The following is a 57,671-nucleotide window of genomic DNA, read 5'->3' as shown; positions in this document are numbered from 1 at the left end:
AGCAGCAGCGCCACACTGCGCCCACGGCAGAGCGTATCCCAAAGGGACAAATCTGCCAGTGCGCAGAGCAGTATCGGGTACAGCCCCATGCCCAGAAGGCCGGTCAGGGCATATTTGGGGAATGAAAGTGTAAAAATAAGATAGACCAGTACACTTACCAGCTTAGCCAGCGGCGGCAGACGGTTCAGCGGCGTATCGCGGGCAGCCAGATCGTCCAGCCGGTGTACATCCTTAATGGCGTGGTGCAGTCGATCCATTCCGGTGCGCCGCCTTCTTGATGATTTTGCCCAGCAGCACAACCGCTGCCAGCACAACGGCGGCGCCGATAAGCCCTGCCGCACTGCCGCCCGCGGCGCTTTCCGACCCGGCAAGGTTATAGTCCGGCAGCAGCGCCGTCAGGGACTGGATGCGGGCAAAGAACGCCTGCACAGAGCCGGTGGCTTCCAACTCTGTGCTGCCGGTCAGGCGCTGCAGCGACCATTCCAGACCATCCGGAAAGGCCGATGCAAACAGCGAGAGCAACCCCGCCGTGACAGCCGCCAGCACCGCCATAACGCCCAGCACGCCGCGCAGTGTCATGGGCTGCTTCTGGCTGTCGGCGGATTCCGCCTGCCACAACAGGGAAGGGCGAGCCTCCTGCAGAAAGACGAGCACCGCCGCGGTGACAGCGCCCTCCACAAGGCCGATGGCCAGATGGATGGGCTGCATCACCGCCAGAAATGCCGTGAAAGGCAGCTCGGTAATGCCGGAGGCCAGTGTCTCCAGCGTGACCGAGAATGCGCCCAGCTGGAGTGTCAGAACGCAGCCCAGCAGGGAGGCGGCAATGATTTTTTTGCGCGTGATACCCTTGCGCATAAAGGCACGCCAAATCAGTGCGCCGACAAAACAACCGTAGAACGCCATATTCCAGACGTTTGCGCCCAGCGCCATCAGACCGCCGTCCGCAAAGAGCAGGCATTGGATAAGCAGCACACCAATCATCGTCAGGAAGGCCGCGTAAGGGCCGACCACCGCCGTGAGCAGCATACCGCCGCACAGATGGCCGGAAGAGCCAGTGCCGGGGATGGTAAAGTTAATCATCTGCGCAGCAAAGACAAAGGCACCCATCACGCCCATAACCGGAACGAGCTGGTCCTCCTTGTCCTTGTCGAGCTTATGAATCGAGTGCCCGGCCGCCGCCGTGGAGCAGGCGTACATAATACCGGCCACGCCGGGGGCAAGCAGAGCATCTGCCATATGCATAGTATTTTTCTCCTTGTATCCTCTTTTATTTTTCCAGTTCTTTCAATACGGTGCGCAGTGCGTCCTGATAGCTGCAGCCGTTGGCGCGGCAGAGCTCCCGCAGGCTCTCATACTCGGGGTAGCAGCGCGTTTCGGGTGTCCCGCTATCCTCACAGGGCAACGCGCACTCCTTGACCTGTGCGCAGCCCAGCGGAGTCTGCACGGTGCGCAGGCGGCGGGTCAGGATGCTGCGCGCCATCTCTGTGCGGCGGATGCCGATGGTGGTGGTCTCCGCAAAGATAATCTGCTCCATCGCGGGAATGTCCTCCTGCAGGCAGAGCACCGACAAAAGGAACGCAGGACGGTTCTTTTTCATCTGGATAGGTGTGTAGTAGACGTCCCGCGCACCGGCGGCCAGCAGGCGCTCCATCACGTAGCCCAAAGCCTCGCCGGTGCAGTCATCAAGGTTTGTTTCCAGCTTGCAGATGGTATCCTGTGCAGTATGGAAGCCACTGGTCGGGCAGATAAGCATGGCACGCACGAAGCCGGGCAGCTCCTGCTCACGCTTGCCCGCGCCCAGACCGATTTTTTCCACGGTGAAGGCAGAGGGCAGGGCCTCGCTGGTGCGCACCGCCGCCGCAATGGCCGCGCCGGTGGGGGTCACGTACTCGCCGTGGGCGTGGGTGATGTGCAGGGTCAGGTGCTCCGCCGCCGCAATGTTGGCCACGGCGGGCACCGGGATGGGCAGTACGCCGTGGGCACAGCGGACGGTGCCAGTGCCCTCATACAGGGCGGGGATGATGACCTCGTCGATGCCCAGATTGTCCAGACAGACGGCGGCGGCGGTGATGTCCACGATGGAATCCACCGCGCCGACCTCGTGGAAATGCACGGTTTCCAGCGTGGCACCGTGGGCCTTCGCCTCGGCCTCGCCCAGAATCGTGAAGATGCGCACGGCGGTGGCGCGGGCACGGTCGGTCAGCTCGGTTCGGTTCAGAATGTCGAGAATTTCGTGCAGGCCGCGATGCTCATGGTGGTGCGCATTATGGTCATGCCCATGCGGGGCATCGGCGTGGTGTTCCTCGTGGTCGTGGTGATGTTCATGCGTGTGCTCGTGATAGTCCCCATAGAGATAGGTCATATCATGGTCATGGTTTTCGTGGGCGGCATCCAGCACCACATCAAAATCGCAGGCGTCCAGACCGGACTTCTTGACGTGGGAAATTTTAATGGAAAAGCCATCCAAAGGCAGGCTGGCCAGCGCCTTGCGCAGCACAGCCTCATCCGCGCCCAAATCCAGCAGAGCGGCCGTGACCATATCGCCGCTGATGCCGGAATAGCACTCTAAATATAACGTTTTCTTGCTCATTTTTTCTCCTCTGTGGGCGGCTGGCAGGCAAGGCGGTTTATCTGCGTTGCCAGATAGCCGGCCCCATAGCCGTTGTCTATGTTGACGGTGGCAATGCCGTTGGCGCAGGAGTTGATCATCGTCAGCAGCGCCGAGACACCACCGAACGAAGCGCCGTACCCTACGGAGGTCGGCACGGCAATGACCGGGTTCTGTACCAGCCCGCCAATCACACTGGCCAGCGCGCCCTCCATGCCCGCCACGGCTACCACGCAGTTGGCGGCCTGAATAGGCTCGAGATTGGCCAGCAAACGGTGCAGGCCGCTTACGCCGACATCATAGATGCGGGTGACCCTGCTGCCGAAAAACTCCGCCGTCTGGGCGGCTTCCTCGGCCACGGCGATGTCCGCTGTGCCCGCGGTACATATCGCAATGCTGCCAATTCGCGGTTTATCGTGCTTTTCCAGCTTCAGCAGGCGGGAAACCGGGTCATAGACAACGCCGGGGCAGGCGGCGCGCACAAGCTCATATTGCTGCGGCGTGGCACGGGTGCCCAGTACCTCGCCCTCCTCGGCGGCCAGCCGCGTAAAGATGGAGACAAGGTACTCGTCCGCCTTACCGCTGCAGAAAACCACCTCGGCAAAGCCGGTGCGCTGCCGCCGCTGGGTGTCCAGCTTGGCGTAGCCCAGCTCCTCAAACGGTGCGCGGCGGAAAAACTGCTCGGCCTCGTCCACGCTCATGGCGCCGTCCCGGACCTTTTCCAGCACTTCTTTTGCGTCCATTGTACTGTCCTTTCGGCGGGCTTACTTTTTCAGGCCCAGCGTCTCATTCATGCTGCCCATGCGGTAGCCCTGCAAATCCATTGTGACATAGCTGAAGCCGTAGCTTTTGAACGCGGTAACGATGGCCTCACGGTTTGCCAGCAGCTTTTCAAACTCGTCGGGCAGCACCTCGATGCGGGCAATCGTGCCGTGAATCCGCACACGCAACTGGTGAAAGCCCATATCCAGCAGAAGCTGCTCGGCCTTGTCCACCATGCCCAGCTTTTCCTCGGTGATTTCCTCGCCGTAGACAAAGCGGGAGGACAGGCAGGCAAAGGACTGCTTATCCCACGTGGGCAGGCCCAGCTGGCGGGAATAGTCGCGGATTTCCTGCTTGGTCAGCCCCACATGGCGCAGGGGGCTGGTGACGTGCAGCTCGGCCACAGCCTGCAGGCCGGGGCGGTAGTCGCCGTTATCGTCCATATTGGAGCCCTCGGCCACATACTGTACGCCGCTTTCCTTCGCCAATGCGATGATTTTCTCAAACAGCTCATGCTTGCACAGGTAGCAGCGGTTCTTCGGATTGTGGGAGAAGCCCTCAATCTGCAGCTCCTCGGACTCGACGATAAAATGGCGGATGCCCTCTTTTTTGCAGAAGGCCTCGGCCTCGTTCAGCTCCCGCTTCGGGAAGGAGCAGCTGCGCGCCGTGACGGCAATGGAGTTATCGCCCAAGGTGTCATGGGCAACCTTTAATAAAAAGGTAGAATCCACACCGCTGGAAAATGCAACCGCTACGCTGCCCAGCTCCCGCAGATACTGCCGTAATGCTTCTAGCTTATCCATTCGTGGTAAACCTCGCTTTTATTGGTTAAATCTCTATAGTTAGATTATCATTGAACGTGGGTTTAAGGTCAAGGGGTTTGCAAAAATTTTCTGCACAAAAATAACCGCTGCGCCAAGTCTGCGCGGTGGCTTGCAATCTCACAGCAAAAATGATACATTTATAGTTATGAGGAAATAGGAAAATAAAATCTTAGCCGAAAAGGGGAATGCCACTATGATTCATTTGGCGCTGGTGGAGGATGATTCTGTCTACCGCAGTCGGCTGCGGGAATATATTGAGAAATACAGCGCTGCATCGGGAGAAAAATTCACCGTGACGGAATTCTCCGATGGGGACGAGATTGCCCTTGGCTATAAGGCCGTGTATGACATCATCCTGATGGACATTGAAATGAAGTTTATGGATGGGATGATGGCAGCCGAAGAAATCCGCAAGGTGGACACCGAGGTTATCATCATCTTCATCACAAACTCGCCGCAGTATGCCATCAAGGGCTATGCCGTGGACGCACTGGACTACGTGCTGAAGCCGGTGTCCTACTATGCGTTTTCCCAGCGGCTGAGCCGTGCCATTGAGCGCGTGGCCCGCCGTGCGCGGCACTATCTGCAGATAAACGCCCACGGAACTGCGCACAAGCTCGATACATCGTCTATTTACTGGGTGGAAAGCAACGCGCATGACCTTGTGTACCACACCGCGGAGGGGGAGCTGACCGCCCCGGGCTCGATGACCGAGCTGGAGCAGAAGCTGGCGCAGGACAGCTATTTCCGCGTCAACAAGGGCTGCCTTGTCAATCTGGAGCACGTTGACCAGATGGACGGCGAGGATGCCGTGGTGCACGGTGACCGTGTGCCGCTGGCGCGTGCGCGGCGCAAGGCGTTTCTGGACGCGCTGAATGATTACATCAATGGGGTGGGGTGACGCTATGCCGTACTATGAACTGGACATTCCGCGGCAGGTCACCGCGGCGGCGGACTGGCTGGCCTGCCTGTTATATCTGCAATTTCTGCCGCCGCGCTTTGGCGGCGGCAAGCGGGCGGCGCTCTACGCCGGGGCTCTTGCTGTGCTGGAAATCTATCTGGTGGCTACAGACGGCTACAACGGCTGGCAGTTCAATGTGCTGTACGCCGTTTCGGTCGCGCTGATGCTGCTGTTTATGCTGGCGGCGTCCAAGGGCGATTACTGGCAGATGGGGTACTTCTGCACCCGGGCTTTTATTCTGGCGGGCTTTGCAGCCTCGCTGACATGGCAGATGTACGTCTATTTTGCACGCAGCAATGTATATTTGCAGAGCTTTCCCGCAGTATGCTGCTTTATTGCGGTGGGGTTTGGCATCATCTTTGGACTTATGTGGCTGCTGGAGGATGGCGGTAGCACCGGCAGCATCCAGTTTGACATCCGGCCGCGCACTACCTGCATTGCGGCGGGGCTTGCTGCGGCTATCTACATTCTTTCCAGCATCAGCTACACCACGCTGGAAACGCCGTTCTCGGCCCGCGGCACGATGGAAATTTACACCATGCGCACGGTGGTTTACTTTGGCGGCGTGGCGCTGCTGTTTGCCTATCAATCGCAGCTGCGCGATTTGTTGACCCAGCGCGAGGCGGACGCTTTGCGCAATATGCTGCACATCCAGTATGAGAATTACAAAATCCGGCAGGAAAGCGTTGATCTGATAAACCAGAAATATCACGATTTGAAGCATCAGATTGCCGTTCTGCGCGCCGAAAGCGGCGAGGAGCGCAACGCCGTGCTGGACAGGATGGAGCAGGAAATCAAGGCCTATGAGGCGCAGAACGATACCGGAAACAAGGTGCTGGACACCGTGCTGACCGGCAAAAGCCTGACCTGCAGCACCAAAAACATTCAGCTTACCTGCGTGGCGGACGGCGCGGCGCTGGACTTTATGGACGTGATGGACGTCAGCAACCTGTTCGGCAACGCGCTGGATAACGCCATTGAGAGTGTGGACAAAATTGCCGACCCGGAACGGCGGCTCATCCATCTGAGCGTAGCGCGTCAGAAGGGCTTTGCCGCTATCCGCATTGAGAACTGCTATGACGGCGAGCTACACTTTGCCAACGGCCTGCCCATCACAACCAAGAAGGACGTGGGCTACCACGGCTTCGGCGTCAAGAGTATCCAGAACACCGCCGCCAAGTATGGCGGCACCGCGACCATCACCACCCATGACGGTTGGTTTGAACTGCGCGTCCTTATCCCACGCGGCCAGAAGCCCACAGCCTGATATAACAGCAGCCCGCAGCATTTTGCTGCAGGCTGTATTTTATACCGTGGTTACCAGCGTCTGTACATGGCCGGTTACTGTGTAGCCGCCGCTGCCAGCGGGTTCAGCTCGCTTTCAATACCGAAATCACTGCGCAGGCGGCTGCCGCCCCACAGGGAGGGCCAATGCTTCTATTATGGTATAGAATCCGCTTTTTTGCAAGTACAAAAATGTTGCAGAATGTGCCCGCGGGCTTATTGGATGCCCGCGGCGCGGAGTTTGGCGCGGTACTCGGTGGGGGTGATGCCGTACAGGGCGCGGAAACTCTTCAAAAAACTGCTGTAATTCGTGAATCCGCTCGACGAGCAGGCGTCCAGCACACTGACGCCGGAGGCAATCGCATTGCGGCAGTGCTGCATACGCAGATTGGTCAGGTAGCCGTGGACGCTCTCCAGCGTGTACTCTTTAAATACGCGAGAAAGGTGCTCCCGGCTCGTGTAGGTGTATTTGGCCAGCTGGGCCACCGTCAGCTGCGGGTCGGTATAGTTGGCCTGTAGGTATTCAACGGCGCGGGCGACCAGTAGGCTGGTGGCCGAGGGCGGCGGGGCGCTCTGGCGTTTGTGAACCAGGTGGCTGAACAGCAGGAGCAGCTCGGTAAGCTCGCAGCACTGCACGGTTTCCCGGATGGTGGCTTCCAGATAGACGGTCTGCGCCATCCGCTCCAGCAGGCCACGGAAATCCCACCGCGCCACCGAGTCCGCGTCCAGAATCAGCGGCTCCGGCTGCAGGGCTATGGGTAGGTCGGCCTGTGCCCATGCACGCTCCCAGATGCCGGGGGCAATCTGCACCACAAGACGTTCTGAGGTGTCTGCGGTCACATTGAACTTGCCAGAGTGGTAGACGCCACCGGGAAAGAGAATGAGCTCCCCGATATGCAAATCGTACACGCTGCCGCCGACCGAATAGCGCACGCTGGAACCCGATACCGGCAGAATCAGCTCATAGTAGGGGTGCGAGTGTACCACAGACTGTTTGTTGGTCTGGTTGGTGTACCATGCCACCACCACATCGCCGCCCTGCAAGGCGGAACTGGCCACCTCCTGCGTCAGGATAGAATCGACATAGTGCGGTACTTTTTGAATAAGCATGAACAGCACCTCCGGCAGAAAAAGCTCCTTGCCACGATTATATCACATTTTGCAACATTCTTGCTACAAAAGTGAGAGAAATTTGTGAACAAATTTGATATTATAATGGCGAAATAAGGCAATAAATGCAGAATGAACAAAAATAGGCACTTATTTTTGTGCAATCTGTACAGGAGTTGCCGTAAGAACGGTTTTTACCAGCCACGCACAACCACAAACTGAAAGGGGAAAAACTATGAAAGTGTGCTACACCGGCGGTGCAGTCAAGGACTGCGGCAGCTATTACTCGGTTGCCACCAACGCTGTCGAGCTGCGCATCTGGTTCCTGACGGATGACATCCTGCGCATCCGCGCCGGTTTTGATGGCGATTGGGACGAGGCCAGCTACAGCCTGACGATGACCGCATGGGAATCCCGCACCGATAACCTGATGAAGGACTGCCGCAAGCGCGTCCAGTGCGCTGCCGCCACCCTGACCGATGGCGAGAAGGAAGCCGTCATTCAGGGCAGCCGCCTGAAGGTGGTCGTTGAGAAGGTACCCTTCCGCATCATGGTCTATGACAAGGACGGCAGCCTGCTGCACGCGGACATTCCCGACCTGGCCTACCGTGAGGACAGCAATCACCGTCGCATCCACGCCAGCCAGATTGAGGCGGACGACTGCTTCTACGGCTTCGGCGAGAAGTCCGGCGAAATCAACAAGGCCGAAAAGTACATGAATATGGCGCCCGGCGATGCCATGGGCTACAACCCCAAGGAGACCGACTCGCTGTACAAGCACATTCCTTTTTATATCCGCCTGAACCGCGGCACCAAGCAGGCTGTGGGCTACTTCTACCACAACACGGCCGAGTGCGACTTCAACATGGGCCGCGAGAAGCGCAACTACTGGCACCGCTACTCCAGCTACCGCACCGATGCAGGCGACATTGACCTGTTCCTGATTGCGGGCCCGTCCATCCGCAGCATTATCGAGCGCTACACCGACCTGACCGGCAAGAGCGTCATGCTGCCCAAGGCCGCGCTGGGCTACCTGGGCAGCTCGATGTACTATCCCGAGCTGCCGCAGGACTGCGACGATGCGATTCTCGACTTCATCGACACCACCCGCGAGGAGGGCATCCCTGCGGACGGCTTCCAGCTTTCCAGCGGCTACTGCGCCGTTGAAACGCCCGAGGGCATCAAGCGCTGCACCTTCACCTGGAACACTAAGCGCTTCAAGGACCCGGCTGACTGGTTCGCCAAGATGCATGACCGCGGCATCGTGGTCTCGCCCAACATCAAGCCCGGCATGCTGCTGGTGCATCCGCTGCTCAACGAGATGAAGGAGAAGGGGATGTTCCTGCCCGCCTCCGACGACAACGCCGGTGTGGACGGCCTGGCCGTCGGTACCTGGTGGGGCGGCCCCGGCCTCTTTGTGGACTACACGAAGGAGTCCACCCGCCTGCACTGGAAGCAGTACATCAAGGACAATCTGCTCAAGTACGGCTGCCGCTCCATCTGGAACGACAACTGCGAGTACGACAGCATGGTCGACAAGGACGCCAAGGTCTACTTTGAGGGCAAGGGCAGCACCATCGGCACGATGAAGCCGATCATGAGCAACCTGATGTGCCAGCTGTCCAACGAGGCCATCGAGGAGTACGACCCCGAAAGCCGCCCCTTCACGGTCTGCCGCAGCGGCCACGCCGGCATCCAGCGCTATGCGCAGGTCTGGGCCGGTGACAACCTGACCCACTGGGACACCCTGAAATACAACATTGCCACGATTCTGGGCATGGCCCTCTGCGGCGTGTCCAACCACGGCTGCGACATCGGCGGCTTCTACGGCGTCTCGCCGGAGGCCGAGCTCTTTGTGCGCTGGGTGCAGAACGGCATCTTCCAGCCGCGCTTCTCAATTCACTCCACCAACACCGACAACACCGTGACCGAGCCCTGGATGTACAGCGACAAGAAGCAGTACATCAAGGCGGCCATCGACTTCCGCTACAAGCTCAGCCCGACGCTCTACTCCCTGATGGAGCGCGCGCATGAGAACGGCCTGCCCATCTGGCAGCCGATGTTCAGCGTGTTCCAGAACGACCCCGCCACCTACGATGAGGGCGTCAACTTCATGTTCGGCGACTCTCTGCTGGTCGCCAACGTGGTCGAGAAGGGCCAGACCGTCCGCCCGGTCTACCTGCCCAAGACCGAGAACGAAAATGAGCGCTTCTACGACTTCTACACCCGCGAAGAGTACGCCCCCGGCCAGACGATTGAGGTTCCCGTAGACATTGCCAGCATCCCGCTGTTTGTCCGCAGCGGCGCGATCATCCCGATGAGCGGCAACCCGCTGCACAACCTGATGACCGAAAAGACCACCGCGCTGGAAATCCTGATGGCGCCGGATGTCGATTCCGAGTTCACCCTGTACGAGGACGACGGCTGCACCAACGACTACCGCAAGGGTGACTATCTCAAGACCAAGATTGCGGTCGAGGCCGGTGTCAGGACGGTGGTTCGCTTCACGAACGAGGGCAGCTACGATACAGCAGTCGAGAGTATGTATCTCGACATGATTCACCGCGAGAAAGCGCCGTTCTACGTCCAGCTGGACGGCAAGGAACTGCCGCACTTCCTGCATCGCCGCAAGTTTGAGGAAGCCGAAAGCGGCTGGTACTACAGCCAGCGCCTCAAGAGCGTGCAGATCAAGTACCCCAACCCCAAGCGCGACCACGAAGTGCTTGTGTCCTTTGAGCAGTTCGATATGATTGGGATGTAATAAAGGCCCCCTACAAACAATAAACAACCCGGGTGCACCCACACTATAAAACCGAAGGAGAAAAAGCTATGTTCAAAAAAATCGCAGCTCTGGGTGCTGCGGCTGCGCTCAGCGTTGGTCTGATGACCGGCTGCGGCGCGTCCAGCACCACGGCCGATACCAGCAGCTACAGCGCCGAAAACCCGCTGGTGCTCACGCTGGCCCACGGCCTGTCCGAAACCCACACCGTCCATATCGCCATGACCCAGTTCGCTGAGGAGGTCAACGAAAAGACCGACGGCCGCATCCAGGTCAAAATCTTCCCCAACGGCCAGCTCGGCAGCGAGAACGAGAACCTCGAGCAGCTGCAGGCCGGCGTTATCGCCATGACCAAGGTCTCTGCCCCCGGTCTTGCCACCTACAACGAGGCCTACAACGCCTTCGGTCTGCCCTACATTTTCAATGATACCGAGGACTTCTACCACGTCATGGACTCCGAGGAGATGCAGGACTTCTTCCTCTCCACCGGCGATGACGGCTTCGTCACGCTGACCTACTACACCTCCGGCGCACGTTCCTTCTACACCAAGGACAAGGCCATCCGCACCCCGGCTGACCTCAAGGGCTTGAAAATTCGCGTCCAAGATATGAAGAGCCAGACCGATATGATGACCTATCTGGGCGGCATCCCCGTGGCCATGTCCTACGGTGACGTTTACACCTCGCTGCAGACCGGCATCATCGACGGCACCGAGAACAACGAGACTGCCCTGACCACCGGCAAGCACGGCGAGGTCTGCAAGGTCTATTCCGTTGACCAGCACGCCATGATTCCCGACGTCCTGATTATGAGTGAGAAGGTCTGGTCGCAGATTTCTCCTGAGGACCAGCAGAGTATCCTCGAGGCCGCGCACGACTCCACCGAGGCCCATAAGGTCATGTGGGACACCGCCGTGGAGGAGGCCGTCAAGGAAGCTCAGGAGACGATGGGCGTTGAGTTCGTCTACGATGTCGACAAGGAGGCCTTCCGTGAGGCCACCCAGCCGATGATTGATGCCTACGAGGAGCAGTACCCCGGCGTCAAGACACTGCTGGACACCATCGACAAGGCAAGAGGGGAGGAGTAAGCCATGAAAAAGACCTTTGCAAGCATCAAATTCTGGATGGACAAAGTCCTGAGCATCGCCTGCGCCATCCTGCTGTCCTTTATGACGATTCTGGTTCTGATTCAGGTTTTCTCCCGCTATGTCCTGAACAGCCCGGTCGCTTTCACCGAGGAACTCGTCCGCTACAGCCTGATCTGGACCGGCTTCATCGGCGCGGCCTACGCCTTCTCCACCCGCGAGCATATGTCGCTGACGATTGTCCGCGACAAGTTCACCGGCAAGGCCCACACCGCCCTGCTGGTCGCCATCGACGCCCTGATTCTGCTGATGGCCATCTTCGTGTTCACGATCGGCGGCTTCAAGCTGGCCGTTTCCGCCGCCCGCGAGTTCTCCGCCCTGCTGGGCATCCCCAGAAGCCTGGTCTACTCCATCGCCCCGATTTCCGGTGTTTTCATCATCTTAGCGCAGATTATCAACATCTATGAGGACATCACCGGCGAAAAAGTCGATTCCAAGGAGGGTGCAGACAAATGAGTATCACCATGACGACCGTTATCCTGTTCGCCGTGTTCGGCATCCTGCTGTTCCTCGGCGTGCCCATCTCCATCAGCATTGTGGCGTCCAGCATTGTGACCGCCATGTCCACCCTTTCGTGGGATCAGATTACCTTCATCACGATGCAGAAGATGAACTCCGGCGTGGAGAGCTTCTCTCTGCTGGCCGTGCCCCTCTTCATCCTGGCCGGCAACATCATGAACAACGGCGGTATTGCCAAGCGCCTGGTCAACTTCGCGCAGCTGTTTGTCGGCAAGATTCCCGGCTCGATGGCACAGGCCAACATCCTGGGCAATATGCTGTTCGGCGCGCTGTCCGGCTCCTCTGTTGCGGCAGCCTCCGCTATGGGCGGCTGCATCAGCCCCATCGAGGAGGAGAACGGCTATGACCCGGCTTACTCCGCCGCCGCCAACATCGCCTCCGCTCCCACCGGTCTGCTGATTCCCCCGACATCCGCCTTCATCGTCTACTCCACCGTCGCGGGCGGTGTCTCCATTTCCACCCTGTTCATGGCCGGTTATGTGCCCGGCATCCTGATGGGCCTGTGCTGCATGGTGGTCGCTTTCATCGGCGCCAAGAAGGCAGGCATGAAGGCCACCGGCTTTGACCACAGCCAGAGCGTGCTGAAAACCGTCTGGGACGCCGTGCCCAGCCTGCTGCTGATTATCATCGTCATCGGCGGCATCGTCTCCGGCATCTTCACCGCCACCGAGGGCGCAGGCATCGCCGTTCTGTACTGCCTGATTCTCTCCATCATCTACAAGAGCATTGATTTCAAGGGCTTCCTGAGCATCCTGCTGAACTCTGCCAAGACCAGCGGCATCATCCTGTTCCTGATTTCTGCTTCCTCCGCAATGTCCTTTGTCATGGCGTACTCTGGCATCCCGGCTGCCATCTCCAACGGCCTGATGAGCCTGACCGACAACAAGTACATCATCTTCCTGCTGATGAACATCATCCTGCTGGTCATCGGTATGTTCATGGACATCACCCCGGCTATCCTGATTTTCACCCCGATTTTCCTGCCCATCGCCATGAGCTTTGGCATGACCGAGATTCAGTTCGGCGTCATGCTGATCTTCAATATGTGCCTGGGCAACATCACCCCGCCGGTCGGTTCTGTTCTGTTTGTCGGCTGCGGTATCGGCCATGTCACGATTGAGCAGGTCACCTCCAAGCTGATTCCCTACTTTGTCGTGCTGATTGCCGCCCTGCTGGCCGTCACCTACATCCCGGCCCTGTCCCTGGGCCTGCCCAGCCTGATGGGCCTGATCTAAGCCATAGTTTTTTCTGTCATAAAAGCAAAAGCAGCGCCCTGCGCGGAATTACCCGCAGGGCGCTGCGCTGTTTCTATATGTGTTTACTCAAAGGTAATTTTCAGGATTGCGTCAGCTCGTTCACGGCGGTCTCCAGCTGAATCAGCGCCTGAGTCAGGGTGGCGCGGGGGCAGGCAATGTTGAACCGCTGGAAGCCCTGCCCGACGGTGCCAAAAATCGCACCGCTGTCAAGCCAGAGCTTAGCTTTATGCAGAATGAAATCCTCCAGCGCATCGGGGCTCAGCCCCAGCCTGCGGAAATCCACCCAGACAAGATAGGTTCCCTCAGGCGCGTGCATGGTCAGCTGCGGCAGGCGGGTGCGGAGAAACTCCGCCATATACGCAATATTGCCGCACAGATAATCATTGACGGCATTGTACCAGACCTCGCCGTGGGTGTAGGCGGCCTCGGCGGCAACAATTCCGGCGGCGTTCAGCTGACTGTAGCCGCTGGCGTTGTAGATACGGCGGAACTGCTTGCGCAGCGCCTTCTCCGGAATGAACAGATTTGACATCTGCAGCCCGGCAATGTTGAAGGTCTTGCTGGGGGAGGTCGCAATCATACTGAACTGTGCAAAGGCCGGGTAAACCGCGGCAAAGACATGATGCTCACCCTGCCAGACAAAGTCGGCGTGAATCTCGTCACTGAAAACCGTGACATGGTGCTTCTGGCAGATGCGGCCGAGCGTCAGCAGCTCTTCGCGGCTCCAGACACGGCCAACCGGGTTGTGGGGGCTGCACAGCAGGAACAGCTTGACCTGATTATCGACAATTTTAGCCTCAAAATCAGCATAATCAATCTGATAGCGGCCGTCAGCGTCCTGCTGCAAATCACTGGAAACCAGCCTGCGGCCATTGTCCAGCACCACCTCGCTGAATGGGTAGTAGACCGGCTGCTGAGCCATCTGCATTTTCAGTACGCCAGCGGTGTGGAGCATCTGCTGGACCACGCCACCAACACCCTGCGCACCCCCATGTGGTACGCCACGATGTGCGATGCGGACGGCACCCTGCTGGAGCAGTGCAACATTGTCCGCGCCTTCCACCGCCTGCCGCTGTGGAAGGCGCTGCCGTAAAAGTACATACCGCGAACAGAAAACCGGCGCCCGCCACAATGGCAGACGCCGGTCTTTTGAATCATGCAGCCCTGTTTACACAGCTTTGGCGCGGGTGGGCTTGAGCTTCTCGGCTGCAAGGCAGAGCAGCACGGTCAGCACCATATCGGGCAGGGTGTACCCGACCGGCGTATCCACGCCCATCAACAGGCGGTAGGCCGCAAAGCCGATTGCCCAGATAACAAGGTTGCGGGCATCGGCAGCTACCGCAAAGCGGTCACGCTTCAAAAGGAAGTGATCCGCAATCTGCACGGCAATCATCGGCGCAAAAACCGAACCGATGAGGTACAGAAAGCCGGTAATGTCATCCATCGGGAAGAGGATGGCGGCAACCGTGCCGATGACCGCCACCACGATGGCGGTCTTTTTGCCGTTCAGCTTTGCAGAAAGGCTCTCCGCCGAGATACCGGCGCTCCATGCGTCCAAAAAGGTCGTTGTAACGGTGGAAAGCACCAAAATTACCAGTGCGGCGATACCCAGCCCCGCCTTTACCATAATGACGGCAATGTCATACTCGCCGGTAAAAATGGCTGCGCCCATGCCAATGACGTACATCCAGCAGGACACCGCACCGTAAACCAGCACGCTGACCCACGTTGCCTGCGTGGGCTTCTCGGCGTCGCGGGTGTAATCGCTGATCAGCGGCAGCCAGGACAGCGGCATGGCCACAGCCAGCTCGACCGCTGCGCCAAAGGTCAGGCCATCGTCCGCCACACCGGCCATTGTATTGCCGGAGAAGAAGATAACCTTGCACAGGACAAGCGTCAAAATAAACAAGGCGGCCATGGTAATTTTGTTAATCCAGCCCAAATCGGTCACGCCCACGGCAATCCACAACACGATAAGGGCACCGATAACCAGACACCAGACCCAGCGGCCAATATCAAAAATGCCGCCCACGGCCAGCGCGCCGTCATAAATCATAATGGCCGTCCAGCCCACAAGCTGCAGCACGTTCAAAAAGGCAAACAGCAGGCCGCCCTTCTGGCCGAAGCTCATTTTGACGGTTTCCATCGCACTGCGGCCGGTGCGCCCGCCGATGAGTCCCGCCAGCAGCATCATGGCACAGCCGATGATGTGACCGAGGAGGATGGCCGCAAAGCCCTTTGCCATACCGAGAGATGCAAAGGACGTGCCTGTGAGGATTTCTGCCAACGAGACGCCCGCGCCGAACCAAATCAGGCCGTTCTGAAAGGTAGAGGTTTTTTTCATTCGACAAAATCCCCCTTGAGCGCGAACATATGGTTCATCGGGCCGGAGCCGTGGCCCAGATCCAGCATGGCGGCCAGCGCGCCGGAGATGTACGCCTTGGCGCGCTCGACCGAGGTGGTCAGGTCATACCCCTTTGCCAGGTTGGAGGCAATGGCGCTGGACAGCGTGCAGCCGGTGCCGTGGGTGTTGGGGTTATCAATGCGGCGGCCGCGGAACCACTGGCCTGCACCGTCCCGCCAGAGCAGATCATCGGCATCGTTAATCTGGTGCCCGCCCTTGCAGAGCACCGCACAGCCGTAGCGCTCGCTGATGGCCTTGGCGGCCTGCTCCATATCGGATGCGTTGTGAATCGGCATTTCGGCCAGAATCTCCGCCTCCGGGATGTTGGGGGTCAGCACCTCTGCCAGTGGCAGAAGGTTCTTGCACAGGGCGGTCACGGCATCATCCCGCAGCAGCTTTGCGCCGGAGGTGGCCACCATAACGGGGTCCACAACAATATGCGCTGCATTGTATTCCTTCAGCTTTGCGGCGATGGTCTCAATCAGCGCTGCCGAGGATACCATGCCGATTTTCACAGCATCAGGGCGGATGTCGGTAAAGACGGCATCCAGCTGCTCGGCCAGAAAATGCGGGGTTGTCTCGAAGATGTCGGTCACGCCGGTGGTGTTCTGGGCGGTCAGGGCCGTGATAGCGCTCATGGCAAAAACGCCGTTGGCGGTCATGGTCTTGATGTCTGCCTGAATTCCGGCGCCTCCGCTGGAATCGCTTCCAGCAATGGTCAATGCTGTTCTCATTGATTATGCTTCCTTTCTGTACAGCAAGTTTTGTAACGCGGCACAAGGTGGTGCCCCCAATGTACCGCAAAAAAGTGCGGATGTGCCAAATAGGGCACACCCGCACTGGTAGCGCTGTATCTCCCTACGTTGGCATTATCCAAATCAGGTTACGGGTCAGGGCAACACAGCCCACTCTCAGCCTGCTTGACGCAAGCTCCCCTTTGTACAAAAATATAGTAGCACAGCTGCTCGGCATTTGCAAGATAAATTTTCCGCTGCTTACAGCTTCTCGCTCAATGCGCGCAATTCGCGGCTGGCTTGCGCGGGGTCACGGGCAGAAAAAATTGCGCTGACAACGGCCACACCGGCCAGGCCCCGGCCCTGCAGCTGCAGGATATTTCCCGCGTCAATGCCGCCGATGGCTACCACCGGGATGGTCACGGCGTGGGTCACGGCGGTCATCGTCTCGGCGGTGACCGGGTGCGCATCCAGCTTGGTGCCGGTCACAAACGCCGCGCCACAGCCAAGGTAGTCCGCACCGTCCGCCTGTGCCGCCAGGGCTTCGGCGGCGTTATGCGCTGATACGCCAAGAATTTTGTCCGGCCCCAGCAGGGCGCGGGCGCGGCGGGCAGCCATATCGCTCTGCCCCACATGGACACCGTCCGCACCGGACGCAAGTGCTACCTCTACATCATCATCCACCACAAAGGGTACACCGCGGGTGTGGCAGAGCGCTGCCAGCGCGCGGGCCTCAGCCAGAAGCTCCGCGGGGGAGCAGTCCTTGTCGCGCAGCTGCACAAAGGTGGCCCCGCCGTCCAGCGCGGCAGAGACGGTTTCCAGCAGGGTGCGCCCCTGCAGATGGCGGCTGTCGGTCACGGCATACAGCCGCAGCTGTTCGGGCAAAACTTTCATAAAAAGAGCCTCCTTGGGGTTGTTTGCTACCACTATACCCCCGCCAAGGCAAAAATGCAAGCGGCACTTGACAACCCCGGCGCAAAGGTGTACCATACGTGGTAAGAACAGGGGAGCCGGAGGTCCGGCTGAGAGGAAGCACACCGCTTCGACCCTTTGACCTGATGTGGATTATGCCACCGTAGGAAGGACTCAATACCGTCTTTTTTTGCAGGGCTACCCATCGGCACCCTGCTTTTATTTTTGAAATTTTGGGAGAAGGGAAGAGATAGACCGTCAGAATCCGCGGGCCGAGGGGGAGCGCCCTGGGCCTTTGCAGTGTCCGCGATGGGAAGCCGTGTTCCGGCGTGAGAGGAAGCCAGTGAGCTTCGACCGACCACCATGCACCCATGTATCCGGGGTGCAGTGGGCCCGTGCGGGAGCTGTGCGCGGTTTTGGCGGCGGCTCTTCCGCTTTTTCATGTCGCATTTACAAGGAAAAGGAGACCCAAAATGAAAACAAATACAAAAAAAATCGCGTTGGCCGGCGTATTATGTGCAGTGGCCGTTGTAGGCAGTATGTTCTCGTTCCCGGTGTTCGGCAGCAAGTGCGCGCCGGTACAGCATATGGTCAACGTGCTGTGCGCCGTGCTGCTGGGCCCGTGGTATGGCGTGGCCGTGGCTTTTGTGGCAAGCCTGTTGCGCAATCTGCTGGGCCTTGGCAGCCTGATGGCCTTCCCGGGCAGTATGTGTGGCGCGCTGCTTTGCGGAATTTTGTACCATAAGACGAAGAATTTGCTGGCCACTTTAGCGGGCGAGGTCTTTGGCACCGGCATCATCGGCGGACTGTTGGCATGGCCTGTGGCGGTGTTCCTGATGGGCAAGGCCGCGGGCGATATCGCCTTTTACGCCTATATTGTGCCGTTTCTTGTGTCCACGGTGGGTGGCTCCATCATCGCCGGTGTGGTGCTCATTGCACTGGAAAAGAACAGTACTCTGAAAAAAATGCAGGCAAGCCTTGCCCGCTGAAAGAGGAACGCATGACCTGCGAAGAAGCACGCGCTGCCATCCGCAGCCGCCAACCGCTGCTGCACTGTATATCCAACGTAGTTACGTCAAATGATTGTGCCAATTTAGCACTGGCCGTAGGGGCAAGCCCCATCATGGCGCAAGCGCCGCAGGAGATGGCAGAGATTGCCGCCCTTGCCGATGCGGTGGTACTGAACACCGGCACACCCAATGAAGCCAATTTCACCGCCGCACGCCTTGCGGGTAGTACAGCTAACCGGCGCGGTGTGCCGGTGGTGCTGGACCCGGTGGGCGTAGGTGCCAGCTCATGGCGGCTGGCGCAGATACGTGTTCTTTTACAGCAGGTACATCCCACGATTGTCCGGGTCAATTACGGTGAGGCGGCCGCTTTGCTTACAAGCGGCCGAGAAGTTTCCGCCAACGCAACCGAGGAAACCGCAGACCCTGTACCATCTGATTTTGCCGCAGTGGAGCACGGTGTGGACAGCCTGACCGCGCCCACGGATGCTGCAGCCTGCGCCAAGGCATTGGCTGCTCAGCTCGGCACGGTTGTGTTGCTCTCCGGCGAGGAGGATTTGGTTACCGATGGCCATACGGTGTACACTGTACGCGGCGGCAGTCCGCTGATGCGGCGCGTCACCGGCGCAGGCTGTATGCTGTCGGTGCTGTGCGGTGCGTTTGCCGCGGTGGAGCATGACGCTTTGGCCTCCGCCCGCCACGCAGCCACGTTTTGGAAGTCCTGCGCCGCCGCAGCAGCTGCCCAATGCCGCGGCAGCGCCAGCTTCCGTGTGGCCCTGCTGGACGAAGCGTCGATGTAATGGCTCGGCTAAACCGTATTTTTGCATGAACTTATTACGAAAAACCCGTTTTGGCCGGGGTAGGGGGCATTTTTGTTTCGCTGAACGGCAGCACAAAAAAGATTGGCTCAAAAAACCGCGATGGGTACGAGCTGGCGATTCATGTGCTGGAACTTCTGCGCGATATGGCATTTGACGGCGTGCATAGCAACTGGGTGATGCATAGCAACAACGCCGATGATTTTGCCAATAGGATTACCTTGTGTGAAACATATAAGGTGTCGGCGCTTTCGGTGATGTGTTCAAGCCGGATTCCTCGCACCAGCTGCCCAGTGCCCCCCACCGCCGCGCATAACCCGCAGGAGCCGTGCAAAAGCTGCAACCTGCAAAAAAACTGCCTGCCCTGTATGGCGTTCAATCATAAGCTGCACGGAAAAATCGCTTTCGGCACTCAAGAGTGCCCGCTGAAACAGGAAAGAGCTTTGCTTTGACACAGCTTTGACAATTCGGTTAGGAATTCTTTAAGCCGCCCCCCTATATTTCGCTAAACATCGATTTAGCGAAATATTGTAAATTGCATTTAGATACCCTGCTTTTTCTGCTTCTCTGTTCCCTGTCACTTGCATTTATACGCAACTTTGCTAACAGGGTCAAAGCAATGGAAACATCTTTCAATAATTGTAATCCTATGGCAACACCGCACAATGATATTGTCAATATCACTATAACGCAAAAGAGGACACCCTACGGTGCCCCCCTCTTACAGGTTGCAGCGGGCCGGAACCCGCCGCTTGTTATAAATTGAAAATCAGCAGCTTATCTTTTCTCTTCTTTTCCAGCACAGAAAGCCGTACATATCGTTGAAAAAGAAAATCGCAAAATTGACCACCACCGGAATATATATCGGGTTTTCCATGGAGGCCAGCGTCCACAGTATAATCAGGACAATATCGTTGGACGCATAGCCCAGCGCATAATAGGACGAGCGCAGCATGGTAAGTGTTGCCGCCAGCACACTTGTTGCAATGGAAATTGTGCTGAACAGGATATGCGGCGTGTTCAGTGCATCCAGAATCCGGTAAAATAAACACGTTGCCACTGCCGCAAAAACGATTACGCCAAGGATGTGCCGGGGTTTGAGCTTTTGAATGGCAACTTCTTTTCCGTTTGGCGCAGGATTCTTTATCCATGTAATCGTTGACCACACCGCCATTGGCAGGGCCATGCCCAGATAGGTTATCATTTCACCCCAGTAATGGAATCTCCATGAAATGATGCCGTACAGAACGCTGAACACCACCATTAAAATCTGCGCCCATACGTTTCCTTTTGCGGCAAAAATCAGGGACGTGATGCCAACACACGCGGCAACCAGTGTCAGAATGTCCATATTTTCTGTCAGCGTGTTTGAAAGTATCACAATGCACAAGGACCCCAGCCACAACATCCATTCCTTGCGGGTCAAATCTTTTATCGGATTGCTCATTCAAATCTCCTTATGGAAAGTGTTTGCCGGTTCCGTTCCGGTTTAGGAAAACAACATATTGAACAAATCATCAATGGTGCGGCGCTCCTCACCGAGCGCCATCTCAATGTCGGTAACGGTTGTAGGCTGCATAAGGCCTCTCAGTGGAGGATTTATTCGGCAACGTATTATTGACAGTACCACAAATACCAGCGAAATACAAGGGCTTGTGCAAATTTATACAGTGGCATCTATGCAAAATTCCCCCGACTGCCTTATATACAGCAGTCAGGGGAATTTTCTTACATATCTCGCCTCTTTACGACTTTACTCAAATCATACCGCGGCTCGTATTTTACTGTGCAGCCTTTTTGCTTGCCTTCTTGAAGTCCTTGTAGGCCTTGTATTCCTCGGTCTTGCGGAGCTTTTTGGCACCCAGAATCCAGAGCACCAGACCCAGCAGGAAGAAGAACACGGCGGCGCAGGCAATGATAATCACAATCGTAATCACCATCGGGCGGACCACCTTGATGGTGGTGTTTGCGCCCACACCGTTCATGCCGCAGCTGTTGGCAATGGCATACAGGTTGTGGTGGCAGGCCTCACGCATTGCGTTGACGATAACGCCGTCATTCTGGTACTGCGGCAGCATATCGGTCACGTAGGGCATCATAGCGTCATAGATGGACACACCGGCCATCACGCCGTCCGGGCCGTTGACGTAGACGTTCAGCACGTTGTCGGTGATGACCATACCATCACAGCCCCACTCGCCGCGCAGGATGCCGTTGACCAGACCCGCGTTACCACCGGACCAGACAGCGCCCCAGCGGGTGTAGGCAATCATAACACCGTTGCCGTTGCCCACTTCGATGGGTGCCTGAAAAGCCTTCAGGTAGACCTCGCGGGCAGCCTGCTCATTGAGCCAGACGCCCAGACCAATGCGGTCCTGCTCGCAGTCGTTCAGCGCAAAGTGCTTCATAACCACGTGAACACCCTTCTCCTGAATGGCGGCAACCTCATAGGCGCTCATCATACCGGAGAGGAAGCCGTCCTCGGAGTAGTACTCAAAGTTACGGCCGCCATAGGGGGTGCGGTGGATGTTGTTGCCGGGGCCGTACAGACAGGCGATGTCGGCCTGCAGGCAGTTGTTGCCGATGACCTTGCCAATCTCGGTCATCAGGTCGGTGTTGAAGGTGGCGGCCATAACATCCTCGGAGGTGAAGGCCGTGGCGGTCAGCTGGGTGGCATCGCTGCCCAGCAGGCTGGCGGTCAGACCCTGCGGGCCGTTCTCGTCACGGGTGCCGGGAGCCTCGACGCTCTTGACAGGCATCGTCCAGTGGAACGCATCGGAAATCAGGGTGTTCATCTCGTCGAAGGTCAGCTCGTCCAGCAGATTCTCCCACTTGGGATCGTCATAGTCGAGGCCGATCATCTCATACAGCGTCACACCATTAGCTTTGCCCATTGCAGGCAGGTTCATCGTCTCGTAGTCGGCGGCGTTGTAGCGCACGTCCTGCAGATCCTTCTTGAGCTGTTCAGTCAGAACCAGCTTGACCGTCTCGGTGGGCAAAGTGCCGTTCCAGTCACTGCGGCTCAGCCACGTGACAGTGTTGCTCTCGCCGTCATAGAGGTTCGGGTCGGCACAGGACAGCTGGTTGACAATCTCGGTGCCGTTCTCGCTGGTGGAGTAGGTGGTGGTGTCGAGCGCGTCCTCCGTCCAGCTGTAGGTCAGGTCGGCGCTGCCGTCGGCGGTCATTTTGCCGTTGGTAGAGGCAACCGTGTAGCCCTTGGCTGCCAGAATGTTATTCACAGCGTTGTGCGCATCGGTAGCGGCGGTGAGGTAATAGTCACCGGCATCCAGAATGTAGGTGCCTGCGCCGTAGGTGTCAAAGCTGGCAATGTCGCGCTTGTTGACGGTCATCTTGACGGTCTCGCTTGCACCGGGGGCCAGCTCGGCAGTCTTGCCGAAGCCGACCAGCGCCACGGCGGACTTCTCCACGCCGTTGGCCTTGTCATACTCGGTGTAGGGGCTCTGAACGTAGACCTGCACGGTCTCCTTACCGGCCACAGCGCCGGTGTTCGTGACCTTGACGCTGACGTCATAGGTATCGTCGGCGGCATTATACTGCACGTTCATATCGCTGTAGCTGAAATCGGTGTAGGACAGGCCATAGCCGAAGGGATAGGCCACAATGTCGCTGTAGGCGTAGTCCCCCGCGTTGCCGCTTCCGGTGACAAAGTCCTCATAGCGGGTCTCGTAGTACTTGTAGCCTACGTAGATGCCCTCCTGATAAATCATATAGGTGCTGCCCTTTTCGGGGACATCGCCGCCCTCAACATAGCCGTCATAGACGGTGGGCGTGAAGTTCCACATAGCGGGGGCGCTGTAGTTATCGTAGCAGTAGGTATCCACCAGGCTACCGGAGGGGTTCACATCGCCGACCAGAATCTGGGCCACGGCGTTGATGCCGGTGATGCCCACATCGCCAATCCAGAGGGCGGCGTCAATGTCATACTCGTTGTCCTTCAGGAAATCGACCTGCAGGGCATTGGCAGAGTTGATGAGCACAACAATCTTCTGAATCTGGCCGTTCTTCTTCATCTCGGCCAGATTGGCAAGCAGTGCCTTCTCATTCTCGTCGAGTGCCAGATAGTTGACCTCGCCGTAGGACAGGTCTGCGCCCTCGCCGCCGACGCGGGAGAGGGTGACGATGGCGGCATCGCCGTAGTCGGCCACGCTGTTTTTCACCTCATCGGTGTAGACGTCCCACGGCACCTCCGCGGTAGCAGAGCTCTCGGTGGCAACCGTACCGCTGCCTGCGCGGGCGTAGTCCTTACCGGCACCGGTGGTGTAGAAGTCCCACAGCGTTGGGTTGACGGTTGCGCCCACCTTTTCCAGCGCGGTGCGCAGGGTGTCGGCGGTGGAAGCGTCAATGTTGCCGGAGCCCGTGCCGCCATAGACCAGGTTCACACTGGAGGAAGAGAAGGTGCTGACCTTCGCGTCCTTGGCAAGCGGCAGGGCGTTGTTGTTGTTCATGAGCAGGGCTGCGCCCTCGGCCTCGACCTGCTGGCAGAGCACGAGACCGTAGTCCACCATCTCCTCCGCGGAAGCGAAGTCACTGGTGAAGTACTGTGCGTTGGGGTCCTCATTTTCCAGCTCCCAGAAGGTACCACCAACAAACGCCGCAATCGTGTTGTCGAAGGTGGTGAGAACCTTGGAAAGCGGGATGAATACGACCATGAGCACAGCGCAGAGGATTGTCAGAATCTTCCACGCCAGCACGGTCTTGCGCTTGGCCTTTTTGTAGGCTTTTTTCAGCGCTTTCTTTTGTGCTTTGATTTCGTCCATGATTTTCTCCTTACCAATTTTTGTCACCGCTAAGGTGTTTTTCCCTATTGTACACGTTAATTAGCAACTCCGCAACAATTCTGAAGCAATTTGCGAAATTCGGTAGCCTTTCTGAAATATCCGGCTTTTGCGTGACAAAAAACGCGGCGCATATTTGTGCAAAGTGAACAAATCACAGCCTTTTGGGGTGCTGACCGCGCCGCAGAGGAGCCTCTCCCCCGCTTAGTATTCCACCCCTTCGCGGGCAGTGACGCCCTGCGCATAGGGGTGCCTTACCGCCCGCATTTCGGTCGAGTAATCCGCGGCGGTCTGCATCCATTCCGCAGGCTCGCGCCCGGTGAACACAACCTCAGCGGTCTTGGCGCGGGCGGCGGCCACCTTCAGCAGCTGCTCCTCCACCAAGCCGCTTTTGCAGGCAGCGCAGGCCTCGTCCAGCACCAAAAGCTCAAACGGCTCAGCCAGTGCGGCCTGCAGCGCGGCGTTGTTGTTTGCCCGCGCCTCGGCCTTTTCGGCGTCCGTCATCTGCCACGTAAACTTTGCATTCGGGCAGGCGCGCACCGTGGCCCCACAGCGGCGCAGCAGGGAGATTTCCCCGCTGGTGCCGTCCTTCAGGAACTGCACAACCGACACCCGCTGCCCATGCCCCAGTGCCCGCAGCGCCAGACCCATCGCGGCCGTGGTCTTGCCCTTTCCGTCACCCCAGTACAGCTGCAGCATTTTGTTTCCTCCTCGTTCTTTCTATTGAGAGAAATTTTCTGCACTTATTTTAGCATAATTTTCCCCGCAGGGCTATAGGGCAATCGGTAAAGGCTGCTTGCGGGAAACTGCAGGCGACCCATATGCTACCCAAACAAAAAAGCCGGGGCAAGCCTTGCTTGTCCCGGCTGATTCAGATGATCGGAGTCATAGCCTCATACCCTTTTTTATGATTTGTATGGGGTCTTATGCAAAGGCGTCTCGCCTTATTTCCTAGTACATCGGAGTATCTCCTTATAAATCAGGTGAATTGCAGATAACCTCTGTCGGGTGGAACGGCGGTAGTCATAGCTGCCAGCCTTCTTTCTTGTCCTGATTCATATCTTCTGGGGTCTGTTTTGACGGCCCCTGAGTCTGCCAACTGTAGTGTAAGCAACCGTGCATCGCGTTTCTATATGTCTTTTACAGGGTATGACCTGCGGCTTCGGATGCGGTTCTTATTCTGTCAGCAGGCCCAGGCCCGCCGGTAATGAATGGGATCCTTGAAGTTTGCCATCGGACTTGAGCCTCCTTCCTTACGAAATACTGCCGGCGGCCTTTTGCTTCTCTTAGAGCTTTTAGCTCCTTATCTCCGGCTGTTTTCTTTCTGTGACTATACTATAGCACACCCACGTCGATTCGTCCATTCGCAGACTTCACAACGTTGGAAGGCCTGATTTGTACAGTTTCCGCCTTGAAAATCCTATGCTATGCGTGCTATAATAAGAATGTTGGGCTGTCTCTGCCGCACTGCGCAGGACGGCTTTTTTACTGGCTTGTACCGGAAGGAAAGGAAATCAGCATGAAAATTGCAGTCCCCTATGAAAACGGCGCAGTGTTTGCGCACTTTGGCCACGCGGCGCAGTTCAAGCTCTACACGGTGGAAAGCGGTATGATTCTGCACACCGAGGTCACTTCCACTGAGGGCAGCGGCCACAGCGCCGTGGTCGGCTTCTTGCAGCGCAACGGCGTAGATACCGTCATCTGCGGCAACATCGGCGGCGGTGCCCAAAGCGCCGTAATCGGGGCCGGTATGCGGCTGTACTGCGGCATCGCCGGTGATGCGGACAAGGCCGTGCTGGCGCTGCTGGCGGGTAAGCTGGTCAGTGACCCCGCCGCCTTGCAGGGCAGCCACTGCGGCCACGGCGAGGGGCACCACTGCGGCGGGCACTGCCACTGAGTGCCGCACGATAAAAGGGGTTTTCCAAAATGGAGATACAATCTGTTGCTCTGCTCGGTGCCGGTGCGGTCGGCTCCTACGTGATTTGGGGACTTGCACAAAAAAGTGGCCTACACTTTGGCGTAATTGCCGAAGGTGCGCGGGCAGAAAAGCTGCGCCAAGGCTTTGTTATCAATGATACCGTCTATCATCCGCCGGTCTGGACGCCGCAGCAGGCGCACGGCGTGGATTTGTTGATTGTGGCGCTGAAATACGGCGCACTGCCCGGCGCGCTGGACACGATCCAGACAGTTGTCGGCGAGAACACTACCGTGATGAGCCTGATGAACGGCGTGGACAGCGAGGAAATCATTGGGGCGCGGGTGGGCGCAGAACATCTGCTGCCCGCCCTGATTAAGATAGCCTCCCGCCGCACCGAGGATGGTGTCCGCTTTGACCCCGCAACCACCCTTGGCATTATCTATGGCGAGCTGAACGCACCGTTTGACAGTGCGCGTGTTGGTGCGGTGGAGCGGCTGTTTGCCGGTACCGGGGTCAACCTGCGCGTTACCGAGCACATCCGCGAGGAAATGTGGTGCAAGTTCCGCCTGAACGTCTGCAACAATCTGCCGCAGGCCATTCTGGGCGCGGGCATCGGCTGTTACCGTGACAGCGAACATATGGAAGCCATCCGCAGCGGCCTGCGCAACGAGCTGGAGGCCATTGCCGCGGCCAAGGGCATTGATATGACCAAGGTGGATGCCTCCACCGTCCACGGCAGCCCTGCGGCGGCCTCGGCGCGGTTTTCCACCCTGCAGGATCTGGAGGCCGGGCGCCACACCGAGATTGATATGTTCTCCGGCGCGTTGATGCGCATGGGCCGTGAGCTGGGCATCCCCACGCCGTACAACGACTACACCTACCATATGATTAAGGCGTTGGAGGAAAAGAATGACGGCCGCTTCACCTACGATGGCAGCGAGCCGCTGTGCTGGTCAAAGTAATAACCTATCCGTTTTCCGGGCAGCTATGCCCGGATTTTTTATTTTTTTGCAGAAATTTTCTCTCAATAGCCGGACAAAGGCCGTATAACTCCGTGGCAAATGTTATTTTGCAGATGCTTTTGGCCGTTGCTATGCTCATTGGGCAATATAGTGAATGTATGTCACTAACTTCCCGCCTTTGTCGCGCTACAAAATCACCGTGTCCCTGTAGGGAAGGGTCTTGTCCCCGCCGCGTTACCCGCCAGCGCCTTCTCCCTTGCAAAATGGCTGACAAGCCGCCTGAGGGTTGCCCCGGCGTTCTGGGCGTGCTCGGCCTCAACAAATCGCTCACGACGGTTCATGCCGGGGATGCTGCGTTCCATGAGCTTGTTTTCCTCAGGCATGAAGCTCCTCCTTTCCCATCTGGGAATCGTAAATATCCCGATACACCTTACAGCTCTGCAACAGTTCCTCATGGCTGCCGCAGGCCGCCACGGTGGTTGCATAGCCGTCTGCGGTGCCGGTGATAAACTCCTCTGCTTGCGCGGCCTGCGCGGCGGCACGGATGCTCTCGCTGTCGGCCCCTTCCCTGCCCCACGCAATGTTCTGGGCAATGGACTGGTGAAACAGCTCTGCCTTCTGCAGTGCTATCGAAACCTTGTTTCGCAGGGCCTGCAGGGTGTATTCCCGCACGTCCACACCATCCACCAGAACCGTGCCCTCCGCCGCATCATAAAACCGCGGAATCAGGTTGACAAGGGCAGATTTTCCGCAGCCGGTCGCGCCCATAATGGCCACCGTCTCCCCGGGCAGAATGGTCAGGTTGATGTTTTTCAGAGCCATCCGGTCGCTGCCGGGATAGGAAAACGAGACATTCCGGAACTCAATCTTGCCGTGCTGTTCGGTCTGTCCGTCAAAAGAGCCGTCCTGCAGCTGGGGCTCTGTGTGAAGAACCTCCTTGACCCGCTTCCATGAGGCGAAGCCTCTCGAAATATTCTGGGATAGCATTGTCAGCCCCATAATGCCGTTGAGCAGTTGGGTGGTGTAGGTGATGGCGGCCATTATAACGCCGGGCGTTGCGGCCCCCGCCGCCACTTCAAAGGCACCCACACGCAGAATCAGGGCCACCACCACATATATCAGGATATTGATGATGGGATTCATAAAGGTAAGGATGGTCAACATCTGTAATTGCGTGCAGACGAGTGCGCCGTTTGCCTTGCCGAAGCGCAGCTTTTCATAGCCCTCACAGATGCAGGCCTTGATGACGCGGATGCCGGAGATATCCTCCTGCAGGATGGCGTTAATTTCATCCAGCTGCGCCTGCAGCCGGGTAAACAGTGGGTTTGCCTTTGTCAGACAGAGCCCCATACAGCCGACAATCAGCGGAAACGCGCACAATGCAATGAGGCCGAACCGCGTATTGAGCCGGAACAGAAAGAAAATGCTGCCAAACATCAGCATTCCGGTGCGAATCATACCGCGGACAAACTGCGAAACCAGATTCTGCACCTGTGTGATGTCATTGGTCATACGTGTAACCAGCGAGCCAGTGCCAAAGCAGTCCACCTACGGAAAGGAGAAGGTCATCAGCCTGCGGAAGGCATCCTTACGGATATCATTGCCGACATTCTGCCCGGTCATATGCACAAAAGCGTTGTTCAGAGAGCCACAGAGGCCGCCAAACAGAACCAGGCTGGTCATTTTGAGGCCCAACGCCCAAATCAGGCTCATATCCCCCACGCCGCCGGTATGAACGCCCAGAACGCCATCATCGGCAATCCGGCTCATCAGCTCCGGCTGCAGCAGTTCCATCAGTACCTCCCCCACCATAAACGCAGCCGCAAGCACTGCATACGACAGATACCGCTTTACATATTTCCACATATCATTCCCCTTCTGACTGCCGATATGTCTTGTCCCAGTGGGCGCTGATTCTTTCCAGCAGTTCAATCAGAGTGTCCTTTTCCTGCTCGGAAAGCACGGAAAACATCTGCTCATGGCGTTCCCTGCGCTTGACGGCGGCTTCCTGCGCCAGCTGCTCCCCTGCCGGTGTCAGGCAGATGTCCGTGGTTCGGTGGTCTGCCTCACTGGAGGTCCGTGAAATTAAGTCGGCCTGCTCCAGCTTGTTGAGCACCTCGCTGGCCGAGCCCGGCTGCACCCCCAGCCGCGCTGTCAGTTCTTTCTGGGTCATGCCCGCCGTCTCCCGCAAAAGAATCATAATCCGCTTCTGGCTGGCCCGCCCCTCGGCAATCTGGCGCATGGTGTGCCCGATATCCCAGAAATTCCAGATCAGCTTATTGTTTTGGTCTAAATGCTTATATTGTTCCTTCACAAAAGCAACCTCCTTACGTTATTTTTAATCATTAGGTACCTTGATAATTATACAGTAGCAAAGCCAGACTGCCAAGGTACCTAACATATTAGCTTCTGCAATCAGCACCTTCCATTGCGAGACTTTTTCTGATTTTTGTCAGAAAATTTCTCTCAATAGCAGAAAAATTCTCGCAATTCAGGATGTTTCACGGTTTATATGTATCGTTGTTTCGTTATTTTTAGGGCTTTAATTTTTTTATTTTCCTGCCAGAATAAAACTCGCAATTAAAAAACAGGTCTTCTCCCCCCCTACCCTGCCGGAACGATTTTACGCGAACATTGTTCCTTGGTTTCCTCTGAAGCACGATTTTTTTCTTTGCAAATTGCAGAAAATTTCTCTCAATAGGGGTGTTTTCCACCGGCATTTTTTTAATTTTTTGTGCAGAAAAAAACTCGCAATAGCCCGAATTGAGAGAAACTTTCTGCCGAATTGAGAGTTTTATTCTGGGAAAAAACGCAGAAGAAAGCTCTCAATTCACGGGAAATTTTCTCTCAATAGTACAGAAAAAAACTCCCAGTAAACCAGAAAATTTCTCTCAATTCAGCATAATAAAGCTCTCAATCTACATTATTATATATAAAGAAGTAAATTATAAATAATAAAATAATAATTATGGGGAAAAATAAACTTTTATTTGGTGATTTTTCATTGCGAAAAAACGTTGACATTTCTCTCAATACAGTGTATTCTAATGGTATCGTATGGCGGAGGTAACAGGCTATGGCTACAAAAACTAACCCGGAAGTGATTGAGGGTGAATACATTGACCCAGATACCTCCGCAGAAAATAACGGCACAAAGCGGCGCAAGCGCAGCGCAGGCGTACCAAAGTACAACCCGGCTTCGGAATCCATCATTACCAAGAGCAATGACCTGATTCAGAAAACGAAGTACGCCCTGCCCAAGCTGGAACAGAAGGTTCTGCTGGCGATGATGGCCCAGATTAACCCCAAGGAGGTCCCTGACGCCAACCGCGTCTACTCGTTGAGCTTTACGGATTTCGGGCGTTTGGCGGGCGTCAATATGCACGATAATACCTATCTGGAGTACCTGAAGGATACCGTCAAGAGCCTGGAGGACCGCTCCTTCTGGAGCCTTGACCCCGACAGTGACGGCCACGAGTACAAGGTTTTGTCATGGCTGCAGCGTGGTTCAACCGTCAATGACCGCGATAAGCAGATTCGCGTGCGGTTCAACCCGGAGATTCTCCCCTACCTATCACAGCTGAAAAGTAACTATACATCGTACAATGTTGAATATCTGCTAACAATGAACAGCACCTATTCCATGCGCTTTTATGAGATTTTGCTCTCCTATGATAACGGTGATACAGATTACGGCTACACAAATGGGTTGGTGTTTCAGCCGGTGACGGATGATGTGCTGAAAATGTTCCCCGACAAGGCGCGTGAACTCCGTGGCTATAAGTACAAGGTGTTTGACATACAGGCGTTGAAAGAACAGCTCTCTCCCCCACCGGAAAAGCGAAAACGCGACAAAGAAAAGCCACTGACCGAAAAATACGCCAACTTCCACGATTTTGAGCGCTATGTTCTGACCAAGGCAAAAGAGGAAATCAACCAGATGACGGACCTCTGGTTTGATTACATCCCGGTACGCATCCGCGGCGGACGGAAATTTGAACGGCTGTACCTGTTTATCCGCTACAAAACGGCGGAAGAGATGGACGTGGTACGCAGGTTGCACGCCGAAAAGAGCGCGCGCAATGAGGAGGTTCCCCGCCGTACAAAGGCTAAAAAGACGGTGGTGGAAGCAGTTGCGCCGGAAATCAGTGTCAGCGAGCCATTGGGCGCGGAAATCGCAGAAATGACACTGACGAAGCTGTCGCATCTTCTGGAAGCCAAGGCACGTCTACAGGAGCTGCAGACCGTTATAAGCCCGGAGCTGTATGACACGGCCGGAACGGTTATCATCTATTTAAGTCGCCTGCTGACGAACACAAGCAATGAGAAAAAAGCCCGCATTGCCAACGAAACACGGGACGCGCTGAACCGTATTCTGGAAAGACAGGGTGACCTACAAATCTGGCTGGTTGGAATGGCCAGCATGATGAAAACCTTGCGAGAGCAGGGACGGCTGAAATCCCCCCAGTATAATGCAACGGTTGTGTTTAACGCAATGGAGGATATCACCATTCTGCCGCTTGGCAAGGAGGAACTGCACAACGCAGGCCGCAAGGATAAGTTTAAGCCGGACTTGACTGTGTTTGACGAGTGAATATGCCACGGAGTTATAAGGCTTTTTGACAGTAAGAAATTTAGAAGCCCCTGCTAATTTTGGCAGGGGCTTTATTATATAGCCGCAGAATAACCAGCGCGGTGAGAAGAAACCCAAAACCGGCACAGGAAATTGCACACTAAATTGCCACGGAGTTACAAAGCACTTCCTTTTCGCACAAAAGCCAAGAAAACAGTTGACGCAGAAAATATACGTGATATACTTATAAGTATCAGAGTACGGTAAACGCATACACAAAATTTGCCACGGAGTTATAAGTGCAAATTCAACCGGATACAAAGCGAGGAACTGACGAATGGCTGCAACAGTAATTACCATAGCGGTGGAAAAAGGCGGCTGCGGTAAAACCGTAACCACCTCCAATCTGGCCTACCTGATGGGCGATGAGGGCAAGCGCGTACTTTGCCTTGATACAGACCCGCAGGGCAACCTTACATTTGCGCTGACCGGCGGCAACGCCATCACCAGCAAGGCGTTTGCCAACCGAAGCCTGTATGATATGATTGACGGCTTCCGCTACAACACCCGGACGAAGGATTTCATTGTAGAGTCAGAGTACGAGAACGTAGATTTGATACCCGCCAATGACCAGACGCCGCGGCTTTCCAAGCGGCTGGGGGATTTGTACACCGACGCCCAGCGCGATTATGAAAAGGATGACCCCCGGTATCTGGCCAGTGATACCGAAGTGCTGGACTACTTCCTGCGTCAGGTCAAGGATGACTATGACTACATTTTAATTGACACCCAGCCCAGCCGGGACAGTCTGCTGCTATCCAACGCCATTGCAGCGGCAGATTATGTGCTTATCCCGCTGAAGTGCGATTCTTTTTCGGAGGATTCTGCGTTCCGAACCTATGTGCTCTGCAACGAGATGCGCAAGAGTAAGGCCAGCCGTATCCGCGGCGTTGGCGTTATGCTGACGATGGTGCAGAAAAGTGCAGCGTCGCAGGACATCCGCAAAGATTGCCGTGCTAAGCTGGGCGCAACGCTGTTCAATGCGGAAATCGCCTTTGGCAAGAGCGTAGACAACAGCATCAACCGCTGTGTGCCGGTCTGCTACTCGGCCAGAACACAACCGCCCGCAAAGAGCTATGTGGCTGCCTATGCAGAGCTGAAGCAGCGCTTGACGGAATTGGAGGACAAGTAAAATGGCCATGAAAAAGAAGCCGGGCCGCGCCCGCATCGGTGTGGAAATCCCCACAACGGAAGCCGTTTTCAGTGCTGCCAACAACAACGCAACAGGCAATTTGGTGGCGAATCTTGCGGCCCAGACCCGCGGTGAGTTGGCCTACGAGCAGCGCGAAATTGCGCTGCAGGACATTGAGCTGAACCCAGACAATGAGATTTTCCGCCAGATGGACACTGAGGAGGACATTGAGACGCTGGCGGCAGATATTGACCGCAACGGCCTGTTGCACAATCTGGTGGTTTTCCCGCGCAGCGAGGGCAAGATAACGCGGTATGTGATGCTGTCCGGCGAGCGCCGCTACAAGGCGCTGAACTATCTGCAGGCCCACGGTGATGCCAAGTGGAACACCGTGAAAAACTGCCGTGTCATCACAACGCCGTTGAGCGAGAACGAGAAAAAAGTAATGCTGCTCAGCGCAAATCTGCAGGTGCGCGGCGGCTTTGCCAATGAAATGATACGCCGCAAGGCCGTGGCAGAGCTGGTGGCCTGCCTGCAAAAAGAGCCGTACAACCTGACCGCCGCAGCAGCAAAGAAGGCGGTCAAGGAGGCCACGCCCATCAACGGCCGCCAGATTGACAAGGATTTGAGCATTGAGAAAAACCTGAACCCGGAGCTGACGGCGATGCTGGACAACGGTTTTTTGCTGCGCAGTGAGGCCGAGGGCTTTCTGCGGCTGAACCCGGCAGAGCAGCGCACGGCGGCGGAGAAGCTGGCGGCGCTGCGCGCTGTACCGTGCGAGGGGCCTGGCGCTGAGGAGCTTGAACGCGAGAAGCAGTTTATCCGCAAGCAGTTTGCGGATGCGCTGCTGGTAGTGGCAGGCATCAGCAATATGACCGATGCCCGCACCGCACTGGAAGCCGCTGCGGCCACGGTGACAGAGGGCACGGAACAGCTGCGCGCCCACGCGGAGCTGCTGAAGGCTGCGCCGAAGCCGGCTGTGCGTACAGAGCCGACCCCGGTGCAGCATGAGCACGTCACCACACCGAAGGTGCAGAGCAAAATTACAGGCAAGCTGGCCCAGCAGACAACCCGGCTGGAAATGATGCTGAACCGAAAAGACCCGGAGACACGGCTGGTGGAAAAATACACCCATGAGGAGCGTCAGCAGGCCATGCATGAACTGGATGAGATGATTGCCACGGCCACGCGGCTGCGCGAGCTGATTGCCAGAGTGGAGCAGGGGAGTGCTAACGCGTGAAGCAGCGACTGCGCATACGGCTGCACCATAAGATTTATGAAGCGTTAGAGCTGGAAGCTGTCTGGCAGGACAGCCGCATTGGCACGCTGGCCAACCGCATTATGCAGGAGGAGTTTGCCCACCTGCAGGCGGTTGCGCCGGACTGCATCCTGTGCGGCGCGGACGAGGGCGATGCCGAAAAGCTCCGTGCCGCTGCTGCCCACCCAGAACAATATTATGTGTTCCCCTCGTTGGACTGCCGCGAAAAGTATATGCCCAGCCACGGCCGTGGATTGGACACAAAGGGGCAGGTCACACTGCTGGTCACCGACACCCAGCTGGCCCTGCTGGACGCGCTGTTTGCGCGGGAGTGTGATTATCTGCGCGGGGTATACTCCGAGTCCGTGGGCCGGACAGTGAAAAGCTACCGGTATCAGCTGGTTGGTATGCTGCTGCACAACCCGCTTTTGCAGGAGCTGCAACGGATGTAAGGCGAACCCCGGACCAAGGAACTTCACTGTTTTTTCTATTGCGAGAGATTTTCTGCTGCAAAAAAGAGAAATTTTCAGAAGAAAATTTCAAAAAATCCGGGGAAATATTATACATACAGAAAATAAGTAAAAATATTATACGCTCTGTATATCAATTACACACTGCAATGACGTGCAAAAAGGGAAACTGTTATGATTGATACCGTTCCATTCCCGGAATATCCGCGACCGATGCTGCATCGGGAAGGCTGGTACAACCTGAACGGCTGGTGGGATTGCGCCTTCACGGCGGATGCAGAACTGCCGCCCGCCGAGGCTATGCAGACCAAAATTCTGGTGCCATACTCGCCAGAATGTGAGGCCTCTGGCGTGGGGCGCACGCTGCAGCCGGGGGAGAGCTTGCACTATCACCGGACGTTTGTCTGCCCGGCTGTGCCCGCGGGCGGGCGTCTGCTGCTGCATTTCGGCGCGGTGGACTACACCTGTACCGTCCGGGTCAATGACCACGTTGTGGGCAGTCACCGCGGAGGCTACTGGCCCTTTTCGCTGGACATCACGGAGGCGTTGTGCCCCGGGATGAACGATTTGTGGGTCACCGTACAGGACCCCACCGGCAACGGTGTACAGGCCCGCGGTAAGCAAACACTGACGCCGGGCGGTATGTTTTACCCGGCGCAGAGTGGCATTTGGCAGACCGTATGGCTGGAACCGTTGCAGCCGGTGCACATTACAGACCTGCGGCTGATGCCCGACTATGACAGCCGGACTGTCACAGTGCAGCTGAAAACCAACACGCCCGCTGCTGCTGCGGTGGAAATCTTCGCCGATGGTGTGCCGGTTGCAAAATCCGAGCTCGATGCGGGGATAGAGAAAATAATCCTCGCCGTTCCGGAAGCTGCCTTCCATCCATGGAGCCCCGAAAGTCCGTTTCTGTACACAGTCACAGCGACTTTGGCAGTAGGGGACAGGGTAGAAAGTTACTTTGCCCTGCGCAGTTGGCAAGCCGCGCGGGATGGCCGCGGTGTGCTGCGATTCTTTTTGAACGGCAAGCCCATTTTGCTGAACGGCCTGCTGGACCAGGGCTACTGGCCGCAGGGACTGTATACTCCGCCCAGCGATGCAGCTGTGGTTAAGGAGTTGGAACAGGTCAAGGTGCTGGGCTTCAATCTGCTGCGCAAGCACGCCAAGATTGAGCCGCAGCGGTGGTATTACCATTGTGACCGGCTGGGGCTGGTGGTCTGGCAGGATATGGTCAGCGGTGGCACGCCGAGCAAGCTCTGGTTTGTCACCTACCTGACGAATGTGTTCCAACCGCTGCTGCGAAAATTCCCGGACGGCGCGCCGTTTTATGGGCTGCTCAGCCGCCCGGACGCAGCCAGCCGTGACCTGTATAGGGAGGAGCTGAACGCTACCGTGGACGCGCTGGCCTGCTACCCCTGCATTGGCTGCTGGGTGCCCTTCAACGAGGGCTGGGGCCAGTTTGACGCCGCCAAGGCCACGGCCCGGCTGCGGGTACTTGACCCGGGGCGGCTGATTGACGAGGCCAGCGGCTGGTTTGACCAAGGCGGAGGGGACGTGGACTCCCGCCACAATTACTTCTACCCGCTGCGGGTCAGGCCCGGGCGGCGCACCGTGGCGCTGACCGAATACGGCGGCATTGCCTTCCCGGTGGCGGGGCATTTGACAGCCGACAAGACCTACGGCTACGGCACCGCCCGCGATAGCGCCGATATGGCGGCAAGGTATGAGAAGCTGCAATGCGAAACCGTACTGCCCCAACTGGCCCGCGGGCTTTCGGCGCTGGTGTACACCCAGCTTACCGATGTGGAGGAGGAAGTCAACGGTCTGTTCACCTATGACCGCGCCGTGCTCAAGCTGCCCGCCGACAGGGTGCGGGCAATAAATGACCGGTTGTATGCCGCGTTTGACGCCTGCGTGCGGTCTGAATAAGTGAGAAGCATATAAAAGCGGCGTACCGCCCCAAAAGGGAAGGTACGCCGTTTTTATATGCTTATAATCAACCCAGCAGGTTTGTCATGCTCTTAAGGCTGACGCCGAGGGTGGAGGCGTTGTGCAGCAGAGCCGAGGTGGCCGGGGGCAGCACCCCCATTGCGCCCAGCACGATGAGGGCGCTGTTGAAGCTCATAATAAAGCGGTAGTTGGCGCGGGTGCGCTTCTGCAGGCCGTTGGCGATGGACTTGAGGACAACCAGCTCACGCAGGCTGTCAGCGGCTATCGTGATGTCCGCAATCTCGCGGGCAATGGCTGCACCATCGCTGATGGCAATGCCAACATCGGCGGCAGACAGGGCAGGGGAGTCGTTGATGCCGTCACCCAGCATGATGACGGTGCGGCCTGCGGCCTTTTCCTGCTCGACAAAGCGGGCCTTGTCCTCGGGCAGAACCTCGGCATAGTAGGCGTCCACGCCGACCTGTGCGGCAATGACAGACGCGGTGCGGTCATTGTCGCCGGTCATCATAACGGCCTTGCGGATGCCCAGCCCGCGCAGCTGGCGCAGCACCTCGGCAGCTTCCTGCCGCAGGGGGTCCGCAATGCAGATAACACCGGCCAGTACGCCGCCGATGGCCAGATACAGGTGGGAATACTCCGGCGGCAGGGCGTCAAATTTCTGTGTCTCACTCGTGGGAATATAGCAGCCCTCGTCCTCAAAGACAAAGTGCTGGCTGCCGATGACGGCCTTCTCGCCACCAATCTGGCTGGCGATGCCGTGGGCCACAACGTACTGCACCTCGCTGTGCATTTCATCGTGGCGTATGCCCTTGGCGGCAGCGGCCTGCACAACAGCGTTGGCCATCGAGTGAGGATAGTGCTCCTCCAGGCAGGCGGCAATCTGCAGAATCTCGTCCTCGGTGCGGGTGCCGAAGGGCACGACTTTCACAACGGTGGGCGTTGCGTGGGTCAGCGTGCCGGTCTTGTCAAAGACGATGGTATCCGCGTTGGCAAGGGCCTCCAGATACTTGCCGCCCTTGACCGTGATGTGGTAGCTGCCGCACTCCCGCATGGCGGACAGCACCGCCAGCGGCATGGACAGCTTCAGCGCACAGGAAAAATCGACCATCAGAATCGAGATGGCGCGGGTCACGTTGCGGGTCAGCGCGTAGGTCACGGCGGTGCCCAGCAGGCTGTAGGGAACCAGCTTGTCTGCCAGCGCCGCGGCGCGGGTCTCGCTGGCGGATTTCAGCTTCTCGGAGCTTTCAATCATCTTGACAATCTGGTCATAGCGGCCGTTGCCGGCCTGCTGCTCCACCGTGACGGTAATCTGGCCTTCCTCCACAACCGTACCCGCGTAGACAACCGCACAGGAGCTCTTGCGCACAGGCTCGGCCTCACCGGTCAGGGACGCCTGATTCACGCTGGCCTCGCCGTCCAGCACCCGGCCATCCAGCGGGATGACGCTGCCGGTGTGCACGATGATAGCATCCCCGGTGCGAACCTGAGAAATCGGGACAAGCACCTCGCCCTCGGCGGTCTGCTGCCAAACGCGGTCCACATTCAGGGACATACAGCGGGCCAGATCACCCAGCGACTTTTTGCGCGTCCATTCTTCCAAAAGCTCGCCCAGCCGCAGCAGGAACATAACCGAGCCCGCGGTCGAAAAGTCTCCGCGCAGCATCGAAACGCCGATGGAGAGTGCGTCCAGCACCTCCACCTGCAATTTACGCCGCCACAGGCAGCACAGGCCGTGCCAGATGTAGGGAATACTGCGCACTGCCGTGTAAGCAAAGCGCAGTGGCGCAGGCAGAAACAGCTTGCGTGCAAAGTGGAAAATCGTCATATTGACGAGCTTTTCCTGATATTCCCGGTTGACAGTGCGGGGGCTGTTGGCGGGTACCTCGGCCAGGGCCGCCACGTCAAAACGAAAGGCGGTCAGGCCCTTGATAACGCCTGCGCGGCTCTCGGTGTAGACAACCACAACATCGCAGGTGCGCTCATACACGGCGGCGGTGCGCACGCCGGGCAGATTGGTAAGGTAGTCCTGCAGCTGGTCTGCCTCCGCAAGGGACATACGCGGCTTGTTGAGGTGCAGGCGGATGCGCCCGCGGCTCTCATGCAGAATATTCCATTTCATGCTTATACTCTCCCAAAACAAAAGCTGCCCGCGTGCGCAGGCAGCCCATTTATGCTGTGAAATTATTCGGCAGCCTTTTCCTCGGCGGTATCTTCCACAACAGCCTCATCCTCAGCGGCGCGCTGCTCGTTGATTTCCTTGGCGTCGGCCAGAATGTCACCGCAGTTCTCCTGCAGGGTGGTGGCGGTTTTCATAACCTGATCCTTCATACGCAAAACGGCAGCGGTGCACTGGGTGTACAGCTTCTTTGCGTCCTTGCTGGTCAGAATCTCGATACCGGCAGAGCCAAACAATGCGCCGCCTGCAAACAGACCAATCTTTGCCCAATTCATAGTTCAAATCCCCTTTGCTAGTGTGTATATACATTGTGCCTGAAAAGGCGAACCCGTAAGGTTTACCTATTATTTTACACCGGTTAGTGATAACTGGGGTAGATAAAAAAGCCGAAAATTATGCAGTTTGGTTTTTTGATGGGCATGGCTGCACTGCCTCGATGGGGCAGGCCACACGGCGCAGCTCGGTAGGGCGGCGGCCCGTATGGCGGCGGAAGGCGGCAGCAAACCGGCTGGGGTCCTCGTACCCGACGCGATGGGCAATCTCGGCCACTGGCAGGTCGCTCTCCTGCAAAAGGCAGGCAGCGGTATCCATCCGTAGTGCCCGCAGATAGCTTGCCACCGGCACGCCGTACAGCGCCTTGAAGCAGATTTTCAGCGAGCTCTGGGATAGATGAAACCGTGCGGCCAACTCCGGCAGCGTGATATGGCTACTCTGATGGGCCACCAGATAGTCGTGCACCTGCCGGGTATGCTCAAGCTGCAGGCGGTCAAAATATGGCGTCTGCGGCTCATTCTCGGCGGCGTAACGGCCAACCAATGCGTCCCAATGCTCCAGCGCGGCGGCAGCGACCCGCGGGTCATACATAATGCCGCTGTTACGCTCGATCTCGCGGCGGCAGGCGGCGCTGGTCATGGCCGGGCGATAGCTGCGGCTGCTCATCATGGCATCAATGGAATCAGCCACCGCCAGAATCCGGGACCCCAGCGGGATGTCCGTGCCGGAAAGGCCATCGGGATAGCCGCGGCCATCCCAGCGCTCATGATGGTGGCGCACCAGCACGGCAATGTGCTGAAAATCATCGACCTTGCGCAGGATTTCGTAGCCGGTCACAGGGTGGCGGTGCATTTCCTCCCATTCGTTCTGTGTCAGCGGCCCGGCCTTGCGCAGTACGGCGTCCGGCACGGCAATCTTGCCGATATCATGCAGATGGGCGGCAATGTGCAAAAGGGTGGTGCTGGTTTCATCCAGCCCCAGCGCGGCGGCCAGAACCAGTACCATATCCGCCACGCGCTCCGAATGGCGCGCCGTGTAGGCATCGCGGGCGTCCATGGCGGCAACGATGCTCTGAATTAAATCGTGATATTGCAGCAGGCGGCCCGCAGCGGTTTTCTCTTGTACAAAGGCAGCAGTCATGGGCACGCCTCCTTTCCAGACGGTTAGTTTATACTAATAGTTAGCATAGACTATCTTACTCCGGAAAGAACTGTTTGTCAAGGGGGGCATAGGAAAAGAAGCAGGCTATCCGGTAAATTATTGCTTCCCAAACTGAATTTTCACAATCTGCATTTTCATCATTCCATCGCTGATTCGGGAGAGAAAACGGAAAAAGTGGCTGACAGAGGGGGCTTTCAGGTCATGGTAGCCAAGCATATACCCCCGGCTGGATACCTGCAGGCGTGGGTCCTACGCGTTGATTTCGCGCGTTGCAGCGGAGATGGCAAAATAGGCCCCGACATCCTTGATTTCGGCGTCCTTCAGCCAGGTTTTCAGCATCAGCTTCACGGCCTTCTCGTTGGCGGCGTCAAATACCAGCACGCTGCCGGAAAAAACGTCCGCCATGGCCTGTACCAGTGCCTGCACCTACTTCTTCAAGAAGTAATAGAACACGCCGGACGCAAAGAACACCGCGCCGCCTGTGGCGTCGATGGCATCAAACCACGCGGTATCATTCAGGTTGCAGGGAATATTCTGCTCCCGGTCCCCGGCAGGGAGCAGCTGATTGCGGTACGCAATCACATTCGGAAAATCCAAATTGTAGATAAAGGCTTTTACGTAATCACCCATTTCCTCCGCCCGCTTTGCAAGGCGCTTTTGCAGGAAACGGCTTTTGAACTGGCCATCGTGAATCAGGGGTAAATCAGCGGCAGAAGCAAATCAGTCTGCAGCTTGGCCGCAAGGGGAGAGGCCTGGTCCAAATCAGAGCTGCCGAGGATTCCGTAGTCCATATGGATGTTTTGCCGTGCGGCCAGCAGCCCCACAAAAGAGCCGCCCAGTGAGCAGCCGTAGGCTGCACGAAGCTGTCCGCCGCAATACTCCTTGATATAGTGCTCAATTTTTTCGACCTCCTGCGTCATGGTCGGAAACTCAGTGTGCTCGGTTTCATCAAAACCGTCATAGCGGACGCAAAGCACACGAAAGGTGTTTGCCAACAGAGGAATCACCTTTTCAAAGTTGCTCTTCCAATGGCAGCAGGTGCCGGGAAGAAGCATAATCACCGGGGCGTTTTCAGCGCCGAAGGCGTAAACCTTCATCTCTCCATCTCCTTCACAGAAAAAAAGTTAGGATAAACTAACCACGGGCCTTTAAAAAAGCCGCATTGCTGCGACCCTTCCGCGTATTTCTGTACATTTATAGTAGCGAAAATTTGTTTGTATGTCAGGATTTCGGGGACAGAATCCCTGCAATTTTTTGTGAATGGCAGTTTTCAGCCTATATCAAAACAAATCCAGCATCGGGTCAAGGTAGATTTCCTCCCTCACACGAAGCTGAAAGGCGGGCTTGACGAGGTAGTACAGCAAAAATTCCAGCACCACCGCACTGCCAAGGCCGCGGCCTTCTATTTTAAAGTTGGTAAAGCCCATCGGTAGGTAGCGTGCCCGGATATCGTCTGTCCCGATAAATGCCGGGTTCTCCATAGCGAGGGAGAAGCGGTAGCCATGCGCGGCGTTGGGGGCGGCACAGTGATGCTCGGGCACGTTCAGCCCCAGATTCCGGCGGCTGACGGTCTCATAGCAGGCCTTGCGGTCACGGCAGCCTACCCAGCAGCACTCATTGCAGAGAAATTCCAGCTTCTCGCGCGGGGCAGGGGAGAGGGCGGCCAGCTGGTCAAACGCCTTGTTTAGCCGGAAATCCGGCACAACGTAGCGGAAATCCGGTCTTGCGGTCTCGGCGGCAAGCGCCGGAAAGTCCGTCAGCACCTTGGTGGTGGAGGAGACGAAATAAAGACCCGGATACATCCTCTTTATATAATCCAGCAGCAAATCCGAGTGTACAATCACCCCGCTGGCCGGTGAGTTGCAGGCGGCAAACAGGCGGCAGAGCGCGTTGCAGGCCGGGTCAGCCAGATGCTCGGGCTGCAGCAGCGAATTGCTGAAGGTCAGGCGTGCGGAGATGCCATACTCCTGCGTTAAGGCCAGCACGTCCCACGGGTCAGCCTCGCCGCCGCCCACACGCCCGCCGCCCCAAAGGCAGTCGGCGGGGGCACCGTAGAGCGAGGCGATATCGCACCAATCGTAGAACCAGTCCCGATGGCTGCGGTACAGTGGCAGAAAAGCGCGGTACAGCTCATAAAACTCAAACAATCCCGGCAGATGATAGTGTGCAGTGCGTCCCATAGCGCGGCCCCCTTTTGCCCCATTATACCAAGCCGCGCCGGAATTTGCAAAAAAATCGGTCCAGCAGGGCAGAGAAGGGGGTATTTGCGCAAACTGCACAAAAAAGCGGGGTGAGTTAATGTGAAAACTAACGAAATCCAAAGCCGTTTGTGCCAAAAAAAACGCATTTTGTGCATTTGATGCACCAAAATTGCGGGTGTGTGGTATGGTATAGTCACAGAAAAAAGAGACGGCATCCCCGGACGGGCAGACCAGCCCGCCGAAAAGGAGGAAAACAAATGTTAGAAATCACTCGTCTGACGGTGGAGCACCTGACGGCGGACTGCGTGACCGACTGCCCGGCCCCGCATATCGCCTTTGCCGTCAGAAGTGACCGCAACGGTGCACAGCTGACCGATGCGGAGCTGACTGTCGGTGACTGGTCCGCCAAAGTAACCGGCGACGGCCAGACCGGCACTACCTACAAGGGCCCGGCGCTGCTGCCCTTCACCACCTACAGCGTGCAGCTGGCCGCCAAGGATGACGCAGGCGAGACCGCTGCAGCGTCCATGACCTTTGAAACCGGCCGCATGGAGACACCGTGGAAGGGCCAGTGGATTACCGATGGCGACTACCATTTCACCGAGGCCAAAGTCAGCCCCATGCCGATGGTTTTCCGCAGGGAAATCACCACCGACAAGCCGATTGCCCGCGCCCGCCTCTACGCCACCGCAATGGGCATCTATGAGGTGGAGCTGAACGGCAAAAAGCTGGGCGACCGCTACTTTGCCCCCGGCTTTACGAGCTACAAGAGCTATTTACAGTATCAGACCTACGATGTCACGCCGTTTATGACCGGCCACAACACACTGACCGCCACCGTGGCGGGCGGCTGGGCCGTGGGCAGCTTCGTCTTTACCCGCAAGAACCGCGTGACGGCTGACCGTCAGGCCCTGCTGGCCGAGCTCCGCATTGAGTACGAGGACGGCAGCGTGGAGGTTATCGGCACCGACAGCAGCTGGCAGGTCACCGAGGATGGCCCGGTCCGCATGGCGGATATCTATGACGGCGAAACCTACGATGCCACGAAGGAAACCACCGGCTGGCACAACGCCGCGCCCGAAACGCTGAAAATCACCCCCGCCATCACGGCGGAGTACGGCGACCCGGTCAGGGCCCACGAGGTTATGCGCCCCATGGCCGTCACCACGGCGAAGGACGGCGAGGTCATCTATGACTTTGGCCAGAACTTCGCGGGCGTCATCCGTATGAAGCTGAACGGCAAGGCCGGGCAGGTCATCACGGTCCGCCACGCGGAAATCCTAAACCCGGACGGCACGCTGAACACCACCTTCCTGCGCACGGCCAAGGCTACGGCCACCTACACCTGCCGCGATGGCGAGCAGGAATACAGCCCGCGCTTCAGCTACATGGGCTTCCGTTATGCCGGGGTCAAGGGCATTGACCCGAAGGAGCTGGAAATCGAGGCTGTGGCCCTCTACTCCGATGTGGCACAGCACGGTGGGTTCCACTGCTCGGATGAGATGCTCAACAAGCTGCAGTCCAACATCACCTGGAGCGCCAAGTCCAACTTTGTGGACATTCCCACCGACTGCCCCCAGCGCGACGAGCGCATGGGCTGGACCGGTGATATCAACGTCTTTGCCCCCACGGCTCTGTACAACTTTGAGCTGAGCCGCTTTTTGGAGAAGTGGCTGCGCGACGTCAAGGCCGAGCAGCTGCCCACCGGCGGCCTGCCCAACACCGTGCCGGTGCAGGGCTACGGTTTTCCCGCAACGATGCCGGAGATGGCCGTGGACTGGTGGGGCGACGCCTGCGTGAACGTGCCGTGGGCCCTGTATGAGGCCACCGGCAATGTGGACATCCTGCGGGCCATGTACCCCACGATGCAGAAATACGTCAAGGCCTGCCGCTTCTGGGCAGGGTTCGGCATCGGCAAGCACCGCTACATCTGGCACACGCCGGCCGTGCTCCACTTCGGTGACTGGGTCGCACCCGATGTGCCCAAGATGAGCCAGTGGCAGGGCCGCAGCAAGTACACCGCCACGGCCAGCCTGTGCAATACCAGCGGCCGCCTTGCCAAAATTGCACGTCTGCTCGGTAAGGATGAGGACGCCGCCCAGTATGAGACGCTGAGCGCCAAGGTGGCGGACGCCTATTGCAGCATCCTGACGGATGGCAGCGGCAAGGCGAAGGACGAATTCCAGACCGCCTACGTGCTGCCCCTCTACCTGAATATGTTCCCGGAGAACGTCAAGGCCAAGGCCGCCGAGAACCTTGTCAAGCTGGTTGAAAAGAGCGATTACAAGATTGGCACCGGCTTCCCCGGCACGCCCTACATCCTGTTTGCACTGGCCGACAGCGGCCACGCGGACACCGCCTTCAAGATGCTGCTGAACACCCAGTGCCCGAGCTGGCTGTATGAGGTCCGCGTCGGTGCAACCACAGTCTGGGAGCGCTGGGACGGTCTTGATGAAAACGGCGAGTGCCCCATCGGTGACGATGGCACCGACCAGATGATTTCCTACAACCATTACGCTTCCGGCGCGGTCGGCGCGTTCCTATACCGCCGTGTGCTGGGCGTGGAGCCGGTTCTGCCGGGCTATAAGCTGTTCAAGTTTGCCCCGCTGGTGGGCGGCGGCCTGACCGAGGCCGATGGCACGGTGGGCACGCCCTACGGTGAAATCAAGGCGGCGTGGCACATCGAAAACGGTGAAATGACCGCTGAAATCACCGTCCCGATGGGTACGGCCTGCACCGTAACCCTGCCGAGCGGGGTAGAGCAGAACCTCAGCGGCGGCAGCTACACGCTGACTGCGAGGGTGTAAGAAAAAACCTTCTCCTGCGGGAGAAGGTGGCGCACAGCGCCGGATGAGGGGCGGGCCTGCGAGGCCACCCGCAAATGGGCAGTCTCATACAGCTTTTCCCTCCTCAGTCACCTGCGGTGACAGCTTCCCCCAAAAGGGGAAGCCATGACAATGTCTACCTTATTATAATGGAACCCCAAAACAAAAGAAGGAGTGACCTTTTATTATGCCTGAATCCAAAGGCAACTTCTGGAAAAGCCCGCTGACACGCTCCCGCATCAAGAGCGATGACGTCAAGCTGCCGGAGATGCTGTTGGGCTACTTTATCGGCCCCTTCGGCGCATTGCTTTCCAGCGGTATCTTTACCAGCATCCTGCAGAACTACTTTACCGATGTTCTCAAGCTCGATTTGGGCTTCCTGACCACCCTGCAGTTGATTTCCACCGTGCTCATTGTGGCGGCCAACCTGATTGTCGGCCAGCTGATTGAGCGCACCAAGGCACTGGCCGGCAAGGCCCGCCCGTGGATTCTGCTCTCGGCACTGACCCTTTCGGTCTCCAGCGTGCTGATGTTCATCGTGCCGTTTGAGGGCACGGCCAAGATGGTCTGGATTGCCATTGCATACAACCTCTATTATGCAGTGGCCTACCCCATCTACAACACCGCCAACTCCACGATGATTCCTGTTTCCACCCGTGACAGCAAGCAGCGCGGCGCGCTGGCTTCCTTCACCAACGTGGCAGGTCTGGCCGATATGGGCGTTGGCTCGATGATGTTCCCGATGCTTGTCTCCTTCGCCCTGAAGGAGGACCAATACCTCTGGTTCATTGCCATGCTGGCCGTGGGTGTTTTCAGTGCCCTCACGATTTATCTGCAGTTTATGTTCACCCGCGAGCGTGTCACCGAGGAAGGCCGCACCGAGGAAGTCGAAACCCCCAAAAAGACGGTCAGCCTGTCGGAGCAGCTCAAGGCTGTTACCAGCGACCGTATGTGGTGGATTGTCATGGCGTTCTATATGCTGTTCCAGTGGAGCGGCGCTATGAAGAACGGCTCGATGAGTTACTTCTGCAAGTGGGTGCTGGATAACACCTTCTTTGGCACGGCAGACGCATGGGGCGCTTCTCAGGGTCTGCTCAGCATCATGGGTGCTATCCCGATGGCCATTGCCGCGGTCTTTGTTGTGCCTCTGGCCAACAAGTTCGGCAAGCGTCTGGTCTGCGGCGTGTTTATGCTGGTGGGCGCTGTCGGCGGCGTTATCGCCGGTCTCGGCGGCGGCAACATCGTGCCGGTTGCCATCGGCGTAGCGCTCAAGTGCCTGGGTTCCTCCCCAGCCTGCTACCTGATTCTGGCTATGATTGCCGACGTTATCGACCACATTGAGTACCGCACTGGCATCCGCACGGACGGTTTGACCATGAGCATCTACAGCTCTCTGATGGTGGCTGCAACGCCTATCTGCAACTCCATCTTCAGCGCTATGCTGAACGCCAGCGGCTACAATCAGGCCGCCGATGTCGCGCTGGGTACTGCCGCCCAGACCGCCGGTGTCCAGACCGCAATCTCCATCAGCTACATCTGGGTCGAGACTGTCTGCTACATCATCGGCGCTGTCATCCTGATTCTGTTCTGGACGGTCGAGAAGAACCTCCCCGCCGAGCAGGCCGAGATTGCCAAGCGCAACCAGAAGTAAGAATCCCATAAAACGGCGATTCCATCGCACCCCGCGGGCGGGGCAGAGCCCCACCCCGCCGTAGCCTTCCCCTATGGGACAGGCTTCCACCCTACCACCTGGTAAAGTAATGCGCCCCCTACAGGCGCTTACGGATATATGCAAGGAGGAAAAACATGAGTAAGAAAAATTCCAAGCGCCGCGTCTGGCGCGGCGTGACCACCGCAACGGCGTCACTGCTGGCACTCAGTGTCTGCGCATCCACCGTTGTGGACGGCTTCCGTACTGACATTGACAAGTTCCTTGGCACCAAGAGCACCAAGCTCGTCACCGAGGACACCGACGGCGTGGACCTGTACACCTTCAAGTCCGACTACACCTCCACCACTGACCTGCTGCACGGCATCCAGGACGTGGGCGAGCGTATGAGTGAGGAAGGCAGCGTCCTGCTGAAGAACAACGGCGCACTGCCGCTGACGAAAGACGAGACCCAGAAAATCACCCTGCTGGGCTTCTCCAGCTACTATCCGGTGCAGGGCGGCGATATGGGTTCCAGCCTGAGTGAAAACACCGGCACCGATGCCGACACCGTGGATATGGTACAGGCCTTCAAGGCCAAGGGCTTTGGCCTGAACCAGACTGTGGCCGATATGTACGAGGCCCTGCAGCCCACCTTCAAGTCTGAGGTCCAGAGCTGGGGCGGCGTCAAGGAGTACAACCACATCACGGCGCCCTCCACGTCCGGCGTGTTCTCCAGCAAGGAGCCGAGCCAGGCTGCACTGGACGGCCAGAACGCCGCATGGAAGGACAGCATGAATGACAACAACGTGATGATTGTCACGATTGCGCGTTCCGCCTCTGAGAACGGCACTTATATGCCCGGCACTGCCGGCGTTGACCCGACCCAGAATCTGAACCAGACCGACCCTCTGGGCTTGTCCGACGATGAGCGCGATCTGATTCAGGCTGCCGTTGACGCCAAGGCCTCCAACGGCGGCAAGGTCATTGTGCTGCTGAACAACGCCAGCGCGATGGAAGTACAGGAGATTCAGGATAATGCAGGCGTTGACGCTATCCTGCAGATTGGTCTGCCGGGCGGCTACGGCTTCTACGGCGTGGCAGACATCCTCTCCGGTGATGTCAACCCCTCCGGCCATCTGACCGATACTTATGCGGTCAAGAACGCGAACTCTCCCGCTGCCCAGAACTTCGGTGACTTGCAGTGGACGAACGCCAACCCCGACATTCAGATGAATGATGCCATTGTCGAGGCTGAGAACATCTACATTGGCTACAAGTACTACGAGACCCGCTACTTTGACACCGTTATGAATCAGGGTAACGCTGCCTCCATCGTGGGCTCCTCCACCGGCAGCGCATGGAACTATGACGATGAGGTTACCTATCCGTTCGGCTACGGCCTGTCCTACACCACCTTCACCCAGACGCTGGATGATCTGAACGTGGATTTGGACAATGAGACCGTCACCGCCAAGGTCACCGTCACCAACACCGGCAGTGTGGCCGGCAAGGATGTTGTGCAGCTGTATGTCAGCCTGCCCTACACCGACTATGACAAGGAACACGGCGTTGAGAAGGCCGCTGTCCAGCTGCTGGACTACGGCAAGACCGCTGAGCTCGCCCCCGGTGCCTCCGAGACCGTGACCATCACTGCTGATATGCAGAATATGGCCAGCTGGGATTCCACGGCTGACAACGCCGCAGGCACCAAGGGCTGCTACATTCTGGATGCCGGTGACTACTACTTCACCATTGGCAATGGCGCTCATGAGGCCGTGCAGAACGTTCTGGCCGCTGAGGGTCAGGATGTCGGCGGCAGCGCAGACAAGGCCAAGAGCTGGAATCTGGGCTCTCAGGACACCACCGCCTTTGCAACCACCAAGAACGGCACTGCTGTGGAGAACCAGTTGGCGGATATGGACGTCAACTACTGGCTGCCCGGCACCGCTACCTATCTGACCCGCGCCGACTGGGAGGGTACCTTCCCCAAGACCTACACCGACCTGACCGCCACCGACGAGATGATTGACATCCTCGACAACGACATCTATGAAATCAACGCCAACGGCGACCCCTCCACGGTTACCTTCGGCGCTGACAACGGCCTGACGCTGGCCGACCTGAAGGGCGTTTCCGACATCAACGACGAGCGCTGGGACATGCTGATGGATGAAATCACGCTGGAAGAGTGCATGATTCGCACTGCTTTCGGCGGTACCTCCACCAAGGTTATCGAGTCCATCATGAGCCCCGAAGCCATCCAAAACGATGGTCCCAATGGCTTCAACTCCTATCCTCTGGGCCAGTACGCCAACACCGATGCTTCCACCGGTGATCCCTGCGTGGTCGATGCCAATGACCCCAACCTGACTTATAAGATGGGCACCATGGTCAATGAGACTGTCATCGCCCAGACCTTCAACAAGGACCTCGCCGCCGACTACGGCCGCGTGATCGGCAACTACAGCCTGTGGAGCAATCTGCCCATCTTCTGGGGCTGTGGCACCAACCTGCACCGCGTACCTTACAACTCTCGTAACCATGAGTACTACTCCGAGGATGCCGTCCTGACTGCTGGTCAGGGCACCGCCTACTGCAATGCAGCACAGGAGTACGGCGTCATCATCGCACCCAAGCACCTCGCCTTCAACGATACCGAGGTCAACCGTACCGGCGTCTCCGTCTTTATGACCGAGCAGCAGGCTCGCGAGAACGAGCTGCGCGGCACGCAGGCTATTGTCGAGAACGGCGTTCTCGGTGTTATGACCGCCTTCAACCGCGTCGGTATCACCGCTGCCAACGCCCACACTGGCCTGATGAAGAACATTCTGCGCAACGAGTGGGGCTTCAAGGGTCTGGTTTCTGAGGACTTCATCATGAACCCCAACTACGCGGTTCTGAAGGAGTACGTCATGAACGGTGGTACGATGACCACCTTCACCGGTGACAACGATATGGCTGCTGTCACGGAGAAATTTGCTTACTGGACTGTGGACGATGTCAGCAAGGACACCGAGCTTGTGACCGCACTGAAGCAGGCTATGAAGTACCAGAACTACGCGATTGCCAACTCCAATGCGATGGACGGCATGGCCTCCAGCACCAAGCTGGTCAGCGTCCGCACTTGGTACGACAACGCCCTGACCGCTGTACAGATTGTCTTTGCCGCCCTGACCGTGCTGGCCGCCGCCATGTACGTGCTGGACGAGCGCAAGTCCAAGAAGCAGTAAAGGAGAGCACACCATGACTTCTACTAATAAAAAGGGCGCAGGCTTCATCCTGTCGCTTCTGACCGCAATCGCCGGTGTGGTAGGCCTTGTGTTCTGCATGGTCAACGCCAACACTGACTCCTTCCGCAAAATCGGCACCAGCCCGGTCGTCATTGCCTGCGCTGTGATTGCCATTGTCGCACTGGTTCTGCGCATTCTGCTGGACGGCAAGCAGGCCGTTGCCGCTGACGTGATGAGCGTTGTCGCCGGTGTTACGCTGGTGGTTGCCGCTGCTCAGTTCATCAGCCCCCGCGTCAACACCATTGCCTCTATTATGTCCTTCACGAACAACGCCCAGACGATGGCTGACCTGTCCAGCGCCATCTACGGCACGGCCGCCCTGCTGATTGCCGTTGTGCTGAACATCATCGCTGCGTTCACCAACGTGACCAAGGAGTAATTTCACCATCCCCGCGTCACCATTCATCGTGACAGCTTTTTCCTCTTCAATCCCCGGAGGGCTTGCTCTCCGGGGTATTTTATATATAATTATAAGTAGAAAATGGCTTCCCCTGCGGGGGAAGCTGTCACCGAAGGTGACTGATTGAGGGCCGACCTCGCCCGGATTTCCCGTCTGCGGGTAGGAGGGAGGAGTCTTGCCCCTCCGCACATCCTACAAATTCTTACGAAAGGACGTGATTTCTATGCGCAAGCTGTACAGTATTCTTCTGTTGACAGCACTTCTCCTGCTTTCCGCCTGCGCAACCGCTGCGCCTGCCGCGCCGCAATGCCGTCTCGTCCTTGAATCGTCCCCGGCGTTTACCGCCAACACCCAGACCGCCGCCGTTACCCCGGGGCAGAGTGTGACCTTCACCCTGACCCCGGCCGACGGCTATACCCTGACCGGCGCGGACTACCCAGGCGCAGTGCTGACCCGCAACGGCGCAGACTACACCCTGACCCTGCCTGATGTGCGCTACTCCACCGCTGTGGCGGTCACGGCACAAAAAAGCGATACAGCGCTTTATTATAACGATAACCTTGGCGGGGACTGGCAGAAAACCCCGGTTACACCCAGCCACACGCGGCTCAACACAGCCCCGGATGGCGCATTGTTTGCCAATACCGGCCATACGCTGACCGGCTGGAACACCGCGCCGGACGGCAGCGGGCAGGCCGTGGGCCTTGGCAGCCGCACGGCCCCCGGCACACGGCTCTACGCGCAGTGGGCCGCCCAGAATGATGCCGCGGAGTTTACCTACACTGTGAACAACAACGCGGCCACAATCACCGGCTGGCAGGGCAGGGGAGAGACCCTCGCGATACCGGACACGCTGGGCGGTGCGCCGGTTGTGGAAATTGCTGCGGGTGCCTTTGCGGGCGCACCCTGCAAGATGGTCATCTTCTCCGATACCCTGCGCCGCGTGCAGCCCGGGGCGTTCACCGGCAGCGCAGTCGAAAGCGTGACACTGTTTGATAATCTGCAGCAAATCAGTGACTATGCCTTTGAAAACTGCACGTATCTGCGCACCTTACATATCAATGCTGCCACCGCCCCGGTCTACAGCGGCAGCTACTACGCCACCTTTGCCGACAAGTATGACCGCCTTTTGTCACTGGAAAGCACCCAAAAGCTCGTGCTGTTCTCCGGCTCGTCTGCGCGGTTCGGGTATGACAGCGCCGCGCTGGACGCCGCCCTGCCGTCCTATGCCGTGGTCAATATGGGGGTGTTTGCCTACACGAACGCCCTGCCACAGCTGGAGCTTATCCGCGCCCGGATGCAGGCAGGGGACATCCTGCTGCTCTCGCCCGAATTTGACGCTGCAAAACGCCAGTTCTGCACCACAAATGCCTTTGACGATGACTTTTTCTGCATGGCAGAGGCCAACTACGATATGGTGGCAGAGCTTGATTTGCAACAGTACAGTGGTGTTTTTTCAGCGCTCGGTTCGTATTTGCAAACCCGCGCCGGTATGACGCAGAGTTCTTACGCTGTCTCGCCGTCCGACCTCGACGAGGACGGCAACGCCGTGGACACCCCGAGTTACAACGCCTACGGTGATTACGTTCTCTACCGCTCCGATGCCGCCGATGATACCCCCATCTATGGCTTGCCGGTTGATTACACAACCGCGGCTTTTCCGTATGATACCTATATTGCGCCTGCCAACGCGGAATTTTCCCACTTTACGGCGGTGGGCGTGCACGTCTGGCTGACCTACAGCCCGCGCAACAGCCGGGCCGTTTCAGCGGAATCCACCCCGGAGGCTATCGCGGCACTGGATGAATATTTCCGGGAAAATCTTGATGTGACGATACTAACAAACCTTTCAGATTCTTTGCTGCCGGGCCGGTACTTCTTCGGCACGGACAATCACCTTTCCACCCACGGCGTGGCGCTGCGTACCGAGCAGGTCATCGCCGCGCTGACAAGCCAACTGCAAAGCGAGGGACTGACACCATGATTTTTGTCTATCTGCTCACAGCCCTGACGGTACTTCTGGCGCTGGCAGCCCACCGCTGGCCGGTTGCCGCCGCACTGGGTATGGCGGCGGGGGCGGCGCTGCTGTTGGCGGCTCTTGTGGTCGGTACGCCCACGCGCACGCTGCTGCTCTGCTTATTGGTGCCCTGTGTCGCAGCACTCTGGCCGAAAGGGGGCCGCCCATGAATTTTACCGCACCGGCCTTTGTGCTGGGGCTGCCGCTGGTCATTGCCCTGCACTGGGTTATGCCGCCGCGCTGGCGGTGGGTGCTGCTGCTGGCGGTAAGCCTTGGCTTTTACGCGCTGGGCAGTGCGCAGGCGTTCCCGCTGCTGATGGGTATTACGCTGGGAACCTACGCTGCAGCGCTTTTTATTGCAAAAAGTAAAACGCAGACCGCCAAACGAATTTGGCTGATCTGCGCGGCGGTGCTCTGCCTTGGCTGTCTCGGTGTCTTTAAATATGCCGGACTGTTTGGCGCTGGCACGTCTCTTTTGCTGCCCGCGGGCATCTCGTTCTACACGTTCCAGACCCTCGGCTATGTCATCGATGTCTACCGTGGGCGGCTGGCGCCGGAGAGACACCTCGGCTACTATGCGCTGTTTGTAAGCTTCTTCCCGCAGCTGGTAGCTGGCCCGATTGAGCGCAGCATCGCCCTTTTGCCGCAGCTGCGCGACCCGGACAGCCGTATGGATGCGAGCGGATGGCTGTACATTCTGCGCGGCTTTGTCAAAAAACTGCTTCTGGCGGACACTGCCGCCGTCTTTGTGGATGCCGTCTACGCCGCGCCGTCTGCGGCCAGCGGCCCGGCCGCCCTGTTGGCCACCGTGCTGTTTGCGTGGCAGATTTACTGGGATTTTTCCGGCTACTCGGATATTGCGGTGGGCGCAGCCGCACTGGTGGGCGTGCAGCTCAGCCGTAACTTTGACCATCCCTACCGTGCGGCGTCCCTGCGGGATTTCTGGCACCGTTGGCACATCAGCCTGACCCGCTGGTTTACCGATTATGTCTACATTCCGCTGGGCGGCTCGCGCTGCGGAGCTGTACGGTTGGCCGTGAATACGATGGTGATTTTCCTGCTCAGCGGCCTTTGGCACGGCGCAGCGCTTCATTTTGTGGTGTGGGGCGGTGTGCATGGCGTGCTGCTGCTGGCGGAACGCCTGCTCGACCGCCTCGGCCATGACCGGCGCCCCGCTTCGCTCTTTGCACAACGCGCTGTGACCTTTGCCCTTGTCTGCGCCGCGTGGGTGTTCTTCCGCGCTGGGTCCGTTTCGGACGCACGGATGATTTTTTCACGCTTGTTTACCGGCTGGACGCTGCCTGCGCTGCACACTACGGCGCTGACGCTTGGAGTGCAGCCCGCCGCCCAGCTCGTTCTTGGAGCACTCTGCCTGCACCTTCTGCCCGAGGATTCATCCGATACGCCCACCCCGCGCGGGGTGCTGGCATTCTGCCTGCTGACGCTGGCCGCCGCCACGGCGTGGTTTGCCGCGCTGCACGCGGGTACGGCGAACGCCTTTATCTACTTCCAATTCTGATGCCATGAAGAAACTGATTGCCTGTATGCTGACAATATTTGCTGCCATACCGCTGATTTTGGCGGTGTGGGGCTTTGCCGTGCCCGCGCAGTACCGGGAAACCTTTGTCGGCGAGCTGCCCGCCAAGCGCGCAATGCTGGCGGCGGAAAGTGACAAGCCGCGGCTCATCATCGTAGGCGGCAGCGCGGCGGCGTTTGGCGTGGACAGCGCCCTGCTGGCACAGGAGCTACCGGACTATCAGCCAATCAATTTCGGTCTGTACGCGGCGCTGGGCACGCGGGTGATGCTTGATTTATCCATAGACGAGCTGCGACCCGGGGATATCGTCATCGTTATGCCGGAGCAGCAGAGCCAGGCGCTTTCTGATACAATCGGAACAGAAACGCTCTGGCAGGCGGTGGATGGTGACTTTGCAGCTCTCGCTTGCCTGCATGCCCGGGATTTTGGCCCGACGCTGGGGGCCTTCCCGCGTTTTGCGGCAGCTAAATTCCGGTATTTCCTCATCGGCGCGCCGAATCCGGAGGGTGTCTACCGACGCGATAGTTTCAATGCGGCGGGAGACGTGATAAATCCGCTTTGCAGCGCCAATATTTTGCCGGACGGCTACGACCCGACAATGCCGGTGCGGTTTGACACCGCCATGCTCAGCGCGGATTTCTGTGCCGCCCTCAATGACTACACCGCCCACGCGGAGACTGTCGGCGCAACGGTATACTACCATTTCCCGCCCATGAACGCAGCTGCTGTGGAAAGCGGTGCGGATATTGACGGCTACGCCGCGTATCTGCAATCGCAGCTCACCGCCCCATTGGCGGGAAATCCCCACGCCTGTGTGCTGGATTCCGGGTGGTTCTATGATACAAATTTCCATCTGAACGCCAGCGGTAAAACCGTCTTTACCCGGCAACTCATCCGGGATATCAAAGCCATGCTGGGGGATACCTCCACCACCGAGATTGCCTTGCCAGCTATGCCCGCCAGCGCGGCGCAGGCAGACACAGAAGCTGCGGATAACAGCGATGCAGCGTATTTTACAATGCAAAACGGCGTTCTGACTGTGAATGAGCAGGGCCGCACCCGCAGCAGCCTGACCATCCCCGCAGAGGTGGACGGCACGCCGGTAACGGCCCTGACCGCGGACACGCTTACCGGGTGTGATAAGCTGGAGAAATTGACGATACAGCAAAACATTACCGCCTTGCCGGATACCCTGTTCACATCCTGCCCGGCCTTGCGCACTGTCACACTGACCCAGCCTGACCCTGCCCGATTGGCTGTAGGGCAGAATTTGCTGGCCGGTGCCCCCGCCGCCCTCCGCCTGCAGGTGCCGGACGGCAGTTACACTGCCTACTGCCTCAGCTACGCATGGTCCGCCTACGCCGAACGGCTGGAATAATGCCGCTAATGTAGCCGCTTACGTGCCCACAAAAAGCAGACATTTATAAATGTAGAGATTTCATCCTATATTTTGAGCTTCCCGAAACGAGCTGCCATGCCAGCGCATGACGGCTCTTTTCATATTCTGCCTTAGCCTGAAGGCATTTGAAAATCACATATATTCCATTGGTGTGGTGGTGCCGTAAATGGCAAGGCTCATACCTTATTATAGAGGAGCTACGGAAATGGAAAAGATGAGCAAATACAACGGCCTTCCGAAGGACTTCATCTGGGGCGGCGCACTGGCCGCCAACCAGATGGAGGGCGCCTGGAAGGAAGGCGGCAAGGGCTGGTGCCTGGCCGATATCAACCGCAGCCAGTACGACATCCCGCCGGAGAAGCGCTATAATCAGGAGATTGACACCGCCTATATCAAGCGTGCCATGGAGGAGGACGATAAGTACTACCCCAAACGCCACGGCATCGACTTCTACCACACCTATCCGGAAGATATCAAGCTGCTGGCCGGTACCGGTATGAACGGCCTGCGCACTTCCATCAACTGGGCGCGTATCTTCCCGAACGGTGATGACGCCGAGCCCTGCGAGGAGGGCCTGAAATACTATGACAATCTGATTGACTGCATGATTGCCAACGGCCTTGACCCGATGATTACCATCAGCCATTACGAAATGCCGCTGAATCTGGCGCTGAAGTACAACGGCTGGGCCAGCCGCGAGCTGGTGGACTTCTTCGTCAAATACTGCGAGACGCTGTTCAAGCGCTACAAGGGCAAGGTACACAAGTGGATTATCGTCAACCAGATTAAACTGATTGTCCATGAGAGCTTCAACCACCTCGGCATCGCCAGTGATAAGGTGGACAACCTGCTGGAGGCCAAATATCAGGGCGTGCACAATGAGATGGTTGCCTGCGCCAAGGCTACCAAGATTGCACACGAAATCGACCCTGATAACCAGATTGGTATGATGTTCTGCTCCAACCTGACCTATCCCATCAGCCACCGCCCCGAGGATGTGCTCTGGAATATGAAGCACAACCAGATGGAATACCTCTACGGTGATATTATGGTGCGCGGCTACTATCCCGGCTATGCCCTGCGCTACTACGATGAGCACAACATCCACATCGAGTTCTACCCCGGTGACGAGGAGGCCCTGAAGGAGGGCACGGTGGATTTCGTCTCGCTGAGTTATTACTATACCCGCCTGTCCGGCGAGGAGCTCTATCTGCACACCGAGCTCGGCCAGGTGCCGAACCCGGATATTCCGGCCAGCGATTGGGGCTGGAGCATCGACCCGGTGGGCCTGCGCATTGCCCTGAACGAGTACTGGGACCGCTACCAGAAGCCGCTGTACATCACCGAGAACGGTCTTGGCGCCTATGACAAGGTCGAGGCTGATGGTTCCATCCACGATACGTACCGCATCGACTATCTGCGCGCTCATATCGAGCAGATGAAGGAGGCCGTCAAGGACGGCGTTGACCTGCGCGGCTACTATCCGTGGGGCCCCATCGACATTATTTCCTGCTCCTCCAGTGAGATTGAAAAGCGCTACGGCTTTATTTATGTCGATTATGATAACAATTTCAACGGCACGGGCAAGCGCAGCAAGAAGGACAGCTACTACTGGTACCAGAAGGTCACAGCCTCGAATGGTGAGGATTCGCAAAATCAAAAAAAGAGCTCAAGCGTTTCCCCAAGGTGCCTTCCTATACCGAATGGAGCAAGCCCGTCAACGCGGACGAAAAAGACAGCTGAGCCATTATCCCATTGCCTGTAAAGGCATTCCTCATATTTCACAAAACCCCTGCCGCTTAACGGCAGGGGTTTTGGTATTGATGCTACCGTGGGCGGGGGAGAGGGGCTATGCTTACTCCTCGTTCCAGATTTCCTTGGCCATGCGGAAAACGGCCCATGCCTTGGGCCAGCCGCAGTAGAAGGCGGCGCGGGTCACAATCTCGGCAATCTCGTCCTTGGTGATGCCGTTCTTCTTTGCACTCATCAGGTGATAGCGGAAGCTCTCATCGGTCAGGCCCTGCGCCATCAGCGCCACCACCGTGACAAGGGAACGGTCCCGCAGAGAGAGCTTGTCCTCACGGCTCCACACCTGACCAAACAACACATCATCGTTCAATTCTGCGAACTTCGGCGCAAAGGTGACGTTGGCGGCAAGCAGGCCGCACTGCGGGTTCGTCAGCGGATTCAAGAAGGAATCGCCGATAAAATACTGGGCGTAGGCCGTGCTGGGCGCGCCCTGACCGAACATATTTGCCTTCTCAAATGCTTCCTTGGTTTCGTACTTCATGGGAACTACCTCTGTTCAGAATCAGAACAAGCGCAGGCTGGTGCCCGCCCTTGTCTTATATTCTACAACTTAAAGCGTAGTTTAAGTCAAGACTTAATTTGAATCAGACGCGCACGAGCTCATAATCCTGCGTGCCGATGCCCAGTGCCTCGGCGGCGTCGATGGTATGGGTGCCGTGGCGGCTGTTGACGCGCTCCATAAAGTGG

The 57,671-nt window shown here is 57.6% G+C and carries 51 protein-coding genes and 2 riboswitches (1 of these 53 running past the window's edge); of the genes, 26 read left to right on the top strand and 25 right to left on the bottom strand.

Features of this window, described 5'->3' with window-relative positions:
• The 5 genes in view from cbiQ to larE are tightly spaced (at most 25 nt apart) and all read right to left on the bottom strand, a layout consistent with a single transcriptional unit that may run on beyond the window.
• On the bottom strand, window positions 1-257 hold the beginning of the coding sequence (gene cbiQ / locus NE623_RS12025; RefSeq protein ID WP_256272756.1) for a cobalt ECF transporter T component CbiQ. Its footprint begins 544 nt before the window's first position; only the first 257 of its 801 coding nucleotides appear in the window; its start codon is at window positions 255-257; the stop codon falls past the left edge of the window.
• Window positions 232-1,242 (bottom strand): energy-coupling factor ABC transporter permease, encoded by a 1,011-nt coding sequence (locus NE623_RS12020; RefSeq protein ID WP_256272755.1) that lies wholly within the window; start codon window positions 1,240-1,242, stop codon window positions 232-234. Before NE623_RS12020 ends, cbiQ begins: the two co-directional genes overlap by 26 nt.
• 25 nt (window positions 1,243-1,267) lie before the next feature.
• Window positions 1,268-2,590 carry a nickel pincer cofactor biosynthesis protein LarC gene (gene larC, locus NE623_RS12015; RefSeq protein ID WP_256272754.1) on the bottom strand — a complete coding sequence of 441 codons (1,323 nt, stop codon included), beginning with the start codon at window positions 2,588-2,590 and terminating at the stop codon, window positions 1,268-1,270.
• Complete coding sequence (gene larB / locus NE623_RS12010; RefSeq protein WP_256272753.1) at window positions 2,587-3,351, bottom strand: nickel pincer cofactor biosynthesis protein LarB; 765 nt, start codon at window positions 3,349-3,351, stop codon at window positions 2,587-2,589. The genes larC and larB overlap by 4 nt, the downstream gene beginning before the upstream one ends.
• 21 nt (window positions 3,352-3,372) lie before the next feature.
• Window positions 3,373-4,173, bottom strand: a complete 801-nt coding sequence (gene larE / locus NE623_RS12005) for an ATP-dependent sacrificial sulfur transferase LarE (RefSeq protein ID WP_256272752.1) — start codon at window positions 4,171-4,173, stop codon at window positions 3,373-3,375.
• Between the two features lie 214 nt (window positions 4,174-4,387).
• Here larE and NE623_RS12000 point away from each other — a divergent pair, with 214 nt between their 5' ends.
• Together NE623_RS12000 and NE623_RS11995 are read left to right on the top strand one after the other, a co-directional pair.
• On the top strand, window positions 4,388-5,095 hold the full coding sequence (locus NE623_RS12000) for a LytR/AlgR family response regulator transcription factor (protein ID WP_256272751.1): 708 nt from the start codon (window positions 4,388-4,390) through the stop codon (window positions 5,093-5,095).
• A 4-nt stretch (window positions 5,096-5,099) separates the two neighbouring features.
• Complete coding sequence (locus tag NE623_RS11995; protein WP_256272750.1) at window positions 5,100-6,422, top strand: ATP-binding protein; 1,323 nt, start codon at window positions 5,100-5,102, stop codon at window positions 6,420-6,422.
• 233 nt (window positions 6,423-6,655) lie between these two features.
• On the opposite strand, the gene NE623_RS11990 is transcribed toward NE623_RS11995, so the two are convergent.
• Window positions 6,656-7,549 (bottom strand): AraC family transcriptional regulator, encoded by an 894-nt coding sequence (locus NE623_RS11990; RefSeq protein WP_256272749.1) that lies wholly within the window; start codon window positions 7,547-7,549, stop codon window positions 6,656-6,658.
• Between the two features lie 235 nt (window positions 7,550-7,784).
• Here NE623_RS11990 and NE623_RS11985 point away from each other — a divergent pair, with 235 nt between their 5' ends.
• The 4 genes from NE623_RS11985 (at window position 7,785) to NE623_RS11970 (ending at window position 13,227) form a co-directional block, all read left to right on the top strand.
• The gene (locus NE623_RS11985; protein WP_256272748.1) at window positions 7,785-10,310 is read left to right on the top strand and encodes a glycoside hydrolase family 31 protein; all 2,526 of its coding nucleotides are present in this window, start codon (window positions 7,785-7,787) and stop codon (window positions 10,308-10,310) included.
• A gap of 68 nt (window positions 10,311-10,378) precedes the next feature.
• Complete coding sequence (locus NE623_RS11980; RefSeq protein ID WP_256272747.1) at window positions 10,379-11,416, top strand: TRAP transporter substrate-binding protein; 1,038 nt, start codon at window positions 10,379-10,381, stop codon at window positions 11,414-11,416.
• A 3-nt stretch (window positions 11,417-11,419) separates the two neighbouring features.
• Window positions 11,420-11,929, top strand: coding sequence for a TRAP transporter small permease (locus NE623_RS11975; protein ID WP_256272746.1), 510 nt, complete (start codon window positions 11,420-11,422; stop codon window positions 11,927-11,929).
• Window positions 11,926-13,227: a TRAP transporter large permease gene (locus NE623_RS11970; protein ID WP_256272745.1), complete on the top strand. Its 1,302-nt coding sequence runs from the start codon at window positions 11,926-11,928 to the stop codon at window positions 13,225-13,227. Before NE623_RS11975 ends, NE623_RS11970 begins: the two co-directional genes overlap by 4 nt.
• Window positions 13,228-13,327: 100 nt before the next feature.
• Here NE623_RS11970 and NE623_RS11965 read toward each other — a convergent pair whose 3' ends face one another.
• Entirely contained in the window at window positions 13,328-14,176 is an 849-nt protein-coding gene (locus tag NE623_RS11965; protein ID WP_256272744.1) for a MalY/PatB family protein, read from the bottom strand.
• An 18-nt stretch (window positions 14,177-14,194) separates the two neighbouring features.
• Between NE623_RS11965 and NE623_RS11960 the strand changes: the two genes are divergently transcribed.
• Window positions 14,195-14,341, top strand: coding sequence for a hypothetical protein (locus NE623_RS11960; RefSeq protein ID WP_256272743.1), 147 nt, complete (start codon window positions 14,195-14,197; stop codon window positions 14,339-14,341).
• Window positions 14,342-14,416: 75 nt separating this feature from the next.
• On the opposite strand, the gene cytX is transcribed toward NE623_RS11960, so the two are convergent.
• The 3 genes from cytX to thiE all read right to left on the bottom strand — a co-directional run bounded on the left by cytX (window position 14,417) and on the right by thiE (window position 17,280).
• The gene (gene cytX / locus NE623_RS11955; RefSeq protein WP_256272742.1) at window positions 14,417-15,592 is read right to left on the bottom strand and encodes a putative hydroxymethylpyrimidine transporter CytX; all 1,176 of its coding nucleotides are present in this window, start codon (window positions 15,590-15,592) and stop codon (window positions 14,417-14,419) included.
• A complete protein-coding gene (gene thiD, locus NE623_RS11950) occupies window positions 15,589-16,386 on the bottom strand; it encodes a bifunctional hydroxymethylpyrimidine kinase/phosphomethylpyrimidine kinase (RefSeq protein ID WP_256272740.1) in 798 nt (265 codons plus the stop codon). The genes cytX and thiD overlap by 4 nt, the downstream gene beginning before the upstream one ends.
• 104 nt (window positions 16,387-16,490) lie before the next feature.
• A riboswitch (TPP riboswitch) is annotated at window positions 16,491-16,600 on the bottom strand.
• A 47-nt stretch (window positions 16,601-16,647) separates the two neighbouring features.
• Window positions 16,648-17,280, bottom strand: a complete 633-nt coding sequence (gene thiE / locus NE623_RS11945) for a thiamine phosphate synthase (RefSeq protein WP_256272739.1) — start codon at window positions 17,278-17,280, stop codon at window positions 16,648-16,650.
• A 99-nt stretch (window positions 17,281-17,379) separates the two neighbouring features.
• Window positions 17,380-17,485: riboswitch (TPP riboswitch) on the top strand.
• 184 nt (window positions 17,486-17,669) lie between these two features.
• Between thiE and thiW the strand changes: the two genes are divergently transcribed.
• From thiW to NE623_RS11930, 3 genes are read left to right on the top strand one after another with little or no spacing between them, the layout of a single operon-like run.
• Window positions 17,670-18,287, top strand: a complete 618-nt coding sequence (thiW, locus tag NE623_RS11940) for an energy coupling factor transporter S component ThiW (RefSeq protein WP_256272738.1) — start codon at window positions 17,670-17,672, stop codon at window positions 18,285-18,287.
• 11 nt (window positions 18,288-18,298) lie between these two features.
• Window positions 18,299-19,105, top strand: coding sequence for a hydroxyethylthiazole kinase (locus NE623_RS11935; RefSeq protein ID WP_256272737.1), 807 nt, complete (start codon window positions 18,299-18,301; stop codon window positions 19,103-19,105).
• Window positions 19,106-19,155: 50 nt separating this feature from the next.
• Entirely contained in the window at window positions 19,156-19,575 is a 420-nt protein-coding gene (locus NE623_RS11930; RefSeq protein ID WP_256272736.1) for a hypothetical protein, read from the top strand.
• 317 nt (window positions 19,576-19,892) lie between these two features.
• Here NE623_RS11930 and pnuC read toward each other — a convergent pair whose 3' ends face one another.
• The 3 genes from pnuC to NE623_RS11915 all read right to left on the bottom strand — a co-directional run bounded on the left by pnuC (window position 19,893) and on the right by NE623_RS11915 (window position 24,618).
• Window positions 19,893-20,570 (bottom strand): nicotinamide riboside transporter PnuC, encoded by a 678-nt coding sequence (pnuC, locus tag NE623_RS11925; protein WP_256272735.1) that lies wholly within the window; start codon window positions 20,568-20,570, stop codon window positions 19,893-19,895.
• A 334-nt stretch (window positions 20,571-20,904) separates the two neighbouring features.
• Entirely contained in the window at window positions 20,905-23,901 is a 2,997-nt protein-coding gene (locus NE623_RS11920) for a glycoside hydrolase family 3 protein (RefSeq protein ID WP_256272734.1), read from the bottom strand.
• A gap of 222 nt (window positions 23,902-24,123) precedes the next feature.
• Window positions 24,124-24,618, bottom strand: coding sequence for a cob(I)yrinic acid a,c-diamide adenosyltransferase (locus NE623_RS11915; protein WP_256272733.1), 495 nt, complete (start codon window positions 24,616-24,618; stop codon window positions 24,124-24,126).
• A gap of 820 nt (window positions 24,619-25,438) precedes the next feature.
• Here NE623_RS11915 and NE623_RS11910 point away from each other — a divergent pair.
• A complete protein-coding gene (locus NE623_RS11910) occupies window positions 25,439-25,816 on the top strand; it encodes a NifB/NifX family molybdenum-iron cluster-binding protein (protein ID WP_256272732.1) in 378 nt (125 codons plus the stop codon).
• 29 nt (window positions 25,817-25,845) lie between these two features.
• Entirely contained in the window at window positions 25,846-26,799 is a 954-nt protein-coding gene (locus tag NE623_RS11905; RefSeq protein WP_256272731.1) for a ketopantoate reductase family protein, read from the top strand.
• A 194-nt stretch (window positions 26,800-26,993) separates the two neighbouring features.
• Here NE623_RS11905 and NE623_RS11900 read toward each other — a convergent pair whose 3' ends face one another.
• The 4 genes from NE623_RS11900 to NE623_RS11885 are packed head-to-tail and all read right to left on the bottom strand — an operon-like array spanning window position 26,994 to window position 29,113.
• Window positions 26,994-27,182: a hypothetical protein gene (locus NE623_RS11900; RefSeq protein ID WP_256272730.1), complete on the bottom strand. Its 189-nt coding sequence runs from the start codon at window positions 27,180-27,182 to the stop codon at window positions 26,994-26,996.
• Window positions 27,175-28,347, bottom strand: a complete 1,173-nt coding sequence (locus NE623_RS11895; protein WP_256276155.1) for an ABC transporter ATP-binding protein — start codon at window positions 28,345-28,347, stop codon at window positions 27,175-27,177. Before NE623_RS11895 ends, NE623_RS11900 begins: the two co-directional genes overlap by 8 nt.
• Complete coding sequence (locus NE623_RS11890) at window positions 28,348-28,665, bottom strand: hypothetical protein (RefSeq protein ID WP_256272778.1); 318 nt, start codon at window positions 28,663-28,665, stop codon at window positions 28,348-28,350.
• Between the two features lies 1 nt (window position 28,666).
• Complete coding sequence (locus NE623_RS11885; protein ID WP_256272777.1) at window positions 28,667-29,113, bottom strand: MarR family winged helix-turn-helix transcriptional regulator; 447 nt, start codon at window positions 29,111-29,113, stop codon at window positions 28,667-28,669.
• Between the two features lie 762 nt (window positions 29,114-29,875).
• Here NE623_RS11885 and NE623_RS11880 point away from each other — a divergent pair.
• The 5 genes from NE623_RS11880 to NE623_RS11860 all read left to right on the top strand — a co-directional run bounded on the left by NE623_RS11880 (window position 29,876) and on the right by NE623_RS11860 (window position 36,224).
• On the top strand, window positions 29,876-31,393 hold the full coding sequence (locus NE623_RS11880) for a replication initiation protein (protein WP_256272776.1): 1,518 nt from the start codon (window positions 29,876-29,878) through the stop codon (window positions 31,391-31,393).
• A 316-nt stretch (window positions 31,394-31,709) separates the two neighbouring features.
• Complete coding sequence (locus tag NE623_RS11875; RefSeq protein ID WP_256272775.1) at window positions 31,710-32,564, top strand: ParA family protein; 855 nt, start codon at window positions 31,710-31,712, stop codon at window positions 32,562-32,564.
• 1 nt (window position 32,565) lies between these two features.
• On the top strand, window positions 32,566-33,804 hold the full coding sequence (locus NE623_RS11870) for a ParB/RepB/Spo0J family partition protein (protein ID WP_256272774.1): 1,239 nt from the start codon (window positions 32,566-32,568) through the stop codon (window positions 33,802-33,804).
• Entirely contained in the window at window positions 33,801-34,274 is a 474-nt protein-coding gene (locus NE623_RS11865; protein WP_256272773.1) for a hypothetical protein, read from the top strand. The genes NE623_RS11870 and NE623_RS11865 overlap by 4 nt, the downstream gene beginning before the upstream one ends.
• Window positions 34,275-34,466: 192 nt before the next feature.
• Window positions 34,467-36,224, top strand: a complete 1,758-nt coding sequence (locus NE623_RS11860; protein ID WP_256272772.1) for a glycoside hydrolase family 2 protein — start codon at window positions 34,467-34,469, stop codon at window positions 36,222-36,224.
• A gap of 67 nt (window positions 36,225-36,291) precedes the next feature.
• On the opposite strand, the gene NE623_RS11855 is transcribed toward NE623_RS11860, so the two are convergent.
• The 7 genes from NE623_RS11855 to NE623_RS11825 form a co-directional block, all read right to left on the bottom strand.
• The gene (locus NE623_RS11855) at window positions 36,292-38,364 is read right to left on the bottom strand and encodes a heavy metal translocating P-type ATPase (protein WP_256272771.1); all 2,073 of its coding nucleotides are present in this window, start codon (window positions 38,362-38,364) and stop codon (window positions 36,292-36,294) included.
• 62 nt (window positions 38,365-38,426) lie between these two features.
• Window positions 38,427-38,696, bottom strand: a complete 270-nt coding sequence (locus tag NE623_RS11850; RefSeq protein ID WP_256272770.1) for a DUF6110 family protein — start codon at window positions 38,694-38,696, stop codon at window positions 38,427-38,429.
• Between the two features lie 118 nt (window positions 38,697-38,814).
• A complete protein-coding gene (locus NE623_RS14935) occupies window positions 38,815-39,834 on the bottom strand; it encodes an HD domain-containing phosphohydrolase (RefSeq protein ID WP_370866743.1) in 1,020 nt (339 codons plus the stop codon).
• Between the two features lie 270 nt (window positions 39,835-40,104).
• A complete protein-coding gene (locus NE623_RS14930; protein WP_370866742.1) occupies window positions 40,105-40,281 on the bottom strand; it encodes a hypothetical protein in 177 nt (58 codons plus the stop codon).
• Window positions 40,282-40,485, bottom strand: a complete 204-nt coding sequence (locus tag NE623_RS14925) for a hypothetical protein (protein WP_370866741.1) — start codon at window positions 40,483-40,485, stop codon at window positions 40,282-40,284.
• 62 nt (window positions 40,486-40,547) lie between these two features.
• Window positions 40,548-40,952 (bottom strand): alpha/beta fold hydrolase, encoded by a 405-nt coding sequence (locus NE623_RS11830; RefSeq protein ID WP_256272769.1) that lies wholly within the window; start codon window positions 40,950-40,952, stop codon window positions 40,548-40,550.
• Between the two features lie 183 nt (window positions 40,953-41,135).
• A complete protein-coding gene (locus NE623_RS11825; RefSeq protein ID WP_256272768.1) occupies window positions 41,136-42,035 on the bottom strand; it encodes a hypothetical protein in 900 nt (299 codons plus the stop codon).
• A 278-nt stretch (window positions 42,036-42,313) separates the two neighbouring features.
• Between NE623_RS11825 and NE623_RS11820 the strand changes: the two genes are divergently transcribed.
• From NE623_RS11820 to NE623_RS11780, 9 genes are all read left to right on the top strand, one after another.
• Window positions 42,314-44,863: an alpha-L-rhamnosidase gene (locus NE623_RS11820; protein WP_256272767.1), complete on the top strand. Its 2,550-nt coding sequence runs from the start codon at window positions 42,314-42,316 to the stop codon at window positions 44,861-44,863.
• A gap of 205 nt (window positions 44,864-45,068) precedes the next feature.
• Window positions 45,069-46,532: an MFS transporter gene (locus tag NE623_RS11815; protein ID WP_256272766.1), complete on the top strand. Its 1,464-nt coding sequence runs from the start codon at window positions 45,069-45,071 to the stop codon at window positions 46,530-46,532.
• A 155-nt stretch (window positions 46,533-46,687) separates the two neighbouring features.
• Complete coding sequence (locus NE623_RS11810; protein WP_256272765.1) at window positions 46,688-49,762, top strand: glycoside hydrolase family 3 C-terminal domain-containing protein; 3,075 nt, start codon at window positions 46,688-46,690, stop codon at window positions 49,760-49,762.
• A gap of 13 nt (window positions 49,763-49,775) precedes the next feature.
• Window positions 49,776-50,201 (top strand): hypothetical protein, encoded by a 426-nt coding sequence (locus tag NE623_RS11805; RefSeq protein WP_256272764.1) that lies wholly within the window; start codon window positions 49,776-49,778, stop codon window positions 50,199-50,201.
• Between the two features lie 244 nt (window positions 50,202-50,445).
• Window positions 50,446-52,206, top strand: a complete 1,761-nt coding sequence (locus NE623_RS11800) for a leucine-rich repeat protein (RefSeq protein ID WP_256272763.1) — start codon at window positions 50,446-50,448, stop codon at window positions 52,204-52,206.
• Window positions 52,203-52,409: a hypothetical protein gene (locus NE623_RS11795; RefSeq protein ID WP_256272762.1), complete on the top strand. Its 207-nt coding sequence runs from the start codon at window positions 52,203-52,205 to the stop codon at window positions 52,407-52,409. Before NE623_RS11800 ends, NE623_RS11795 begins: the two co-directional genes overlap by 4 nt.
• Window positions 52,406-53,758, top strand: coding sequence for an MBOAT family O-acyltransferase (locus NE623_RS11790; protein WP_256272761.1), 1,353 nt, complete (start codon window positions 52,406-52,408; stop codon window positions 53,756-53,758). The genes NE623_RS11795 and NE623_RS11790 overlap by 4 nt, the downstream gene beginning before the upstream one ends.
• A 4-nt stretch (window positions 53,759-53,762) precedes the next feature.
• Entirely contained in the window at window positions 53,763-55,154 is a 1,392-nt protein-coding gene (locus NE623_RS11785) for a hypothetical protein (RefSeq protein WP_256276154.1), read from the top strand.
• Window positions 55,155-55,380: 226 nt separating this feature from the next.
• Window positions 55,381-56,940, top strand: coding sequence for a glycoside hydrolase family 1 protein (locus NE623_RS11780; protein ID WP_256272759.1), 1,560 nt, complete (start codon window positions 55,381-55,383; stop codon window positions 56,938-56,940).
• A gap of 90 nt (window positions 56,941-57,030) precedes the next feature.
• Here NE623_RS11780 and NE623_RS11775 read toward each other — a convergent pair whose 3' ends face one another.
• On the bottom strand, window positions 57,031-57,465 hold the full coding sequence (locus tag NE623_RS11775; protein WP_370866740.1) for a carboxymuconolactone decarboxylase family protein: 435 nt from the start codon (window positions 57,463-57,465) through the stop codon (window positions 57,031-57,033).
• Window positions 57,466-57,671 lie beyond the last annotated feature (206 nt).

Source organism: Gemmiger formicilis, from assembly GCF_024462815.1.
Taxonomy (GTDB): domain Bacteria; phylum Bacillota; class Clostridia; order Oscillospirales; family Ruminococcaceae; genus Gemmiger.
Note: the sequence above shows the minus strand (reverse complement) of the source record. Positions and strands in the feature narration are given on the sequence as shown.

Coding starts and splice junctions, on each gene's coding strand:
- NE623_RS12020 (WP_256272755.1), bottom strand. CDS start 1,242: ATGCATATGGCAGATGCTCTGCTTGCCCCCGGCGTGGCCGGTATTATG.
- larC (WP_256272754.1), bottom strand. CDS start 2,590: ATGAGCAAGAAAACGTTATATTTAGAGTGCTATTCCGGCATCAGCGGC.
- larB (WP_256272753.1), bottom strand. CDS start 3,351: ATGGACGCAAAAGAAGTGCTGGAAAAGGTCCGGGACGGCGCCATGAGC.
- larE (WP_256272752.1), bottom strand. CDS start 4,173: ATGGATAAGCTAGAAGCATTACGGCAGTATCTGCGGGAGCTGGGCAGC.
- NE623_RS12000 (WP_256272751.1), top strand. CDS start 4,388: ATGATTCATTTGGCGCTGGTGGAGGATGATTCTGTCTACCGCAGTCGG.
- NE623_RS11995 (WP_256272750.1), top strand. CDS start 5,100: ATGCCGTACTATGAACTGGACATTCCGCGGCAGGTCACCGCGGCGGCG.
- NE623_RS11990 (WP_256272749.1), bottom strand. CDS start 7,549: ATGCTTATTCAAAAAGTACCGCACTATGTCGATTCTATCCTGACGCAG.
- NE623_RS11985 (WP_256272748.1), top strand. CDS start 7,785: ATGAAAGTGTGCTACACCGGCGGTGCAGTCAAGGACTGCGGCAGCTAT.
- NE623_RS11980 (WP_256272747.1), top strand. CDS start 10,379: ATGTTCAAAAAAATCGCAGCTCTGGGTGCTGCGGCTGCGCTCAGCGTT.
- NE623_RS11975 (WP_256272746.1), top strand. CDS start 11,420: ATGAAAAAGACCTTTGCAAGCATCAAATTCTGGATGGACAAAGTCCTG.
- NE623_RS11970 (WP_256272745.1), top strand. CDS start 11,926: ATGAGTATCACCATGACGACCGTTATCCTGTTCGCCGTGTTCGGCATC.
- NE623_RS11965 (WP_256272744.1), bottom strand. CDS start 14,176: ATGCAGATGGCTCAGCAGCCGGTCTACTACCCATTCAGCGAGGTGGTG.
- cytX (WP_256272742.1), bottom strand. CDS start 15,592: ATGAAAAAAACCTCTACCTTTCAGAACGGCCTGATTTGGTTCGGCGCG.
- thiD (WP_256272740.1), bottom strand. CDS start 16,386: ATGAGAACAGCATTGACCATTGCTGGAAGCGATTCCAGCGGAGGCGCC.
- thiE (WP_256272739.1), bottom strand. CDS start 17,280: ATGAAAGTTTTGCCCGAACAGCTGCGGCTGTATGCCGTGACCGACAGC.
- thiW (WP_256272738.1), top strand. CDS start 17,670: ATGTATCCGGGGTGCAGTGGGCCCGTGCGGGAGCTGTGCGCGGTTTTG.
- NE623_RS11935 (WP_256272737.1), top strand. CDS start 18,299: ATGACCTGCGAAGAAGCACGCGCTGCCATCCGCAGCCGCCAACCGCTG.
- pnuC (WP_256272735.1), bottom strand. CDS start 20,570: ATGAGCAATCCGATAAAAGATTTGACCCGCAAGGAATGGATGTTGTGG.
- NE623_RS11920 (WP_256272734.1), bottom strand. CDS start 23,901: ATGGACGAAATCAAAGCACAAAAGAAAGCGCTGAAAAAAGCCTACAAA.
- NE623_RS11915 (WP_256272733.1), bottom strand. CDS start 24,618: ATGCTGCAGCTGTACTGGGGTGACGGAAAGGGCAAGACCACGGCCGCG.
- NE623_RS11910 (WP_256272732.1), top strand. CDS start 25,439: ATGAAAATTGCAGTCCCCTATGAAAACGGCGCAGTGTTTGCGCACTTT.
- NE623_RS11905 (WP_256272731.1), top strand. CDS start 25,846: ATGGAGATACAATCTGTTGCTCTGCTCGGTGCCGGTGCGGTCGGCTCC.
- NE623_RS11900 (WP_256272730.1), bottom strand. CDS start 27,182: ATGCCTGAGGAAAACAAGCTCATGGAACGCAGCATCCCCGGCATGAAC.
- NE623_RS11890 (WP_256272778.1), bottom strand. CDS start 28,665: ATGTGGAAATATGTAAAGCGGTATCTGTCGTATGCAGTGCTTGCGGCT.
- NE623_RS11880 (WP_256272776.1), top strand. CDS start 29,876: ATGGCTACAAAAACTAACCCGGAAGTGATTGAGGGTGAATACATTGAC.
- NE623_RS11875 (WP_256272775.1), top strand. CDS start 31,710: ATGGCTGCAACAGTAATTACCATAGCGGTGGAAAAAGGCGGCTGCGGT.
- NE623_RS11870 (WP_256272774.1), top strand. CDS start 32,566: ATGGCCATGAAAAAGAAGCCGGGCCGCGCCCGCATCGGTGTGGAAATC.
- NE623_RS11860 (WP_256272772.1), top strand. CDS start 34,467: ATGATTGATACCGTTCCATTCCCGGAATATCCGCGACCGATGCTGCAT.
- NE623_RS11855 (WP_256272771.1), bottom strand. CDS start 38,364: ATGAAATGGAATATTCTGCATGAGAGCCGCGGGCGCATCCGCCTGCAC.
- NE623_RS11850 (WP_256272770.1), bottom strand. CDS start 38,696: ATGAATTGGGCAAAGATTGGTCTGTTTGCAGGCGGCGCATTGTTTGGC.
- NE623_RS14935 (WP_370866743.1), bottom strand. CDS start 39,834: ATGACTGCTGCCTTTGTACAAGAGAAAACCGCTGCGGGCCGCCTGCTG.
- NE623_RS14925 (WP_370866741.1), bottom strand. CDS start 40,485: ATGGGTGATTACGTAAAAGCCTTTATCTACAATTTGGATTTTCCGAAT.
- NE623_RS11830 (WP_256272769.1), bottom strand. CDS start 40,952: ATGAAGGTTTACGCCTTCGGCGCTGAAAACGCCCCGGTGATTATGCTT.
- NE623_RS11825 (WP_256272768.1), bottom strand. CDS start 42,035: ATGGGACGCACTGCACACTATCATCTGCCGGGATTGTTTGAGTTTTAT.
- NE623_RS11820 (WP_256272767.1), top strand. CDS start 42,314: ATGTTAGAAATCACTCGTCTGACGGTGGAGCACCTGACGGCGGACTGC.
- NE623_RS11815 (WP_256272766.1), top strand. CDS start 45,069: ATGCCTGAATCCAAAGGCAACTTCTGGAAAAGCCCGCTGACACGCTCC.
- NE623_RS11810 (WP_256272765.1), top strand. CDS start 46,688: ATGAGTAAGAAAAATTCCAAGCGCCGCGTCTGGCGCGGCGTGACCACC.
- NE623_RS11805 (WP_256272764.1), top strand. CDS start 49,776: ATGACTTCTACTAATAAAAAGGGCGCAGGCTTCATCCTGTCGCTTCTG.
- NE623_RS11800 (WP_256272763.1), top strand. CDS start 50,446: ATGCGCAAGCTGTACAGTATTCTTCTGTTGACAGCACTTCTCCTGCTT.
- NE623_RS11795 (WP_256272762.1), top strand. CDS start 52,203: ATGATTTTTGTCTATCTGCTCACAGCCCTGACGGTACTTCTGGCGCTG.
- NE623_RS11790 (WP_256272761.1), top strand. CDS start 52,406: ATGAATTTTACCGCACCGGCCTTTGTGCTGGGGCTGCCGCTGGTCATT.
- NE623_RS11785 (WP_256276154.1), top strand. CDS start 53,763: ATGAAGAAACTGATTGCCTGTATGCTGACAATATTTGCTGCCATACCG.
- NE623_RS11780 (WP_256272759.1), top strand. CDS start 55,381: ATGGAAAAGATGAGCAAATACAACGGCCTTCCGAAGGACTTCATCTGG.
- NE623_RS11775 (WP_370866740.1), bottom strand. CDS start 57,465: ATGAAGTACGAAACCAAGGAAGCATTTGAGAAGGCAAATATGTTCGGT.